This window comes from Mesorhizobium sp. ORS 3428 (genome assembly GCF_001854785.1).
In the GTDB taxonomy this organism is placed as follows: Bacteria; Pseudomonadota; Alphaproteobacteria; order Rhizobiales; family Rhizobiaceae; genus Mesorhizobium.
In genome coordinates, this window is record NZ_MDFL01000068.1 from 1 (window position 1) to 57,671 (window position 57,671).

General features: G+C 65.0%; 46 protein-coding genes, 2 pseudogenes and 1 riboswitch (1 of these 49 running past the window's edge). Of the genes and pseudogenes, 22 read left to right on the forward strand and 26 right to left on the reverse strand.

Translation table 11 applies throughout. The annotated features are described in order from the left end of the window. The 6 genes and pseudogenes from ORS3428_RS07745 to ORS3428_RS07770 form a co-directional block, all read left to right on the forward strand. Positions 1-201 (forward strand): annotated as a pseudogene (locus ORS3428_RS07745) (FMN-binding glutamate synthase family protein); the annotation flags it as partial. A 35-nt stretch (positions 202-236) separates the two neighbouring features. After that, entirely contained in the window at positions 237-1,544 is a 1,308-nt protein-coding gene (gene glnT / locus ORS3428_RS07750) for a type III glutamate--ammonia ligase (RefSeq protein WP_071096158.1), read from the forward strand. An 83-nt stretch (positions 1,545-1,627) separates the two neighbouring features. Then, entirely contained in the window at positions 1,628-2,881 is a 1,254-nt protein-coding gene (locus ORS3428_RS07755; protein ID WP_071096160.1) for a sarcosine oxidase subunit beta family protein, read from the forward strand. A 10-nt stretch (positions 2,882-2,891) separates the two neighbouring features. Continuing rightward, on the forward strand, positions 2,892-3,167 hold the full coding sequence (locus tag ORS3428_RS07760; protein ID WP_071096162.1) for a sarcosine oxidase subunit delta: 276 nt from the start codon (positions 2,892-2,894) through the stop codon (positions 3,165-3,167). A gap of 178 nt (positions 3,168-3,345) precedes the next feature. Beyond that, complete coding sequence (locus ORS3428_RS07765) at positions 3,346-6,324, forward strand: sarcosine oxidase subunit alpha (protein WP_071096347.1); 2,979 nt, start codon at positions 3,346-3,348, stop codon at positions 6,322-6,324. Next, a complete protein-coding gene (locus tag ORS3428_RS07770; protein WP_071096349.1) occupies positions 6,317-6,943 on the forward strand; it encodes a sarcosine oxidase subunit gamma in 627 nt (208 codons plus the stop codon). The genes ORS3428_RS07765 and ORS3428_RS07770 overlap by 8 nt, the downstream gene beginning before the upstream one ends. 99 nt (positions 6,944-7,042) lie before the next feature. Here ORS3428_RS07770 and ORS3428_RS07775 read toward each other — a convergent pair whose 3' ends face one another. The 4 genes from ORS3428_RS07775 to ORS3428_RS07790 form a co-directional block, all read right to left on the reverse strand. Next, positions 7,043-10,192, reverse strand: a complete 3,150-nt coding sequence (locus ORS3428_RS07775; RefSeq protein ID WP_071096164.1) for an efflux RND transporter permease subunit — start codon at positions 10,190-10,192, stop codon at positions 7,043-7,045. 242 nt (positions 10,193-10,434) lie between these two features. Continuing rightward, positions 10,435-11,601 carry an efflux RND transporter periplasmic adaptor subunit gene (locus ORS3428_RS07780; protein WP_071096166.1) on the reverse strand — a complete coding sequence of 389 codons (1,167 nt, stop codon included), beginning with the start codon at positions 11,599-11,601 and terminating at the stop codon, positions 10,435-10,437. Between the two features lie 55 nt (positions 11,602-11,656). Beyond that, positions 11,657-12,262, reverse strand: coding sequence for a TetR family transcriptional regulator (locus tag ORS3428_RS07785; RefSeq protein ID WP_071096168.1), 606 nt, complete (start codon positions 12,260-12,262; stop codon positions 11,657-11,659). Between the two features lie 277 nt (positions 12,263-12,539). Next, a complete protein-coding gene (locus tag ORS3428_RS07790; RefSeq protein ID WP_071096170.1) occupies positions 12,540-14,180 on the reverse strand; it encodes an acyl-CoA synthetase in 1,641 nt (546 codons plus the stop codon). 202 nt (positions 14,181-14,382) lie between these two features. Between ORS3428_RS07790 and ORS3428_RS07795 the strand changes: the two genes are divergently transcribed. The 4 genes from ORS3428_RS07795 to ORS3428_RS07810 all read left to right on the forward strand — a co-directional run bounded on the left by ORS3428_RS07795 (position 14,383) and on the right by ORS3428_RS07810 (position 19,404). Further along, complete coding sequence (locus tag ORS3428_RS07795; RefSeq protein WP_071096171.1) at positions 14,383-15,348, forward strand: sugar-binding transcriptional regulator; 966 nt, start codon at positions 14,383-14,385, stop codon at positions 15,346-15,348. Between the two features lie 85 nt (positions 15,349-15,433). Beyond that, positions 15,434-17,488, forward strand: coding sequence for a bifunctional aldolase/short-chain dehydrogenase (locus ORS3428_RS07800; protein WP_071096351.1), 2,055 nt, complete (start codon positions 15,434-15,436; stop codon positions 17,486-17,488). Positions 17,489-17,694: 206 nt separating this feature from the next. Further along, positions 17,695-18,309: a hypothetical protein gene (locus tag ORS3428_RS07805; protein WP_071096172.1), complete on the forward strand. Its 615-nt coding sequence runs from the start codon at positions 17,695-17,697 to the stop codon at positions 18,307-18,309. A 24-nt stretch (positions 18,310-18,333) separates the two neighbouring features. Continuing rightward, positions 18,334-19,404: a D-alanine--D-alanine ligase family protein gene (locus ORS3428_RS07810; RefSeq protein ID WP_443136846.1), complete on the forward strand. Its 1,071-nt coding sequence runs from the start codon at positions 18,334-18,336 to the stop codon at positions 19,402-19,404. Between the two features lie 331 nt (positions 19,405-19,735). Here ORS3428_RS07810 and ORS3428_RS07815 read toward each other — a convergent pair whose 3' ends face one another. The 3 genes from ORS3428_RS07815 to ORS3428_RS07825 form a co-directional block, all read right to left on the reverse strand. Next, complete coding sequence (locus ORS3428_RS07815) at positions 19,736-20,788, reverse strand: substrate-binding domain-containing protein (protein ID WP_071096174.1); 1,053 nt, start codon at positions 20,786-20,788, stop codon at positions 19,736-19,738. Positions 20,789-20,823: 35 nt separating this feature from the next. Beyond that, the gene (locus ORS3428_RS07820) at positions 20,824-21,819 is read right to left on the reverse strand and encodes an ABC transporter permease (RefSeq protein WP_071096175.1); all 996 of its coding nucleotides are present in this window, start codon (positions 21,817-21,819) and stop codon (positions 20,824-20,826) included. 78 nt (positions 21,820-21,897) lie between these two features. Then, positions 21,898-23,409, reverse strand: coding sequence for a sugar ABC transporter ATP-binding protein (locus ORS3428_RS07825; protein ID WP_071096176.1), 1,512 nt, complete (start codon positions 23,407-23,409; stop codon positions 21,898-21,900). A 137-nt stretch (positions 23,410-23,546) separates the two neighbouring features. Here ORS3428_RS07825 and mtnK point away from each other — a divergent pair, with 137 nt between their 5' ends. From mtnK to ORS3428_RS07870, 8 genes are all read left to right on the forward strand, one after another. After that, positions 23,547-24,821, forward strand: a complete 1,275-nt coding sequence (gene mtnK, locus ORS3428_RS07830) for an S-methyl-5-thioribose kinase (RefSeq protein WP_071096177.1) — start codon at positions 23,547-23,549, stop codon at positions 24,819-24,821. After that, positions 24,818-25,912 (forward strand): S-methyl-5-thioribose-1-phosphate isomerase, encoded by a 1,095-nt coding sequence (gene mtnA / locus ORS3428_RS07835; RefSeq protein WP_071096179.1) that lies wholly within the window; start codon positions 24,818-24,820, stop codon positions 25,910-25,912. The genes mtnK and mtnA overlap by 4 nt, the downstream gene beginning before the upstream one ends. Positions 25,913-26,144: 232 nt before the next feature. After that, positions 26,145-26,290: riboswitch (FMN riboswitch) on the forward strand. A gap of 76 nt (positions 26,291-26,366) precedes the next feature. Further along, on the forward strand, positions 26,367-26,834 hold the full coding sequence (locus tag ORS3428_RS07840) for a 6,7-dimethyl-8-ribityllumazine synthase (protein WP_071096181.1): 468 nt from the start codon (positions 26,367-26,369) through the stop codon (positions 26,832-26,834). 160 nt (positions 26,835-26,994) lie between these two features. Further along, on the forward strand, positions 26,995-28,059 hold the full coding sequence (gene fba / locus ORS3428_RS07845) for a class II fructose-bisphosphate aldolase (protein WP_071096182.1): 1,065 nt from the start codon (positions 26,995-26,997) through the stop codon (positions 28,057-28,059). 138 nt (positions 28,060-28,197) lie between these two features. After that, positions 28,198-28,359 carry a peptide ABC transporter permease gene (locus ORS3428_RS07850; protein ID WP_071096183.1) on the forward strand — a complete coding sequence of 54 codons (162 nt, stop codon included), beginning with the start codon at positions 28,198-28,200 and terminating at the stop codon, positions 28,357-28,359. A gap of 1,150 nt (positions 28,360-29,509) precedes the next feature. Then, the gene (locus tag ORS3428_RS07855) at positions 29,510-30,829 is read left to right on the forward strand and encodes a GAF domain-containing sensor histidine kinase (protein ID WP_083355050.1); all 1,320 of its coding nucleotides are present in this window, start codon (positions 29,510-29,512) and stop codon (positions 30,827-30,829) included. Beyond that, positions 30,826-31,485 carry a response regulator transcription factor gene (locus ORS3428_RS07860; protein WP_071096353.1) on the forward strand — a complete coding sequence of 220 codons (660 nt, stop codon included), beginning with the start codon at positions 30,826-30,828 and terminating at the stop codon, positions 31,483-31,485. Before ORS3428_RS07855 ends, ORS3428_RS07860 begins: the two co-directional genes overlap by 4 nt. A gap of 1,073 nt (positions 31,486-32,558) precedes the next feature. Further along, positions 32,559-33,284 carry an MgtC/SapB family protein gene (locus ORS3428_RS07870; protein WP_071096187.1) on the forward strand — a complete coding sequence of 242 codons (726 nt, stop codon included), beginning with the start codon at positions 32,559-32,561 and terminating at the stop codon, positions 33,282-33,284. Between the two features lie 13 nt (positions 33,285-33,297). On the opposite strand, the gene ORS3428_RS07875 is transcribed toward ORS3428_RS07870, so the two are convergent. The 14 genes and pseudogenes from ORS3428_RS07875 to ORS3428_RS07935 all read right to left on the reverse strand — a co-directional run bounded on the left by ORS3428_RS07875 (position 33,298) and on the right by ORS3428_RS07935 (position 49,145). Then, positions 33,298-34,530, reverse strand: coding sequence for a VWA domain-containing protein (locus ORS3428_RS07875; protein WP_071096189.1), 1,233 nt, complete (start codon positions 34,528-34,530; stop codon positions 33,298-33,300). After that, positions 34,523-36,780, reverse strand: a pseudogene (locus ORS3428_RS07880) (DUF5682 family protein). The gene ORS3428_RS07875 and the pseudogene ORS3428_RS07880 overlap by 8 nt, the downstream one beginning before the upstream one ends. A 3-nt stretch (positions 36,781-36,783) precedes the next feature. Further along, complete coding sequence (locus ORS3428_RS07885; RefSeq protein ID WP_071096190.1) at positions 36,784-37,863, reverse strand: ATP-binding protein; 1,080 nt, start codon at positions 37,861-37,863, stop codon at positions 36,784-36,786. Between the two features lie 19 nt (positions 37,864-37,882). Beyond that, on the reverse strand, positions 37,883-38,638 hold the full coding sequence (locus tag ORS3428_RS33885; protein ID WP_244507887.1) for a hypothetical protein: 756 nt from the start codon (positions 38,636-38,638) through the stop codon (positions 37,883-37,885). A gap of 38 nt (positions 38,639-38,676) precedes the next feature. Then, positions 38,677-39,327 carry a DUF5691 domain-containing protein gene (locus ORS3428_RS33890; protein WP_244507888.1) on the reverse strand — a complete coding sequence of 217 codons (651 nt, stop codon included), beginning with the start codon at positions 39,325-39,327 and terminating at the stop codon, positions 38,677-38,679. Then, on the reverse strand, positions 39,324-40,721 hold the full coding sequence (locus ORS3428_RS07895) for an SWIM zinc finger family protein (protein ID WP_071096192.1): 1,398 nt from the start codon (positions 40,719-40,721) through the stop codon (positions 39,324-39,326). Before ORS3428_RS07895 ends, ORS3428_RS33890 begins: the two co-directional genes overlap by 4 nt. A gap of 490 nt (positions 40,722-41,211) precedes the next feature. Further along, positions 41,212-42,231, reverse strand: a complete 1,020-nt coding sequence (locus tag ORS3428_RS07900; RefSeq protein WP_071096194.1) for an isopenicillin N synthase family dioxygenase — start codon at positions 42,229-42,231, stop codon at positions 41,212-41,214. Between the two features lie 168 nt (positions 42,232-42,399). Further along, positions 42,400-43,056: a methionine ABC transporter permease gene (locus ORS3428_RS07905; RefSeq protein WP_071096196.1), complete on the reverse strand. Its 657-nt coding sequence runs from the start codon at positions 43,054-43,056 to the stop codon at positions 42,400-42,402. Next, positions 43,037-44,128, reverse strand: coding sequence for a methionine ABC transporter ATP-binding protein (locus ORS3428_RS07910; RefSeq protein WP_071096198.1), 1,092 nt, complete (start codon positions 44,126-44,128; stop codon positions 43,037-43,039). The genes ORS3428_RS07905 and ORS3428_RS07910 overlap by 20 nt, the downstream gene beginning before the upstream one ends. Before the next feature lie 83 nt (positions 44,129-44,211). Continuing rightward, positions 44,212-45,063, reverse strand: coding sequence for a MetQ/NlpA family lipoprotein (locus ORS3428_RS07915; RefSeq protein WP_071096200.1), 852 nt, complete (start codon positions 45,061-45,063; stop codon positions 44,212-44,214). A gap of 207 nt (positions 45,064-45,270) precedes the next feature. Continuing rightward, on the reverse strand, positions 45,271-46,068 hold the full coding sequence (locus tag ORS3428_RS07920) for an aspartate/glutamate racemase family protein (RefSeq protein ID WP_071096202.1): 798 nt from the start codon (positions 46,066-46,068) through the stop codon (positions 45,271-45,273). Beyond that, positions 46,065-47,423, reverse strand: coding sequence for a dicarboxylate/amino acid:cation symporter (locus ORS3428_RS07925; RefSeq protein WP_071096204.1), 1,359 nt, complete (start codon positions 47,421-47,423; stop codon positions 46,065-46,067). The genes ORS3428_RS07920 and ORS3428_RS07925 overlap by 4 nt, the downstream gene beginning before the upstream one ends. A 2-nt stretch (positions 47,424-47,425) precedes the next feature. Beyond that, entirely contained in the window at positions 47,426-48,256 is an 831-nt protein-coding gene (locus ORS3428_RS07930) for a substrate-binding periplasmic protein (protein WP_071096355.1), read from the reverse strand. A gap of 199 nt (positions 48,257-48,455) precedes the next feature. After that, entirely contained in the window at positions 48,456-49,145 is a 690-nt protein-coding gene (locus tag ORS3428_RS07935; protein WP_071096206.1) for an SDR family NAD(P)-dependent oxidoreductase, read from the reverse strand. 461 nt (positions 49,146-49,606) lie between these two features. Between ORS3428_RS07935 and ORS3428_RS07940 the strand changes: the two genes are divergently transcribed. Beyond that, entirely contained in the window at positions 49,607-50,722 is a 1,116-nt protein-coding gene (locus ORS3428_RS07940) for an anhydro-N-acetylmuramic acid kinase (RefSeq protein WP_071096208.1), read from the forward strand. On the opposite strand, the gene ORS3428_RS07945 is transcribed toward ORS3428_RS07940, so the two are convergent. Next, on the reverse strand, positions 50,723-51,148 hold the full coding sequence (locus tag ORS3428_RS07945) for a GNAT family N-acetyltransferase (RefSeq protein WP_071096211.1): 426 nt from the start codon (positions 51,146-51,148) through the stop codon (positions 50,723-50,725). Between the two features lie 59 nt (positions 51,149-51,207). Continuing rightward, a complete protein-coding gene (locus ORS3428_RS07950) occupies positions 51,208-52,395 on the reverse strand; it encodes an MFS transporter (RefSeq protein ID WP_071096213.1) in 1,188 nt (395 codons plus the stop codon). A 48-nt stretch (positions 52,396-52,443) separates the two neighbouring features. Between ORS3428_RS07950 and ORS3428_RS07955 the strand changes: the two genes are divergently transcribed. Beyond that, complete coding sequence (locus tag ORS3428_RS07955; RefSeq protein WP_071096357.1) at positions 52,444-52,983, forward strand: Lrp/AsnC family transcriptional regulator; 540 nt, start codon at positions 52,444-52,446, stop codon at positions 52,981-52,983. A gap of 63 nt (positions 52,984-53,046) precedes the next feature. Here the strand turns inward: ORS3428_RS07955 and ORS3428_RS07960 are convergent, their stop codons facing one another. From ORS3428_RS07960 to ORS3428_RS07970, 3 genes are all read right to left on the reverse strand, one after another. Continuing rightward, positions 53,047-53,361, reverse strand: coding sequence for an EthD family reductase (locus tag ORS3428_RS07960; protein ID WP_071096215.1), 315 nt, complete (start codon positions 53,359-53,361; stop codon positions 53,047-53,049). Between the two features lie 110 nt (positions 53,362-53,471). Then, a complete protein-coding gene (locus ORS3428_RS07965) occupies positions 53,472-54,758 on the reverse strand; it encodes a D-tagatose-bisphosphate aldolase, class II, non-catalytic subunit (RefSeq protein WP_071096218.1) in 1,287 nt (428 codons plus the stop codon). Then, complete coding sequence (locus ORS3428_RS07970) at positions 54,755-55,702, reverse strand: sugar kinase (protein ID WP_071096359.1); 948 nt, start codon at positions 55,700-55,702, stop codon at positions 54,755-54,757. The genes ORS3428_RS07965 and ORS3428_RS07970 overlap by 4 nt, the downstream gene beginning before the upstream one ends. Before the next feature lie 237 nt (positions 55,703-55,939). Between ORS3428_RS07970 and ORS3428_RS07975 the strand changes: the two genes are divergently transcribed. Both ORS3428_RS07975 and ORS3428_RS07980 read left to right on the forward strand, forming a co-directional pair. Next, positions 55,940-56,956, forward strand: a complete 1,017-nt coding sequence (locus ORS3428_RS07975; RefSeq protein WP_071096220.1) for a LacI family DNA-binding transcriptional regulator — start codon at positions 55,940-55,942, stop codon at positions 56,954-56,956. Between the two features lie 168 nt (positions 56,957-57,124). Continuing rightward, positions 57,125-57,671, forward strand: the 5' portion of a protein-coding gene (locus ORS3428_RS07980; RefSeq protein WP_071096222.1) for a Gfo/Idh/MocA family protein. The gene runs 530 nt beyond the window's last position; 547 of the gene's 1,077 nt are visible here — the first part of the coding sequence; the start codon lies at positions 57,125-57,127; the stop codon falls past the right edge of the window.

The following is a 57,671-nucleotide window of genomic DNA, read 5'->3' on the forward strand; positions in this document are numbered from 1 at the left end:
CCGATCGCGGCCGGACGGCGGCTGGCCAACTATCTCAAGGTGATGACGCTGGAGGCGCAGACGATCGCCCGCGCCTGCGGCAAAAATCACCTGCACAATCTCGAGCCGGAGGATCTCTGCGCGCTTTCGATCGAAGCGGCGGCCATGGCCGGCGTGCCGCTCGCCGGCACCGACTGGATACCGGGGAAGAACGGCTTCTAAACAGGCTTCCAAGACCACGTAAGCGAGGAACTATAATGGGGAACGATCTCGCCGCATTCGCCAAAGAGAACGGCGTCAAATATTTCATGATCTCCTACACCGACCTGTTTGGCGGCCAGCGCGCCAAGCTGGTTCCGGCGCAGGCGATCGCCGACATGCAGAAGGAGGGTGCCGGCTTTGCCGGCTTCGCAACCTGGCTCGACCTGACGCCGGCGCATCCCGACATGCTGGCGGTGCCGGATCCGGCTTCGGTGATCCAGCTGCCGTGGAAGCCGGAAGTCGCCTGGGTGGCCGCCACCTGCGTGATGGACGACAAGCTCGTCGACCAGGCGCCGCGCAACACGCTGAAGCGTGTGATCGAAGAGGCCGCCCGCGACGGCATGCATGTCAAGACCGGCATCGAGGCCGAGTTCTTCCTGATCTCGCCGGACGGCAGAGCCATCTCCGACCAGTACGACACGGCATCCAAACCCTGCTACGACCAGCAGGCGGTGATGCGCCGCTATGACGTCATCGCCGAAATCTGCGATCATATGCTGGCGCTCGGCTGGGGCCCGTACCAGAACGACCATGAGGACGCCAACGGCCAGTTCGAGATGAACTGGACCTTCGACGACGTCCTGGCGACGGCCGACAAGCACTCCTTCTTCAAGTTCATGGTCAAGTCGATCGCCGAGAAGCACGGCCTGCGCGCGACCTTCATGCCGAAGCCCTTCCAGGGGCTGACCGGCAATGGCTGCCACGCGCATATCTCGGTGTGGGACGAGGCCGGTAAGACCAATGTCTTTGCCGACAATTCGGAAGAACTCGGCCTGTCCGCCAAGGGCAGGAACTTCCTGGGCGGCATCATGAAGCATGCCTCGGCGCTTGCCGCGATCACCAATCCGACGGTGAACTCCTACAAGCGCATCAACGCGCCGCGCACCATCTCGGGCGCGACCTGGGCGCCGAACACGGTGACCTGGACCGGCAACAACCGCACCCACATGGTGCGCGTGCCTGGCCCCGGCCGCTTCGAGCTACGCCTGCCCGACGGCGCCGCCAACCCCTACCTGCTGCAGGCGGTCATCATCGCCGCCGGCCTCGACGGCATCCGCTCCAAGGCCGATCCGGGCAAGCTCTACGACATCGACATGTACCAGTTCGGCCATACCGTGACGGATGCGCCGAAACTGCCGCTCAACCTRCTTGATGCGCTGCGCGAGTTCGACAACGACAAATCGCTGAAGACGGCGCTAGGTGAGGAATTTTCGTCGGCATATCTAAAGCTGAAGCACCAGGAATGGAATTCCTATGCTTCGCACTTCACGCAGTGGGAGCGCGACCACACGCTGGACATCTAGAGCATCGGACCGAAGCGGTTCTCGGTTAAATCCGATGCGTCGGAAAAGGTCTGGCGTGGGGCGAGCGGCCTCGGAACGATTTTATGAAATACTCGATCTTCTCGCTCGCCCGCGCCGCCCTCTCCGGCCACAAGACCTGGAAGCCCACCTGGCGGGATGCCGCACCCAAGGATCGCTACGACGTGGTGATCATCGGCGGCGGCGGCCACGGGCTGGCGACGGCCTGGTTCCTGGCCAGCGAGTTCGGCATAYGCAACGTCGCGGTGCTGGAGAAAGGCTGGATCGGCTCCGGCAATGCCGGCCGCAACACCACTATCATCCGTTCCAATTACGGCCTGCCCGGCAATGTCGGCTTCTACGAATTGTCGATGAAGCTGTGGGAGCGGATGGAGCAGGACCTGAACTACAACGCGATGGTCAGCCAGCGCGGCGTCCTCAACCTCTATCACTCCGATGCACAGCGCGACGCCTTTGCCCGGCGCGGCAACACCATGCGCATCAACGGCATCGACGCCGAACTGCTCGACCAGGCGGCACTGCGAAAGATGCTGCCCTTCCTGAACTTCGACAACGCACGCTTCCCGGTGCAGGGCGGGCTGCTGCAGCGGCGCGGCGGCACGGCGCGGCATGATGCCGTGGTCTGGGGCTATGCGCATGCGGCGAGCGAGCTTGGTGTCGACATCATCCAGAACTGCGAGGTCACCGGCTTCGTGCGCGATGCCAACGGCAAGGTGACCGGTGTCGAGACCAGCCGCGGCAGGATCGGCGCCGGCAAGGTCGGCATGGCGGTCGCCGGCTCCTCGTCGCGCGTCGCCGCAATGGCCGGCCTGCGGCTGCCGATCGAAAGCCATGTGCTGCAGGCTTTCGTCTCCGAAGCGATCAAGCCGCTGCTTCCGGGCGTCATGACCTTCGGCGCCGGGCATTTCTATGTCAGCCAGTCCGACAAGGGCGGGCTCGTCTTCGGCGGCGATATCGACGGCTACAATTCCTATGCCCAGYGCGGCAACATGCCGGTCATCGAGGATGTCTGCGAGGGCGGCATGGCGCTGATCCCGATGATCGGCCGCATCCGGCTCCTGCGCCAGTGGGGCGGCATCATGGACATGTCGATGGACGGCTCGCCGATCATCGACAAGAGCCCGGTCGACGGCCTCTACCTCAATGCCGGCTGGTGCTACGGCGGCTTCAAGGCGACACCGGGGTCCGGCTTCGTCTTTGCCCATCTCATCGCCCGCGATGAGTCGCACAAGGAGGCTGCCCTGTTCCGCCTCGACCGGTTCCGCCGCGGCGCCATGATCGACGAGAAGGGCCAGGGCGCCCAACCGAACCTGCATTGAAGGCCCTGTCATGCGCATAGTCTGTCCCTTCTGCGGCGAACGCGAACTCGGCGAGTTCACCTATCTCGGCGATGCCAAGCCGCAACGCCCCGCAGCCGATGYCGGCGAGGATGCCGTCTATGACTACGTCTATCTGCGCGACAACGTCGCCGGCGTGATGAGCGAACACTGGTATCACGGCGGCGGCTGCCGGGCCTGGCTGAAGGTCACGCGCAACACGCTTACGCATGAGATTTCGGGCGTGGAGCCGGCGGCGGGCGCAGGCGCGATGCAGGTGGTGAAATGAATATTCCTGTTCAACTCGGCGCTGCCCCTCATCCGCCTGCCGGCACCTTCTCCCCGCATAGTGACGGGGAGAAGGAGGCAGGCCGCAACGCTGGTGATCTCCCTCTCCCCGTCCTTCACGGGGGGAGGGTAAGGGTGAGGGGCAGCGCGACGCTCTTGCATGAGGCGCGGGCATCGTGATTTCCAGCCAACCCAATCGTCTGACATCCGGCGGCCTTATCGACCGCTCGACCGCGCTCAGCTTCCGCTTCGACGGCAAGACGCTCTTCGGCTTCAAGGGCGACACGCTGGCTTCCGCGCTGGTCGCCAACGGCGTCAAGCTGGTCGGCCGCTCGTTCAAGTATCACCGCCCGCGCGGCATCCTGACGGCGGGCTCTGAAGAGCCCAACGCGCTGGTCGAACTGCGCAGCGGCGCGAGGCGTGAGCCGAACACCAAGGCGACGACGGCGGAGCTTTATGAAGGGCTCGAGGCCGCCAGCCAGAACCGTTGGCCCTCGCTCAATTTCGACCTGATGTCGGTCAATCAGCTCTTCGCGCCGATCTTCGTCGCCGGCTTCTACTACAAGACCTTCATGTGGCCGGCGAAGTTCTGGGAGGCGATCTACGAGCCCGCGATCCGTCGCGCCGCCGGCCTCGGGCGCGCGTCGGGCGTTCCCGATCCCGACCACTACGACAAGGCCTGGGCGCATTGCGACGTGGTGATCGCCGGCTCCGGCCCGGCCGGCCTCGCCGCCGCGCTTGCCGCCGGGCGCAGCGGCGCGCGCGYCATCCTGTGCGAAGAGGATTTCGCCCTCGGCGGCCGGCTGCTCGCCGATGGCGRCACGATCGACGGGCTGCCGGCCTCGGAATGGATCGCGCGTACGCTCGCCGAACTCGCGGCAATGCCGGAAGTCCGCATCATGACGCGCACGACGCTGTTCGGCGTCTATGACGGCGGCACCTATGGCGCGATCGAACGCGTCAATGATCATCTGCCGGAGCCGCCGGAGCATCAGGTGCGGCAGCGGCTGTGGCGGATCGTTGCCAAGCGCTGCGTGGTCGCCGCTGGTTCGATCGAACGTCCAATCGTCTTTGCCGGCAACGACACGCCGGGCGTGATGATGGCCTCCGCCATGCGCAGCTACATCAACCGCCATGCCGCGACGCCGGCGCGGCGCATCGCGCTGTTCACCAACAATGAGGACGGCTGGCGCACGGTGGAAACGGCTCTCGCGGCAGGGCTGCAGGTCGCCGCCGCGATCGACCCGCGGTCCGAGATTTCGCCCGCGCATCGCTCGCTTGCCAGCAAAGGCGGCTTCCCGCTGCTCAACGGCTCCGTCAGCGGCGTCGACGGCGGCAAGAACGGTGTGCGCAAGATTTCCGTCTCGCTGTCCGGCGGCGCGCGGGCCGAAGTCGAGGCGGACGGGCTTGCCGTCTCGGGCGGCTGGAACCCCGCGGTCGGRCTCACTTCCTATCATCGCGGCCGGCCGAAATGGYGCGACGACATCGCCGCCTTCGTGCCGGACGGCGCGCCGCCCGGGATGGTCGCGGCCGGTGCCGCCAATGGCGCCTTCGGCCTTGGCGCCTGTCTGCGCGAGGGGTTTGAGTCCGGCGCGGCCGCAGCGCGTGATACCGGGCACAGCGGCAATGTCGGGTCGATGCCGGTCGCAAACGACGAGGCTTTCTCGCTCACGCCGCTCTGGCATGTCGCCGGCAAGGGCAAGGCCTTCGTCGACCAGCAGCACGATGTGACGGCTTCCGACGTCGAACTGGCGCAGCGCGAGGGTTTTGAATCGGTCGAGCACCTGAAGCGCTACACCACGCTCGGCATGGCGACCGATCAGGGCAAGACATCCAATGTCGCCGGCCTCGCCATCATGGCGGCGGTCACCGGCAAGTCGATTGCCGAGACCGGCACGACGATCTACCGGCCGCCTTATGTGCCGGTCGCCATCGGCGCCTTCGCGGGCCACCACCGCGACGAGAATTTCCATGCGACGCGGCTGACGCCGTCGCATCACTGGGCCGCCGAACAGGGCGCGGTGTTCGTCGACACCGGGCTGTGGAAACGCGCGCAATGGTATCCGCGCGCCGGCGAGAAGGACTGGCTGGAGTCGGTGACCCGCGAGGTCAAGGCGGTGCGCAGCGGCGTCGGCTTCTGCGACGTCTCGACGCTCGGCAAGATCGACGTGCATGGCCCTGACGCCGGCGCCTTCCTCGACCGCGTCTACATCAACAGCTTCTCCAACCTTGCCGTCGGCAAGGCGCGCTACGGGCTGATGCTGCGCGAGGACGGCATCGTCTATGACGACGGCACGACCTCTCGTCTGGCCGAGAACTATTATTTCCTCACCACCACCACGGCGAAAGCCGGGCCGGTGATGCAGCATCTGGAGTTCTGCCGCCAGGTACTGTTCCCGGAGCTCGACGTGCAGCTGACCAGTGCCACCGACCAGTGGGCGCAATTCTCGATCGCCGGCCCGAAGACGCGCGATCTTCTGAAGGAGATCGTCGATCCGGCAGAAGACCTGTCGAACGAAGGTTTTCCGTTCATGGGCGCGCGCGAAGTCAAACTGCGCGGCGGCATAAAGGCTAGGCTGTTCCGCATTTCCTTCTCCGGCGAGATGGCCTTCGAGATCTCGGTGCCGGCGCGCTACGGCGAGGCGCTGGTTCGCAACCTGATGATCGCGGGCAAGCCTTTCGGCGTGACGCCCTACGGCACCGAGGCTCTCGGCGTGATGCGCATCGAGAAGGGCCATGTCGCCGGGCCGGAACTCAACGGCACCACGACCGCCGCCGACCTCGGCCTCGGCAAGATGATGTCGACCAAGAAGGATTTCATCGGCCGCGTCATGGCCTGCCGCGAGGCGCTTGTCGCGCCGAACCGGCAGGTTGTGGTCGGCATCAAGCCGACCGACAAGGCGCGCCGCCTGCGCTCCGGCGCGCATATCATCCCCAAGGGCGAGATCCCCGGCCCCGACAACGACCAAGGCTATGTCACCTCGGTCTGCTTCTCGYCGGTGCTCGACCAATGGATCGGGCTGGGACTCGTCGAACGCGGGCGCGAGCGCATCGGTGAGATCGTGCGGGCGCATGATCCGCTGCGCGGCGAGGAGTACGATGTCGAGCTCTGCAATTCCGTCTTCTACGATCCGGATGGAGGGCGCCAGYGTGGCTGAGTTTTCCTGGGATATTCGCAGCCCGCTGGATCGCGCGCTGAAGGTCGGGCGCTACGGCGCACAGGGCGATGCCGGCGTGTCGCTGACCGAGATCCGCAATTTCGATCTTGTCCAGGTGATGGCGCGGCGCGGCAGGGCTGCCGAGATGGTCAAGGCCGCGAAGGCGCGCTTCGGGGTCGCCGCACCGGAAACGCCGAGGGCGGTGGGCACTGCCGACACGACGCTGATCTGGTCGGGTCCGGACCAATTCTTCGTGCTGTCGAAAGGCGGCAAGCACACGGTCGACGCGCTCGGCCAGGCGTTCTCGGCTTCGTCCTCGCTGTCGGACCAGTCGCATGCGCGGGCCCTGATCAGCATTTCCGGCGCCAAGGCGCGCTCGATGCTCGCCAAGCTGTCGTCGATCGACCTGCATCCCGAAATGTTCCCGGTCGACGCGGCTGCCGCCACCTCGATGGATCATACCAGCGTCACGCTCTGGCGCGGCAAGGACCGGGATGACGGCCAGACCGTGTTCAACCTGTTGGTATTCGCGACCTTCGCCGAGAGCCTCTGGCACACCATGCTCGACGCGAGCGCTGAATACGGCATCGCGATCGCGCATTCGGAGAACCTTGGCTGACGGCCAGTCGGCCGGGTTTCGCACGCCGCCACCCCAAACGCAGATCATCCGCCACCGACTTTCGCCGATGGCGGATGATCCAAGGTTGCCACCTTTATTCTATTCCGCAGCCAAGGCCAGCTGCGGTCTTTCGATGCCTTCGATCTGCTCCGGTTCCACGACCGGTTCGTCGGTCTTTGCCTTCTTGGGCTCGCGGCCGAAGAACAGCGCGTAGCCAGCCGGCAGCACCAGGATGGTGAGCACGGTGGCGACCAGGATGCCGCCCATCATGGCGTAGGCGAGCGGTCCCCAGAAGACGGCTCGCGAGATCGGGATCAGCGCCAGCACTGCGGTCAGCGCCGTCAGCATGATCGGCCGGAAGCGGCGCACGGCAGCACCGACGATGGCCTCCTTTCGATCCATGCCCGCCGCGATATCCTGGTCGATCTGGTCGACGAGGATGATCGAGTTGCGCATGATGATGCCGAGYAGCGCGATCACGCCGAGGATGGCGACGAAGCCGAACGGCGCGCCGCTGATCAGCAGCGCCGCGGCGGCGCCGATGATGCCGAGCGGACCGGTGGCCAGCACCAGCATCGACTTGCCGAAATGCTGCAGCTGCACCATCAGCAATATGACGATGATGGCGAGCATGATCGGCGCCTTGGCGGCGATCGAGGCCTRGCTTTCGGCGGAGTCTTCCGCGCCACCCTGGATCTCGATCTTATAGCCGGGCGCAAGGCCGGCCCGCAGGTCCTTCATGTCGTTGTACATCTTGGTGACGACGTCGTTCGACTGCACGCCGTCCGGCAGCGTGGCACGCACGCTGATGGTCGGCAGGCGGTCGCGCCGCCATTCGATGCCCTGCTCCATGACGGGCACAACCTTGGCCACCTGCGACAGCGGCACCGAGCCGCCGAAGTCGGTCGGGATGTAGACCGAGTCGACCGAGGACAGCAGATGGCGCGTTGCGTCCGGCTCGCGGGCGACGATCGAGACCGTCTCCTCGCCGTCGCGGAAGTCATCAAGCGGCGCGCCTGACATCGTCGCCTGCAGCATCTGGCGGATGCGCTGCGAGGTCACACCGAGGGCGCGGGCGCGATCCTGGTCGATCACCAGCTTCATCGCCGGCACCGGCTCCAGCCAATCGTCATGAACGGCGCCGAGCAGCGGGTTCGCCTGGAACCTCGCCTTCACCTCGTCGGCGATACGGCGGATCTCCTTGCGGTCCGGACCCATGACGCGCATCTGCACCGGCCAGCCGGTCGGGGGCCCAAGGAACAGGCGGTCGACCTTGGCGCGGATCGAGGGGAAGTCCTCAGCAAGGATCTTGCGCATCTTAACGATCAGCCGCTCGCGCGCCGGCTCATCCTTGGCCATCACCAGGAGTTGCGCGAAGTTCGGATTCCTGAGCTGTTGGTCGAGCGGCAGGAAGAAGCGCGGGGCACCTTCGCCGATATAGGTGGCGATGAAGCGCTTGTCCTGGTCGTCCATCATCCTGGCTTCGAGCGCCTTGGCCTGGTTCTCGACCTCCTTGATGCTGGTGCCTTCCGGCAGCCAGAGATCGACCAGGATTTCCGGACGCGAGGATTGCGGGAAGAAGTTCTGCGGGATGAACTGGAAGGCCCAGAGGCTCGTGGCGAAGGTAACCAGCGTCATCGCCAGCACGATGATGCGGTGGCGCACGGCCCACGTGACCGTCGCGCGCAGCCGCCGGTAGAAGCGCGTGTCGAAGACATCGTGGTGGGTGCCGGCGTGCTTGCGCTGCTTCAGGATCATGTGGCCGAGCCACGGCGTGAAATAGACCGCGACGAACCACGACACCACCAGCGCGATGCCGACGACGTAGAACAGCGTGCGTACATATTCGCCGGCGGTGGAGGCCGCGAAGCCGACCGGGATGAAGCCCGCGGTGGTGATCAGCGTGCCGGTGAGCATCGGGAAGGCGGTGGACGAATAGGCGAAGCTTRCCGCTTCGATCTTGACCAGCCCCTCCTCCAGCTTCCGCTCCATCATCTCGACGACGATCATGGCGTCGTCGACGAGGAGACCCAGCGCAATGATCAGCGCGCCGAGCGAGATGCGCTGCAGGTCGATGCCGAGTTCGTACATGATGGCGAAGGTGGCGGCGAGCACCAGCGGGATGGCGATCGCAATCACCAGGCCCGAGCGCCAGCCGATCGACAGGAACGAGACGACAAGCACGATGAGCAGCGCTTCGCCGAGCGCCTCCATGAACTCGTTCACGGCATCTTTGACGACCTCTGGCTGGTCGGAGATCTGGTCGACCGAAACGCCGTAAGGCAGCCCTTCCTCGAAGCGCTTGTAGGTCGCCTCGACATCCTTGCCGACGTCCCTGACGTTGAAGCCCTTGGCCATGACGACGCCGACCTGGACGCTCTCATGGCCGTTGAAGCGGTACTTGCGCTGGAAGGGATCCTCCAGGCCAGAGGTGACGGTGGCGATGTCACCGAGCCGCGTCACCTGGTTGCCGGCGCGCAGTCTCAACTCGCGGATGTCGGCGGCCTTGGTGACGTCGCCCTCGACCGAGATGCGGACCGAGCGCAGGCCAGTGTCGACCGAGCCCGCGGGATCGACGGCGTTCTGCCCTTTCACGGCGTTCTGCAGGTCGAGTATGGTCAGGCCGCGCTCGGCGAGCGCCTTCGACGAGACGTCGATATAGATCTTCTCCGGCTGATCGCCGATGATGACAGCCTTCTCGACGCCCGGCGTCGTCAACAGCATGTCGCGTGCCTGGATGGCGAACTTCTTCAATTCCGGATAGGTGTAGCCGTCGCCGCTGATCGAATGCAGCGTGATGAAGGTGTCGCCGAACTCGTCGTTGAAATACGGCCCGAGCAGGCCCTGCGGCAGTTCGTTGGCGATGTCGCCGACCTTCTTGCGCACTTGGTAGAAAGCGTCCTTCACCTCCTCGGCATTGGTGTCGCCCTTGACCTGCAAGGTGATGATGGCGCTGCCGGCGCGCGTGTAGGAGCGCACGAAATCGAGATGCGGCGTTTCCTGCAGCTTGCGCTCGATCTTGTTGACGACCTGGTCCTCCATGTCCTGGATCGAGGCGCCCGGCCAGATCGCCTGCACCACCATGACGCGGAAGGTGAAATCCGGATCTTCCTTCTGGCCCATGCGCATCAGGCCGAGCGCGCCGGCGAGGATGATCAGGCCGAACAGGAAGCGCGCGATGCTCGGATGTCCGATCGCCCAGCGCGAGAGATTGAAGGGCCGCTTGTCAGTGCTGCTGTCGGTGGTCATGGCGCAAGTCCAGTCCAATTGGTCGGCAAAGCACGCTTGCCATACTCGTGAATTCTCGGTCGGGTTTCCGGGCGGCGAGCACCTCAAGCGGAGAGAGGCTCGCAATCGCGTTTGAGCGGCCTTGCTGCGGGGGAGCCAACATGCCGGCATCTCGCGATCGGGCGCCTRCCGCCCGGAACCCATGCCCTCCCCGGCCCGCGGCTCACGCAGCGAGAGCGGGAAAGGCGTTCGTGTGCCTCGCGTCAGCGAAGACTGCTGGTGGTGCCGACGTCCTCCTCAGCGGAGGCGGATTGCTGGGCGACGTCGCCGGAAAGCTTGACCTTCAGGTTCTCGGTCATGAATTGGGTGCCGGCCGCAACCACCACGTCGCCCTGCTTCAGGCCATCGGAAACGGCGACGCCGTCGGCGGTGAAGCTGGCAATCTTGATCGGGCGCGGATGCACCGTGGCGCTGGCGCGGTCGACCGTCCAGACGATCTTCTTGCCGTCCTTCTCGGCGATCGCGGTCAGCGGGATCGAAACATGCTCAGCCTTGCTGCCGACCGTTGCCGCGACATTGGCGGTCATGCCAAGCAGCACGCGCGGATCGTTGGGGAGCGAGACCCGAACCGCGAAGGTTCGCGACTGCGGATCGGCGCTGCCGGCGACTTCGCGGACCTTGCCGTCGAGGGTGAGCCCCTCGTCCGACCAGAAGCTCGCCTTGACTTCCTTGCCCGGCCGGAAGCCGGCTATGTCCATCTCGGGCACGGCAATCAGCACTTCCTTCTCGCCGTCGACAGCAACCGTCATCACCGGCGCCCCGGCGCTGACGACCTGGCCGATATCGGCCGAGATCGCGGTGACGATACCAGCCTTGCTGGCCTTGAGGTCGGTGTAGTGGACCTGGTTCTGCGCCTGGGCGAGGGTCGAGCGGGCGGCATCGCGTGTCGCCACGGCCTGGTCATAGCTGAGCACGGCTTGATCGAGCTGCGACTTCGGCGCGAAGTTCTTGGCAAAGAGCTGCTCGGCGCGCTTCCTGGCGAGGTCGACCGTCTCGACCTGACGCTCGGCAGCATCAAGGCTTGCCTGGGCGCTCTTCACCGACAGTTCGTAGTCGGAGGGGTCGATGYGGGCGAGCACGTCGCCGGCATTTACGTGCTGGCCGATGTCGACGAGACGCTCGGTGACCTTGCCGGCGATGCGGAAGCCGAGATTCATCTCGGTGCGGGCGCGCACGGCGCCGGAATAGTCGAGCTGGCGGCTGGTCTCGGCTTCGCCGATCTCGACGACCTTGACCGGCCGGACGACTTCCTGGACGGCCGCCGCCTTCTCCTGGCTGCAGCCGGCAAGCCCGAGCGCCGCGACGACCATGCCGACGACCGGRAGGCCGGCGGCCGGCAGCCTGAGGAGGATGGAATTGGACAAAGACACCTTAGCACTCCCGGACTGGAGATGAGTTTCGACACCGGCACCCGGCGGGCAGCGGCTATTTCAAGGCTCTGATTGCGAATTCGATGAGGTCTTCGGGCATGGCCCGGTTGGTCTTGGCGAGGCACTGCGCCACCATCTGCGGATGGCACAGGATGAGCGTGGTGGCACCGAAGCAGCGCGAGGCGATGACCGGATCCTGTTTCCTGAACTCGCCGGCCTTGATGCCCTCGCGGATCACGTCCGCCAGCAGATCGTGGATGCGGTCGACATGTTTGTCGATGACGCCCCAGTCGCGCTCGAGCGCGACGATGACCATCTCATGGACCTTCTGCTCATCAAGCATGGTCTCCAGCGTCATTTTGTGCTGGGCTTGCACGTAGCGGCGCAATCGCTCCTCGGCGCTGATCGGCAGGCGTGAAATCTCGTAGGCCTGCTGGTAGCTGGCGCCGAGCATGCGGCCGCAGACGGCCTGGTGGATCTCAACCTTGGAGGCGAAGAAACGGTAGATGTTGGCCGGCGACATGCCGAGTTCACGGGCAATGTCGGCAACGTTGGTCTTGCTGTAACCATAATGCCGGAACAGGCGCTCGGCGCAGTCGAGAATGCGGGTCACATTCTCCTGTCTGGCGGGGTCGGCCACGATGTTGGCGGCTTCTGACATGGCGCTTTCGTTTGACGAGTGACGAATTTCAATTTTCGTCAGCCGTAAATCGAAAGGCGCGAAGAGTCAACGCGAATTCGATGTACGCGTACCGGTTGGTGACATATGGTGACAGGAGCAGGGTCGGCGGCTGACATTAGCGACTAGCCGTCGGCGCCTGTGTGGTCGTCATCCTAGGGTTTCCGCGAGGTCCCTTCGCGACTGCTCCACCCTAGGATGACGAAATCGGGCATGCAGGCGCAAACTGTCGAGGCACCGCGATGTTCGAAGGAGCGAACTACATCCCCTTCGCCATTTCCCTCAGCCGGAACTTCTGGATCTTGCCGGTCGAGGTCTTGGGGATCTCGGCGAAGACCACAGCCTTCGGCACCTTGAAGCGCGCGAGCAAGCCGCGGCAGTGCTCGATGATCTCGGCCTCGGTCGCTGCCTTGCCGGGCTTCAGCTCGACATAGGCGACCGGCACCTCGCCCCATTTCTCATCGGCGCGGGCGACCACGCCGCAGGAGGCGACGGCAGGATGCTTGTAGAGCGCGTCCTCGACCTCGATGGATGAGATGTTCTCGCCGCCAGAGATGATGATGTCTTTGGAGCGGTCCTTGAGCTGGATGTAGCCGTCCGGATGCATGACGCCGAGATYGCCGGAGTGGAACCAGCCGCCGGCGAAGGCCTCGTCGGTMGCCTTGCGGTTCTTCAGGTAGCCCTTCATGACGATGTTGCCGCGGAACATGACCTCGCCGAGAGTCGCGCCGTCGGCCGGCGTTTCCGTCATCGTTTCGGGGTTCATCACCGTCAGCCCTTCGAGTGCGGCATAGCGCACGCCCTGGCGCGCCTTCTTCGCCGTTCTCGCTCCCTTCTCCAGTTCGTCCCACTCATTGTGCCATTCGTTGACGACGGCCGGCCCGTAAGTCTCGGTCAGGCCGTAGAGATGGGTGACAGCGAAACCGGCATCGGCCATGCCGGAAAGCACCGCTTCCGGCGGCGGCGCGGCGGCCGTGTTGAAGGTGACGGCCTGCGGGAACTGGCGCTTGTCCTCCTCCTTCGCGTTGATCAGTATCGACATGACGATCGGCGCGCCGCAGAGATGGGTGACGCCGTGGTCGGCGATYGCGTCATAGATCGGTTTCGCACGCACCCAGCGCAGGCAGACATGGGTGCCGGCCTGGACGGCAAGCGTCCAGGGGAAACACCAGCCGTTGCAGTGGAACATCGGCAGCGTCCACAGATAGACCGCATGCTTGGCCATGCCGGCATGGATGGTGTTGGTGTAGGCCATCAGGGCGGCGCCGCGATGGTGATAGACGACGCCCTTCGGATTGCCGGTGGTGCCGGAGGTGTAGTTGAGCGAGATGGCGTCCCACTCGTCGTCGGGCACCGACCAGGCGAACGCCTCGTCGCCCCCGGCGACGAACTCCTCATAGTCGAGCGTGCCGATCCGCTCGCCCTTCGGATAGGGCGCGTCAGTAGCATAGTCGGGATCGTCATAGTCGATGACCAATGGCTTGGCCTTGGCCAATGCCAGCGCCTCCTTGACCACGCCYGAGAATTCGCGGTCGACTATCAGCACTTTGGTGTCGGCATGGTCGAGCTGGAAGGCGATGACGGCGGCGTCGAGGCGCGTGTTCAGCGAATGCAGCACCGCCTTGGTCATCGGCACGCCGAAATGCGCCTCCAGCATCGGCGGCGTGTTCGACAGCATCACCGTCACCGTATCACCCTTGCCGATGCCGTGCTTCGAGAGCGCCGAGGCGAGCTTCAACGCGCGGCGCCAGAACTCGCGATAGGAGATGCGCTGGCTGCCGTGGATGATGGCGACATGGTCGGGATAGGTCTTGGCCGCGCGCTCCAGATAGGTGAGCGGCGTCAGCGGCTGGTGGTTGGCGGCGTTCCGGTCGAGATCCTGTTCGTAGGGATTGGCCATCCCATCCTCCCAAAAGTCTTTTTGAGCTTTCTAGCCGCAGGCCCGCGATCATGCCATCCCCCCGAACGAGCGAGAAATGCTATGATACGCGTCCTTGCTGGAATGGCCGTCTTGATCGGACCGCGCCAGCAGGCGTTTGCACCAAACCGCGCCGATTTGACTTTTGTCGAGAGCCGTGACTAATGTCAGCCGAGGAGGCGGCATGGCGATCCGACCGGCAGAACAGCTCATCCACAAGGCCGCCTGGCTTTACTATGCGCATGGCCTTCGCYAGGACGAAGTGGCGAACCAGCTCAAGATTTCGCGCGCGTCGGTCGCCATGTACTTGCGCAAGGCGCGCGAGACCGGCATCGTCAACATCTCGACCTCGACGCAGCYCTTCACCGACGACGTCACGGCGCGCAGGCTGGAGGACGCCTTCAAGCTGGACGCCGTCTGGATCGCGCCGGAAAACGCCTATGTCGCAGACCCGTCGACCGATATCGCGGTGCTGGCGGCAAGCGTCTTTCTGGAACTGGTGAAGAAGGGCGACCGCATCGGCGTCGCCTGGGGCCGCACCGTCTACACCATCGCCGATATCATGTCCTATGCCGACTTGCAGGACGTCACCGTGGTGCAGCTCTGCGGCAATCTCGGCGCGCCCTACTTCTATCGGCCCGACCAATGCACGATGGAGATTGCGCGGCGGCTGAACGCCAAGGGCCTCAATTTCTACGCCCCTCTGGTGCTGTCGACCGAGGAACTCGCGCGTGGCCTGCGCGCAGAACCGGTGATCCGCGACCAGCTCGCCGGGATCAGCGATTGCGATCTGGCGCTCTACTCCGTCGGCGCGGTCGATGCGGACAGCCATCTGGTGAAATGTGGTGCGTTGACGCCGGCCGAAATGACGGCGCTTCGCAAGGAGGGCGYCGCCGGCGTGATCGCGGGACAGATCATCGACGCCAACGGCGAGGTGCTCGACTGCAGCTACAACCGGCGTGTCATCTCCGCCGACCTCGCCTCGCTGCGCGCCATCGCGAAACGGCTGATGGTGGTGCAGGAGGACAGCAAGTTCGAGCCGCTGCTTGCGGCAATCGCCGGCGGGCTCTGCTCGCACCTCGTGGTCGGCGCGCATATGGCCGCGCGCCTTCTCGAGCACGCAGGCGCCGCAARCAAAAAGGCCTCCTAGAAAACCACCCTCGCCGCTTCTGTCATCAGGACGTCGCGGCTTCCTGTTCATGAGCAACAAAAAGACGGACATCGGACGGAACGAAATGAAGAACCTTTGGAACGACGCCGACGCGGAAAAGATGGTCGCCGACTATGCGAAGAAGGGCGTCGGCCGCGACCTGGCGCTGCGCGTCTACACGACCCGTCTCCTCGGCGGTGAACCGCGGCTCGTGCTGCATGGCGGCGGCAACACCTCCTGCAAGACCAAGGCCACCGATCTGGTCGGCGACGAATGGGACGTGCTCTGCGTCAAGGGCAGCGGCTGGGACATGGCCGTTATCGAGCCRCAAGGCCTGCCGGCGGTGAAGATGGGCGCGCTCATCAAGGCGCGCGGGCTGGACAAGCTGTCGGACGAGGACATGGTGGCGCTGCAGCGCTCCAACCTCATCGACCCCGCCTCCCCCAACCCGTCGGTCGAGACGCTGCTGCACGCCTTCCTGCCGCACAGATTCGTCGACCACACGCATTCGACGGCCATCCTTGCCATCGTCGACCAGGACGACAGCAAGGCGCTGATAAAGACGGTGTTCGGCGACAGACTAGGCTACGTGCCTTACATCAAGCCGGGCTTCGACCTCGCCAAGGTAGCGGCGGAAGTTTTTGATGCCGATCCGAGCGTCGAGGGCCTGATCCTCGACAAGCACGGCATCTTCACCTTCGGCGACAATGCCAGGCAGGCTTATGACCTGATGATCCACTATGTGAACGTCGCCGAGGAGTATGTCGCCAAGAACGGCAGGCCGCAGGCGGCCAAGGCGGCGCTGCCGGCGAAGCTTGCCAGGCCAAGCGACATCGCGCCGATGCTGCGCGGCGCGGTGGCGGTGGCGCGCGGCGAAGGCCGCTTCGACCGCATGATCAGCGACTTCCGCACTTCCGACGCGATCGTCGACTTCATCAATTCGATCAAGATCGCCGACCTGGCCGGGCGCGGCGTGTCGACGCCGGACCTCTCGATCCGCATCAAGACCGGGCCGATGGCGGTTCCGGCCCCTGACGCCGACAAGCTCGGCGACTACAAGGCCGTCATCCGCAGCCATGTCGAGGCCTTCGCCAAGGACTACCGCGCCTATTTCGAGACCAATGATGCGCTGGACGACGTCAAGCGCACCATGCTCGACCCGATGCCGCGCCTGACGCTGGTGCCAGGGCTGGGCATGTTCGGCCATGGCCGCACGCTGAAGGACGCGAAGATCGCCTCCGATGTCGGCGAGATGTGGATCGAGGCGGTGCGCGGCGCGGAAGCCATCGGCAATTTCCAGCCGCTCTCCAAGGCTGATCTCTTCCCGCTCGAATACTGGTCGCTGGAGCAGGCGAAGCTTGCTTCGAACAAGCCGAAGCCGCTGACCGGCCAGGTGGTGCTGGTTACCGGCGGCGCCGGCGCGATTGGGGCGGCGACGGCCAAGCTGTTCGCCGCCAACGGCGCGCATGCCGTCATCGTCGATCTCGATCCGGCCAAGGCTGCCGAGGCGGCGAAGGCGGCCGGCAACAATTCGATCGGTGTCGGCGCCGACATCACCAACCCGGCCGAGATTCGGGCCGCCTTCGATAAGGCGGTCGCCGTCTATGGCGGCGTCGACATCCTGGTCTCGAATGCCGGCGCCGCCTGGGAAGGCCGGATCGGCGAGCTCGACGACGCTCTCCTGCGCAAGAGCTTCGAGCTCAACTTCTTCGCCCACCAGTCGGCAGCGCAGAACGCTGTGCGCATCATGCTGGAACAGGGCACGGGCGGCGTGCTGCTCTTCAACACCTCCAAGCAGGCCGTCAATCCCGGGCCGAAATTCGGCGCCTATGGCCTGCCGAAGGCAGCAACGCTATTCCTGTCTCGGCAATATGCGCTGGACTATGGCGCGCACGGGATCCGCTCCAATGCTGTAAATGCCGACCGCATCCGGTCCGGGCTCCTGACCGACGCGATGATCGCCAGCCGCTCCGGCGCGCGCGGCGTGTCGGAAAAGGAATACATGTCCGGCAACCTGCTCGGGCAGGAGGTGACGGCCGACGACGTGGCGCAGGCCTTCCTGCACCAGGCGCTGGCCGAGCGCACCACCGCCGACGTGACGACGGTGGATGGCGGCAATATCGCCGCGGCGCTGCGCTGAACTACATAACTTGGAGCGGTTTCGWCGTTTCACGAACCGCTTCATCTCTTTGTGTTGACGCAGTTGCGGACGGAAAACCGCTTCGCACTTTGTGCTGGGAAACTGCTCCAACGGGTCAAAATCCCGCTGCAATCCGTCGCTTGTCTCTCACGCAGCTTTAGGGGGTGCCTTGTGTCTCTCATGCGAGACCCAAGGCTGGAGCCGGTATGCAATCCAGGGAAGTGCCTTATTTCAGCCAGTGGGAATCGCCCGGCATGACTTTGCCGCTTTTGGCAGAGGGACCGTCGGCACTGCATCGCGATCCGCTGTGGCGCAACTCCGGCGCGGAGACGGTCGAGGACTATGCGCGCTGGGCCGTCAATGTCTGCGGCATGGCCTGCCTGAAAATGATCCTTGCCGTGCGCGGCGAAATCCATCCGACGCTTGAGCTCGCCCGCGCCTGCACGGCCTATGGCGGCTATGTCGTCAATGACGGGGACGGTTCGATCAAGGGGTTGATCTACGAGCCCTTTGTCCGGTTCGTCCGCGAACGTTTCAGCCTGTCCGCCGAGACGATGACGAATGTCGATGCGGCAATGGTGCCCGGACTTCTTTCGCGGTGGAGCTACTTCATCGCCTCTGTGCATCCCGGGATCCGCTGGCCGGAGCGCGAGCCGCCGTCGAAGGGCGGGCATCTGGTGCTGGTGACTGCAGCCTCGCCAGGCGAAATCCGTTTCCACAATCYATCCGGCCATGACCGGCAGAGTCAGGCAAACGTCACGTTGCCGCTCGCCTCCTTCGATGGCTTTTTCGCCCGGCGTGGCATCGCCGTCGGGTTCTGATCTTGATCATTAGGGGAGATGTCGATGGCCGAGAAAAGACTGCGTATTGGTGTGCTCTTTGGCGGGCGATCCGCTGAGCACGACGTGTCAGTGCTTTCGGCGACCAACGTCATGCTCGCGCTGGAGCCGGCGAAATACGATGCCGTTCCGATCTTCGTCACCCGCGATGGGCAATGGCTGCTCAGCCGCTTCGAGGACGGCGCGCTGACCAAACCCTTGAGCGGGGCGGAGGTCTGCCTGGTGCCGGGAGGGCGTGGACGAATGCTGGCCGTTCCGGCCGGTGAGCAACCTCGCGAACTGCCCGCAATCGACATCCTGTTCCCCGTCCTGCACGGTCTCCATGGCGAGGACGGCGCCGCGCAGGGCCTGGCGGAAGTGGCGCGCGTGCCGCTTGCCGGCTGCGGCATCCTGGGCTCGGCCACGGCCCTCGACAAGGATATCGCCAAGCGGCTGCTGAAGGCGGCCGGCCTGCCCACGGCGCGTTCCATCACAACCCTGGTCGGGGCGGCGCCGACCTTCGCGGAGATCGAGCAGGCGCTCGGGCTTCCCGTCTTCATCAAGCCGGCCCGCCAGGGGTCCTCCGTCGGCGTCAGCAAGGTTGCCGATGAAAAGGGTTACCAGGCGGCGCTCGCCGAAGGGTTCAAGCACGACGGCAAGCTTCTGGCGGAGGAATTCATCCGCGGCCGCGAGATCGAGTGCAGCGTTCTGGAAGACACAGAAGGGGGCCTGTTCGTTTCCCGTCCCGGCGAGATCGTGCCCGCCGACAGTCACGGCTTCTACAGCTATGACGCCAAATACATCGACAAGGACGGAGCGGCATTGAAGGTGCCCGCCGAACTCCCCGAAAAGATCGAAGGCGATATCCGCGAGACGGCGGCGAAGGCGTTCCGTGCGCTGGGCTGCGACAGCATGGCCCGCGTCGACTTCTTCGTGAGGGCGGACATGACGTTCCTGATCAACGAGCTCAACACCATTCCGGGTTTCACCGACATCAGCATGTACGCCAAAGCAATGGCGGCAAGCGGCGTCAGCTACCCGGAAGTCATCGACCGGCTGGTGGCGCATGGGCTCGCCCGCGCCGCGCGGTCGGGCTGATAGGCGGCAGCAGCAAAAAAGAGCGGCCCGAGAGCCGCTCTTTCTCTGATCGCTAAAGCACGCCGCATAAGACTGCCTCACGCGAGGCGCTCTGATCATATTTGGCGGTCGGCGCTGCCCCTCATTGCCCTGCCGGGCATTTCTCCCCGTATAGTGACGGGGAGAAAGACGCCGCCACCGGCGGTTTCGCCAATCTCAGGCGTTGTAGGAAATGCGCCAAGGTCGCGGCCATCCCCTTCTCCCCGTCACTATACGGGGAGAAGGTGCCGGCGGGCGGATGAGGGGCAGCGCCGACGTTTCCAATGCTGCCGATAGCGCTTTTCAGACCAGCTTACTTGGCGTTCGGGTTCGGCATCCAGGCAGGCATGGCGACATCGGCATGGGCGAACTGCGGCAGCTTGGCCGACAGGTCCTCCATGTTCTTGATGTCCTTGTCGAGGAGCTCCTTCTGGGTGATCAGCGTCGGCGGCACGATCACATTGTGGCCGGGATCCTCGCCGGCGAGCAGCTGCGCCAGCGCGCGTACCGAGACCTGGCCGACGACGGCCGGGTTGGTGGCGGCGGTGGCGGCCCAGGCGCTGTCCGGCTCGCGCATCGCGGCAATGTCCGAGGTCGAGATGTCAGCCGAGTAGATCTTGATGCCCTTGTTGAGGCCTGCCTCGTCCACGGCGATCTTCACGCCCTTGGCGAATTCGTCATAGGGGGCGAACATCACCTTGATGTCGGGATGCGCCTGCAGCACAGAGCGCGCCTGGTTGGCGACGGAGTTGGCGATCGGGTTGTCGAGCGTGCCGAACATGGCCACTTCGTTGATGCCCGAATATTTCTTCTTCACGTCGACCCAGGTCTCGTTGCGGCGGTCGAGCGGCGCGATGCCGGCGACATAGACATAGCCGGCCTTCCAGCTCTCGCCATTATCCTTGACCRCCTGCTCGAGCGCGAGCTTTGCCAAGTCGCGGTCGGACTGTTCGATCTGCGGGATCTTCGGGTTCTCGACATTGACGTCGAAGGCGACGACCTYGATGCCGGCGTCGACCGCACGCTGGGCAGCGTCCTTCATCGATTCCGTCAGGYCGTGCTGGATGATGATGCCCTGCACGCCGAGCGCAATCGCCTGGTCGACCATATCGGCCTGGAGCGCTGCATCCTGGCGGCTGTCCAGCACGCGCAGGTCGACGCCAAGCGCCTTGGCCTGCGCCTCGACGCCGGAGAGATAGGCCTGGAAGAAGTCACCGGTCGAGAGATAGCGCACCAGCGCGATCTTCACGCCGGGCTTGTCGAATGGCGCCGGGCGGTCGGCCGCAAGTGCCGTCCCCTGCATCAGCAGCGCCGCGCCCGCGAGGCCAAGCGCGGCCTTGCCCAAAAGTCTTCTTGTGATGCTCACGTCGATTTCCTCCGTTGTTTATGCCCCGGTCGAAACTATCTCTTGCCCCTGCCGGAAAGGGCGAAGGTGAAGACAAGGGCGACGACAAGCACCGCGCCCTTGACGAAGTCCTGCGTGTAGTAGGGAGCGTTCATCATCGTCAGGCCTTGCAGCAGGACGCCGACGAACACCGCGCCGACGGCCGTGCCGAAGGCGTTGGGCTTGGCGGCGCCGAGCACCGCGTAGCCGATGAGCGCCGCGGCGACAGCGTCGAGCAGCAGATTATTACCGGAGGCGATGTCGCCGCGTCCAAGCCGGGCGGCGAGCAAAATTCCGCCAATCGAGGCGAAAACTCCCGAAATGACGTAGGCCCAGATCTTGTATGCCTTGACAGGCGCGCCGGCGAGTTCGGYGGCGCGTTCGTTGCTGCCGACGGCATACATCATGCGGCCGAAGCGGGTGTATTCGAGGAAGAACCAGATCAGCACCGCCAGCACGACCAGCACCACCACGGAGACCGGGATCAGGCTCGGGATGAAGAAGTCGATGCGGTGGCGGCCGAGCGCCAGGAAGGCTTCCGAGAACTTGCCGTTGGCGACCGAACCGTCGGGCATCGTCATGCCGGTCGCGATCGAGCGGCCCTCGGTCGGAATGCGCTGGAGGCCGAGAAGCAGGAACATCATGCCGAGCGTGGCGAGCAGATCCGGCACGCGCATATAGACGATCAGCCAGCCATTGATCAGGCCGACGACAATGCCGATCGCCAAGCAGGCGATGACGGCGACAATGGCGTTCTGCTGCAGCACCACCATGGCGTAGGAGGCCGCCATCATGGCGCTGGTGGCGACCGAGCCGATCGACAGGTCGAAGCCGCCGACGACGAGCGTCGCTGTGACGCCGAGCGCTAGCACGCCGGTGATGGCGACCGACTGGAAGATGAAGACCGCGCTCTGCGGCGAGACGAAACCGTCGGCGGCGATCGTGAAATAGGCGATCAGCCCGGCCAGAAGCACGATGAAGCCGTAGCGGATGGCATAGTCACGCGACGTCATCGAACGCTCCCGCGTTGTTGCCCTCTCTGCCAAACTGGAACTCATGCATGCACTCCAAGTCTCGTCATCAGTGCGGCCTCACGCCCCACCGTGCAGCGGCCCGCCGGCCACCTCAGCCAGCAGCCGGTCGAGGTCGATATCGGCGTTCCGATGCTCGCCGACGATCGTGTGTTCCGACATCACCAGGATGCGGTCGGCGGTCTCCAGCGCCTCGTCGATCTCGGTGACGAAGAGCAGTGTGGCGCGGCCGTCGGCGCTTGCCCTCAGCTTGGCGGCGATGTCGCGCCTGGCAGAGATGTCGACGCCCTGGAACGGCTCGTCGAGGATGAAGAGGCGCGAAGTCTGCGACATCCAGCGCGCCACCATCACCTTCTGCTGGTTGCCGCCCGATAGCGCCGAGAGCTCGTCCCTCTCGGAGCGGCAGACGATGCCGAGCTCGCCGATCTGGCGGCGGGCGGCGACGCGCTCGGCGCGGCGCCGCATGACGCCGAAGTCTGACATGCGCTTGAGGAAAGGCAGGCTGATGTTGCGCTCGATGTTGAAGCCGCCGACGATGCCGCTCATCGCACGGTCCTTGGCGACGAGGAAGACACCGGCAGCGATCGCCTCGCGCGCCGATTGCGGCGCATAGGGCCTGCCGTCCATGTGCATGCTGCCGGCAAGCGGCCTGCGCACGCCAAACAGCGTCTCGGCCAGCGCCGTCTTGCCGACGCCGACCAGGCCGGTGATCGCCACCACCTCGCCGGCGCCGAGCGTCATCGAGATCGGTTTGGCGCCATGCGCCAATTGCAGGCCTTCGGCGGTGAAGATTGCGCGCGCCGAGTTTCTGGCGACCAGCCGGTCGAGATGGATCTTGCGGCCGAGCATGGCGTTGACGGCGCCCTCATAGTCGAGCGGCTTCCGGTCGAAGACACCGGCGATGACGCCGTCGCGCATCGAGACGATACGGTCGGCCAGCCGCCGGATATCGGACATGCGGTGCGAGATGTAGAGGATGGCGACGCCCTGCCCACGTAGCCGGTCGATCAGCGAGAACAGCCGGTCTGCTTCGGCGCTCGACAGCGAGGAGGTCGGCTCGTCGAGGATCAGCACCTTGGGCCGGTGCGCCATAGCCCGCGCAATCGCCACCATCTGCCGGTCGGCGAGCGAAAGGTCGGCAACACGCGCCCTGAGATCGATGGCGAGCCCYATGCGGTCGGCGACGGCCCCGGCTTCGGCGCGGACATCGGCAGGCTTGAACAGCAACGACGCGCCCTTGCCGCTCAGCCGGTCGAGCGTCAGGTTGGTGGCGACGTCGAGATCGGCCACCACGCCGTCGTTTATGTTCTGGTGGACGGTGACGACGCCGGCGCGGATCGCTTCCGCCGGGGTGCCGGGATCGAAAGCCTGGCCGGCAAGTTGCATCGTGCCGCCGCCGCGCACGTAGACGCCGCTGATGATCTTGACCAAAGTGGATTTGCCGGCGCCGTTGGCACCCATCAGCACCGTCACCTCGCCTGCAAACAGGTCGAGCGAGATGCCGCCAAGCACCTCGTTCTGGCCGAAGGATTTCCTCAGGCCCTCCACACGGAACACGGCATCTGCGCCCATTCGTTCCTCCCTGACCGTGACGCTATGGGGTCACTCATCAATTGTCAACACGATTGACAATTGCCAGAGCGCTACCTAGCTTGGCCCCGCCGCCGTGGCTCCGCTATCGTCGCAGACCACGCGCAGGAGGGGAGAGGATGACCGAGAAGAATCCGTTCGAAGCATTGTCGGTGGAGACGCTGCCGAAGCGCCTTGGCGCCAATGAAGCGCTGACCGAGCGCATCGGCAAGGATGCCAGTCAGTGGAAAGTACGCGAGGTCGGCGACGGCAATCTGAACCTCGTCTTCATCGTCGAGGGCGACAAGGGCGCGGCGGTGGTGAAGCAGGCGCTGCCCTATGTGCGGCTGGTCGGCGACARCTGGCCGCTGCCCTTGAAGCGCTCCTTCTTCGAATATCATGCGTTGACCAGGCAGGAGCGCCGAGCGCCCGGCTCGGTGCCGGCGATCTACCATTTCGACGAGACCCAGGCGCTGATCGTGATGGAGTATCTGGCACCGCCACATGTCATCCTGCGGCGCGCGCTGATCGACGGCCGCGAGCTGCCGAACATCGCGCGCGACATCGGCCTCTTCATGGCCCGCACGCTGTTCCGCGGCTCCGACCTGTCGATGGCGACGCGCGAGCGCAAAACCGATCTCGCGCTCTTTGCCGACAATGTCGAGCTCTGCGACATCACCGAGAACCTGGTGTTCTCCGACCCCTATTTCGACGCGAAGATGAACCGACACACCAGCCCGCAGCTCGACGGTCTTGTCGCCGAACTGCGYGCCGACCGCGACCTCAAGGTCGAGGCGCAGCGGCTGAAGCATCTCTTCGCCGCCAATGCCGAGACGCTGCTGCATGGCGACCTGCATTCCGGCTCGATCATGGTGACCGACTCCGAGACCCGGATGATCGATCCGGAATTCGCCTTCTACGGGCCTATCGCCTTCGACGTCGGCATGCTGCTCGCCAATTTCTGGATGGCCTTCTTCGCGCAGCGCGGCCACGAGGAGAAAGGCAGCCGCGACTCCATGCGCGCCTATCTTCTCAAAGTCACCGCCGAGACCTGGGCCGTCTTCCGCGCCGAGTTCTCGCATCTGTGGCGGACCGAGCGCACCGGTATCCTTTATCAGCGAAGCCTGTTCGAGCATCAGGGCGACAGGCTCGGCGCCGAACAGGCGCTCGATCACATGCTCTCCGGCATCTGGACCGACCTGCTCGGCTTTGCCGGCATCGAGGTGCACCGTCGCATCCTCGGCCTCGCCCACAACGCCGATTTCGAGACCATTGCCGACGCAGACCTGCGCGCCACATGTGAGGCCAAGGCGTTGCGCTTCGGTCGCCACATCGCCGTCAACCGGCGTCAGATCCACAGCATCGACGAGGTCAACAAAATGGCCTCGCTGATCGAACAGGAGAGCAGCCTTTGAACGTCGGCGAACGCCACTACCGCACCATTTGGCTCAGCGACGACAAGCGTTCGGTCGAGATCATCGACCAGCGCTGGCTGCCGCATGAGTTCCGCATCGAGAAGATCGGAACCGTCGCCGGCATCGCCACCGCGATCCGCGACATGTGGGTGCGCGGCGCGCCGCTGATCGGCGTCACCGCCGCCTATGGCGTCGCCATCCAGATGACCGACGATGCGTCGGACGAAGCGCTCGACGCGGTGTGGGAGACGCTGCACAAGACGCGGCCGACGGCGATCAACCTGCGCTGGGCGCTCGACGAGATGCGGCGCACCCTGAAGCCGCTCGCGCCAACAGCGCGCGCTGAGGCTGCCTACCGGCGCGCCGCGGAGATCGCCGACGAGGATGTCGGGCTGAACCGCGCCATCGGCGAGAACGGGCTTGCCATCATCAAGGCGATCGCGGCGAAGAAGAAGCCGGGCGAGACGGTCAACATCCTCACTCATTGCAATGCCGGCTGGCTGGCGACGGTCGACTACGGCACCGCCACCGCGCCGATCTATCTGGCGACCGAGGCCGGCATCCCGGTCCACGTCTTTGTAGACGAGACCAGGCCGCGCAACCAGGGCGCCCAGCTGACCGCCTGGGAGATGGCCGGGCACGGCGTGCCGCACACGCTGATCGTCGACAATGCGGGCGGCCATCTGATGCAGCATGGCGACATCGACATGGTCATCGTCGGCACCGACCGCACGACCGCCAATGGCGACGTCTGCAACAAGATCGGCACCTATCTCAAGGCGCTCGCCGCCGCCGACAATGACGTGCCCTTCTATGTCGCGCTCCCCTCGCCCACCATCGACTGGACGGTCGCCGACGGGCTTGCCGAGATCCCGATCGAGGAACGCTCCGGCGACGAGGTCTCCCTGGTCTGGGGCAGGACGGCGGACGGCAAGATCGCACAGGTGCGTGTGTCACCAGATGCGACCCCAGCGGCCAACCCCGCCTTCGACGTGACGCCGGCGCGGCTGGTCACCGGCCTGATCACGGAGCGCGGCGTGGCAAAGGCCTCGCGCGAGGGGTTGAAGGCGATGTTTCCGGAGCGGGGGTGACGGCTAATCTCCCCCAGCACTTCGTCATCCTCGGGCTTGACCCGAGGATCCATTCCGTGACCTCCGGCATAGGCGCTACGGCGCAGAATTCTGTAATCGTTGCAACGCTTTAGCGTCACGGCGTGGATCCTAGGGTCCGCGCGCGTCGCTTCGCTCCTTGCTCCGGCCTAGGATGACGACCGAATGTCATCCCCAATTGACATCACTTATCCGCCCTTCCATACAAGCTGCGTTAAGTTCTCAGGGCGGGGTGAAAGTCCCCACCGGCGGTGAAGGCTTCGGCCTCAAGCCCGCGAGCGCCTTCCGGAAACGGGAGGGTCAGCAGATCCGGTGCGATTCCGGGGCCGACGGTTACAGTCCGGATGGAAGAGAACGTACGCAGGACGGTCCGTTGGCGCGGGCCGGTTTTTGCGTCGTGCGTCCTGATTCTGGTTCGAAACGGAAGGAAGGACCCATGAATCAGCATTTCCCCAAAGACCAGCAAACCCGCCGCATCGCCGTCATCCGGGCGCGCTGGCATGTCGACATCGTCGACCAGTGCGTCACGGCCTTCGAGACAGAGCTCGCCGCTCTCGGAGGCTTCGCCGTCGACATCTTCGATGTGCCGGGCGCCTACGAGATTCCGCTGCACGCCAAGACGCTCGCCGAGACCCGCCGCTATGCCGCGATCCTCGGCACCGCCTTCGTCGTCAATGGCGGCATCTATCGCCACGATTTCGTGGCGGGTGCCGTTATCGACGGCATGATGAGCGTGCAACTTGCGACCGGCGTGCCGGTGCTGTCGGCCGTGCTCACGCCGCACAACTACCATGAGAGCGCCGAGCATCACGGCTTCTTCCACGAACATTTCAAGGTGAAGGGCAAGGAGGCCGCGAAGGCCTGCGTCGACATCCTCGCCGCCCGCGAGCGACTCGCGGCCTAAGATCGACAAGGCCGGATTTCAGCCCTGCAACAAGAATTGCGGCCGAAGGGGCTGCGGAAGGTTGCGGACGCCCTGAATTCCGGCCAGAAGCTTTCAGGGCCGGCCGACGAGCGGACGGCCCTCGAACACGGGCTCGAAACCAGATACGGGAGACTATTGGGTGGCTCGCATCACACTGAGACAATTGCTCGACCATGCCGCCGAACACGGCTATGGCGTGCCTGCCTTCAACATGAACAATATGGAACAGGGGCTCGCCATCATGGAGGCCGCCGAGGAGACCAAGTCGCCGGTCATCCTGCAGGCCAGCCGCGGCGCACGCGCCTATGCCAATGACGTGGTGCTGGCCAAGCTGATCGACGCGCTGGTCGAGATCCATCCCGACATCCCGGTCTGCATGCATCTCGACCATGGCAACAACGAAGCGACCTGCGTCACCGCGATCCAGTACGGCTTCACCTCGGTGATGATGGACGGCTCGCTCAAGGAGGACGGCAAGACGCCCGCCGACTATGCCTATAATTCCGGCATCACGCGGCGCGTCGTCGACATGGCGCATTGGGGCGGCGTTTCGGTGGAGGGCGAGATCGGCGTTCTGGGCTCGCTGGAGAGCGGCGGTGGCGAGCAGGAAGACGGCCACGGCGTCGAAGGCGCGATCAGCCACGACCAGTTGCTCACCGACCCTGTGCAGGCCGAACAGTTCGTGCGCGACACGCATGTCGATGCGCTGGCGGTGGCCATGGGCACCAGCCACGGCGCCTACAAGTTCTCGCGCAAGCCGGACGGCGCGGTGYTGGCGATGAATGTGATCGAGGAGATMCACCGCCGTCTGCCCAACATGCATCTCGTCATGCACGGCTCGTCCTCGGTGCCTGAGGAGTTGCAGGAGATCATCAACAAATATGGCGGCCAGATGAAGCCGACCTGGGGCGTGCCGGTGGAAGAGATCCAGCGCGGCATCAAGCACGGCGTGCGCAAGATCARCATCGACACCGACAACCGCATGGCGCTGACCGGCGCGATCCGCAAAGTGCTGACCGAGAACCCGTCGGAGTTCGATCCGCGCAAATATCTGACGCCGGCCATGGCGGCGATGAAGAAGCTCTGCAAGGAGCGCTTCGAGCAGTTCGGCACCGCCGGCAACGCRCCGAAGATCAAGCCGATCCCATTGTCGGAAATGGCCAAGCGCTACAAATCGGGCAGCCTCGACCCGAAATTCGGCTGAGCCACCTTCTGCCGCGACCGGTTTTTCCAGCCGGTCGCGGGAAACCCCGCCGGCGCGAATTCGGCGGAACCTCCTGCCAGCAAAATCGGTTCCTCCTTCGACACCTCTCATGCTCGTCCGCAGGGAAGGAAGCAGATCATGAGCAAGGATCGCGACAAGGAAGGACGACCGGTCTTTTCCGGTGAGGACGCCAGGCAGGGCGAAATCATCCTGCGCACGCGCACCCGCCGCATCATCTTCATCGCCGGGCTGGTTGGCATCGTCGTGCTGGCACTGGTGCTGAGCATCGCCCTCCGGTGAGGGGCTGTCGCGCCCGCTGAGCGAACGGCCCGCCACGGCACCTAAGGATATCCCTTACGCGGACCGCCGATTTCGCAAAGGCGAGCGGCGGAATCTCCCTACGACCTCCCGTATATTCCGGGAAAGCCTAGGACAGTTCCTGATCTCCACGCCATGCCGTCACGCATTTCGGAAGGCGATTTAGGATCGGCACCGATACGATCCGAAGGCTCATCCAACTACAATCCTTGCCCATCGCACAATCGATCACACCGGGAGCGCTTCCCGTCTCCCGCGGGCAACCCGCGGGAGACGGGGGTGGGGATCGGCTGTGCTTTGACCGCAACTTGAAACAGCCAAATAGGAGAAGGCCTATGATCAATAAGTTGGGCAAACTCGCACGCATCTTTGTGGCCGGATCAGTGCTGTCACTTCTGGCAGTCCCGGTGCTGTCGGTTGACGCCAATGCGGCTTCGGCGTCGGCCTCGGCCGGCGCCTCTGCCGGCGCATCCGCGGCTGGCCCTGGCGGCTCGGCCGCAGCATCCGGTGCGGCTGGTGCCGCGGCTGGTGCTAGCACTGGTGGCACTGGTGGAGCGGCGGCAGCGGCAGCAGCAGCGGCCGCAGGAGCAGCCGCCGCCTCTGGCTGATCTTGATAAGCCACAATCAAGCAATGCGGTGACATGCGCAGGCCGGGGGCAGCCCGAAGCTGCTTCCGGCCTGCACGTATCTGGTGCCTGATCCACGGTCGCCCCATCGCCCCTTCGTTCACGGACATCACCGACGCAGATGGCAGGTCCTGAGGCCGAGCGCTTCATCCGACTTTTCCCTGCCAACGACGTGACGCGTCTCGATACGGCCTTCAGCCGCCTGGCGCGGTGGCTGTGCCGACTGCRCCAAGACGCGCCGAAAGGATTTCAATTGCGCAAAATCACCGCCCATTCAGTGGGCTCCGCGGGTTTACACATCCGGACGGTGCCTTAGATACTGCTCATATCCTCATGCGGGAGCATGTCCCCATGCAGGAGTTCGCAGACTCGCTTCACAAGAGGTGCGACGATCTGCTGGACTTGCCGACAGGTGGGAGTCGRCCGGGTCGGATGGCCCCAAGCCACTGGCATACGCGCCTGTCAGCACAGCTGTTCAGCCCCCGTGGAAAAGGGAGGGCCTCAGCATGGCGGCAGGTAACGCGACAGACGGCGCAATCCCACAAAAAACGTCAGTGATCGAAAAGCACTCGGCGCATGCCGGCCGAGGCCTTGCGAAGGGTAGACCCAAACGCCGCAGCGCGGACGCAGATACCGTTCTTGCCCTGTCCCGCATTTGCGAGAAATTGCGCTCTGCGCTCGATCTGGATGCTCTGATGGACGGCATTGTCCGAGAGGCCGTTCTGCTCCTCGACGCGGAGCGAGGCTGCTTCGGCTTATGTGGGGAAAGGCGGATAACGCTTTGCGGGGAATGGCAGCAATCGAAACGACGGCGTTTGAGGTCCTTTCCGCTTGGGGATGAAACGCTGCGGTGGCTCCTGACACATAAGAAGCCCTGTCTCACGAACGATCCGATGAGAGATTCGTTTGCCGACGAGGACAGGTGCGCTGAACTTGCCATCCGAAACGCAGTCTGCATTCCCCTATTCGATGCCAAGGACGACGTGATCGGCTTTGTCGGACTCYTCAACAAAATGGGCGGTGCGAGATTCACGCAGGCCGACCAGGAGAGGCTGGTCGCGCTGTTCCAGGCTGTCGCAACGGCGATCCAGAACGCGCTCGCCTATCAAAGGCTGCGGCAGGCCGAGGCGCGGCATCAATCCGATGTCGGCCTGCTGCAGCTTCTGGCGCGGCAGATCGTCGAATTGCAGGAAAGAGAGCGCCACGCGCTGGCTCGCGAGCTCCACGATGACGTCTGCCAGGCGCTCACGGCTGTGAAAATCAACCTGGAGACGGCCACCAACGATACCGGCAGCGCCGAGCTTGCCGAACCCATCGCGGAAAGCGTCAGGCTCCTTGAAGACGTGCTTGAGCAGGTACGCAGCCTCTCGCTGGACCTTCGTCCCATGATGCCGGACCATGGAGGATTGGAGGCGACCCTGCGTTGCTATGTCAATCGCTGGGCTCAACGAGCTGGCCTGGAAGCGCGGTTTGACGCTGACCCGATCGGCATGCCTTTGCCATCAAGCACCACGACGGCCTGCTATCGCATTGTCCAGGGGGCGGTTACCAATGTCGTCCGGCATGCGAACGCGTCGCGCGTATGGGTCAAACTGCGTGCCGGCCACAAGGACCTGCGGCTTGTCGTGCGCGACGACGGAGTTGGCTTCGATACCGCCGTGGCAATGGAAGGTGCAGCGCAGGGCCGCTCGCTCGGCCTGTCGGGCATGCGTGAGGATGCCTTGCTGGCCGGCGGTCATTTGCTCGTGCGATCGAGGAGGGGCAGAGGAACGGAGGTTTGTGCGCGGCTCCCCTGGGGCGAGGCGACCAGGACTGCGCAGAGATGAGCCCCGCCAGACGAGTCCGGCTGCTRCTCGCCGACGACCATACGCTGGTGCGTGCCGGCCTGCGGGCGTTGCTGGAGCAGTTGCCGGATGTCGAGGTGATTGCGGAAGCTGAAACGGGTCGCGCGGCGCTGGCGCAGGTGAAGAAGCTTCGACCTCAGATCGTCCTTATGGACATATCCATGCCCGACCTCAACGGGCTCGAGGCTACCGCGCGCATCGCCAAGGAGGTCCCCCACACCCGCGTCATTATTCTCTCTGTCCATGCCAGCGAGGAATATGTCCTCCAGGCCCTGCGCGCGGGAGCGTGGGGTTACATGCTGAAGAGTGCGGCCGTGTCGGAACTTGCCCTGGCGATCGAATCGGTGGCAGGCGGCAAAAATTACCTCGGCCCGGGCATATCGGGCAAAATAATAACCGACTATCTCGGTCGTGCCGGCGAGCAAAAAACCGTGCTCGAGGCACTGACGTCGCGGCAACGCGAAGTGCTGCAGCTCATTGCGGAAGGAAARAACACGAAGGAAATCGCGTATACCCTCGACGTTTCCGTGAAGACCGTGGAGTCRCACCGCTCGCACGTGATGGAACGGCTCGGCATTTTCGATGTTCCCGGATTGGTGCGCTACGCCGTGCGGGTGGGGCTGGTCAGCCTGTCGTAGATGGTCGGCCTGCGGTAGGTAGGTATCGTATTTGCGGCAGGGTAGATTCTACCAAGCGCTGAACCGCTCTGGCCTCGCGGCGCTTTTCGCTTATCCCGCCCGCAAATCGTCCTCGCCAGCCAGTTGTCCAACCTCGCTAAATAATCAGGCTTCCCGGAACAAGCTGCTCCCCACACCGCGCGGCGGGCAGTTGGGCACCAGCTACCGAGGAGGCCTGGCCACGGCGCTGGCCGAAGCGCCTTTGCCGCTCACGCTTACGCTGACGCCAGGCCCGCTGTCGCCGGCTTTGGCGCTCGCGCCATTCGAATTGGCGTGCGCGCCTCCCGCCGAGGCGTGGGCTCCGCCGTCCGTGCTGGCACTGGCGTCGCTACCAGCCTGGGCGTGGGCATGGCCGCTCGAATTTTCGTCTTTCGAGTTGTCTTCGCCGCTGCCCGCCTGCGCGCGCGCCTCTCCGTTGTCGGCATTTGCATCGGCACCCGGCCCGGCGGCCGCGGCTGCCCCATGGTGGCCCACGGATGCCGCCGCTCGATTGTTGTCAGACTGCACCACTGTCTTGCCTGGCCCCTCTTGAGAAGCGGCTGCGCCATCGGCAGTCGCGGTCGCCTGAGCCCAGACGTGAGTGGCCAGGGGAACTGCCGCCAGGCCCAGTGCAGCGGCAGGCGGCAACATTCTGGCGCGTTTGTTCATCCTTGCATTCATCGCAGTCTCCAATCTTGGATCGAGCGCTCTTCGGCGTTCAGGCTAGGCCGAAACACGTTTCAGGGACAGTCGGGAGTGGTCCTACCGCGCCCTCCCGACACCTGATCCCGATGGGAGCCCGGCCTGATGTGGCTATGAGCCTGGAGGACATTCGTGGAGCCCTTCAGCCATCTCAGGCATATTTTTCGGGGATTCCCGGACGCGTATCGGCTCCGCGGGCACAAAGCTCGCAACAAGCGATTGCCGGCCGAAGGCAATGCCCGTGGCTGTTCGCGGCTGCTGGAAGGAACAGCCACGGARCTTTCGGCGGTCAAGCCTAGTTGAACGTTGCAGATGCAATGGAGGGCATGGCGCCTGCGCCGGCCTGACAGAGGATGCTCCAGTCGCTCTGCTGCGACATGCCGCTCCACCCGACCGCGCTTGACCTGGTCGGACGGCTGTTGCTGACTTTGCTCGCCGGTTTCCTCATCGGCCTGAACCGCGAGGCGCGCGGCCATTCCGCCGGGCTGCGCACGACCATACTGGTCGGACTTGCGGCCTGCGTTGCCATGGTCCAGGGCAACATGCTGCTCGGCATGATCGGCAAGGGACCGGACACCTTCGTGCGCATGGATGTGATGCGCTTTGCGCTCGGCGTGCTCACCGGCGTCGGCTTCATCGGCGGCGGCGCGATCCTGAGGCGCGGCGATCTCGTCACCGGGGTGACCACCGCCGCGACGATGTGGATCATGACGATGATCGGGCTGGCCTTCGGCGGCGGCCAGTTCGGCCTCGGTGCGATCGCAACGGTATTGACCCTGGTGACGCTGCAGACGCTGAAATGGGTCGACCTCAAGATCTCGCGCGCCCACAAGGCGATCCTTTCCGTCTCATGGCCGAAGAACTCCCCTCCCGACATTGCTGACATTGTGCGCCCACTTGGCTATGATGCCCGCTTCGTCGGCATGGAGCACGATGTCGGCCGCAGCTGTTTTGTTTTTTCCTTCAACGTTCAATGGAAGCAGCCCGACGCGGTCGAGCCTTCGACGGACATTCTGGCTGTGATCGCCGAGCACTGCGCGGTCGAGCGCTTCGAGGTGATCGGCGAGAAGCCGTTCTGAACAGCGCTGCGACCTATTCGGCTGCGCCTGGCGCTTCAGTGTCGGCGCGAATGAGCTTGATGTCCGCTCCGGCCGCCCAGGCGCCAATGTCTTCCCGGCGCAGCGCCGCCGCCATCATGTCGGGAAAGTGGTCCGGCGTACAGGCAAAGACCGGGATACCGAGTGCGGCTACCGAACCGGCCATGGAGGGGTCGTAGCCGGGGCGGCCCTGATCGGTGAGCGCCAGCAGCACGATGACATTGACGCCCGACCGCGCCAGYGCGGCCAGTCGGCGGAGCAGCTCCTGGCCGTTGCCGCCTTCAAAGAGGTCGGTGATYAATACGAAATGCGCCTTGGTCGGCCGCTCGATGCGCTCGGCACAATAGGCGACCGCCTGGTTGATGTCGGTGCCGCCGCCAAGCTGAACTCCGAACAGCACTTCGACCGGGTCGCTGAGTTCTTCCGTCAGATCGACGATCGCGGTGTCGAAGCAGACGAGCTTGGTACGAACGACCGGCAGCGAGGCCATCACGGCGGCAAAGATCGAGGCGTAGATGACCGAGCTTGCCATCGAGCCGGACTGGTCGACGCAGAGGGTCACCTCGTCAAGGTCGACCAGCCGTCGCTGGCGTCGCATGAAGCCGATCAGCTTTTCCGGCACGACAGTTTTGTGGTCGGGCTGATAATGGCGGAGGTTCGCCGCGATGGTGCGCGGCCAGTCGATGTCGCGCTGGCGGGGCCGGTTGGTGCGCCGCGACCGATCGAGCGCGCCGCGTATCGCCTCGGCGGTTTTCTGCTCGAGACGCTGCATCAGCTTGGCGACGATATCGGATATGATCGAGCGGGCGATGTCCTTTGTCTTCTCAGGCATCGCCGAGCGTAATGAAACCAGATCGGCAACCAGATTGACGTCTGCCTCGATCGCCTTGAGGAACTCGGGTTCCATCAGCATCTGCTTCAGGTTCAGCCGTTCGAATGCGTCCTTCTGCACGACCTGGACGACCTGCTCGGGGAAGAAGGAGCGGATATCGCCCATCCATTGAGCGACGCGCGGCGCCGAGCGGCCAAGACCGCCGCGCCGCTTGCGCTGGTCGGCGGCCGTCCCGCCACTGCCGTCGCCATAGAGCGCGTCGAGCGCGGCCGAAAGCCGGCGGTCCTCGGCCGACAGCGCCGACGAGGCTTCGTCGTCGGCGCCGATCGCCAGCCGCCAGCGGCGCTCCCGCGTCCCTTCCGTCGGATCGAACCCCGGCCCCGTCGCTTCATCCATGGCAGGACTCTCCTGTAATCAGGTTGCGAAGCAGTCCAAAATGCCGGCGCCATGCCTCGCCGCCATCCGGCGCCGGCGTCAGCCCAGCGGGCAGGCTTGCTCGGCGACCGAGCACGGCCTCGATCAAGCGTCGCCGCTCCATACTGTCGAGGTTGGAAAAGACGCGGCGCAGCAGCGGCAGATGCGCAACAAAGGCCTCTTCGTCGAGCGATGCCAGCCAGGCATCGACGGCGCCGCGCAGCCCCTCGTCATAGATCAGCCTTTGACCGGCGCCGCTGAAGAAGCCTTCGAAGAAGGCGGCGGCATCGGCGACCGGCGTCCCCGGTGACAGGCGCTTCGCCAGCAGGTCGGCCGCGTCTTCGGCGGACAGCCGGCCGGCTTCATAGAGAAGATGCGCAGCGCAGCCGGCGACGAGCGGCGTCGATCGCGCGGAGTCAAGCACGGCCGCGAGACCGTTGCGCCAGGCGTCCAGAACATCCTCATCCGGCTCCACCAGCCTGATCGCCTCATCGGCCTTGCGGAGCGCCCCCATCAGCGCCGCGGCTGCCTGCGCGTCGAGGTCGCGCGCGGCGTAAGGCAGGGCAATCGAGCCCTCGACGACCAGCCGCTCCAACAGACCGGCAAGGCGGTCCGTCTCGGTCTTGCGCGCTTCGCCGTAGCGGATGATGTCGGCCAGCGGYGGCACCGAGGCCAGGATTTCCAGGCACTCGCTGCTCACCGCCGCCTTGTCCTCAAGCGCGGCGAGGCCGGCCGAGGATGCCTCGCTCAAGGCGGCGGTGATGGCGCTCTGGACCAGCGCGGCAAGCGCATCGAGCGTCGCGGCGGCGCCGATCATCTGGATAAGGCGGCCGTTGGCGGCTTTCTCGATGGTCGGCCCGTAGATCAGGTTCTCCACGAGGCGCACCGCATATTCCGGCTGCCAGGCCAGCATCCAGCGCTCGCGGAACGTGCCGCGGCTGCGTCCAACGTCCGTCAGCTTGCCCCAGTTCACGCCGAGCACGTTCAGCCGATGAAGCAGCGTCGACCGAAAAAGCCCGCTCTCGCTTCGGAGATCGATGGAAAGTTCCCGCTCGAGCGCTTCCGGCTTCAGCCGGGCGGCCTTCTGGTTGCGCTGCAGGTCGTCGATCAGCGGCGCAAGCGGCGTGTCGGGCGGTATTTCGCCGACATCGGCGCCGAGCAGCAGCTCGGCCTCGACCATCTCCCACAGCAAGRCCTCGCCGTTGAAGAGGGCCGCAATCGAGGCGTCGCGCAGTTCCTCGAATCCCGGCTTCGGCCGTTCGCGGATGGCGGCGAGCGCCCGCGCCAGGCGCTCGGCTTCGATCAGCGACGCCGTCGAGATCATGTGGCCCTTCGTGCGGAGCACCGACGCGATCCGCGCGAGCCACAGCACCGAAGCGTCGTCTTGCCCACGCGTCTGCCACAGATGCTTGCACCAGCGGGTGCGACGACCCCGGCGCCGTAGCCATAGCCCATGGCCAGGCGCGGTCCGGTCCAGGGCGCGAAAGTCATCATGGTCTTGCGCCGGCCTATCCCCTTGAGCAGGGCCTGGTCGCCTTTTTGCGTATGCGCTGCCTGCAAGGCCGGTACGTGCCAAGCGCCGCAGACCACCGCCAGAGTTCCGTCGAACTCCTTTCGCGCGGCCGCGATCTCCAGCCGCATATGCGCTTCGCGCATGGCCTCGAATTTGCCGATCGACGTTTCGCCCTCACGCAGCGTCGTCATCGCGTCGGCGATGGCTGCGAAGATCGGGCCGGGTTCGGGATTCTGCTCGATGATGTCCGACCACCAGCTTTCGCCGTCCTCGTAGCCGGCGGCGCGGGCCAAGGTGCCGATCGGATCCTGGATCCGCGATGCCTCTTCGCCCTGCCCTTCCATGGCCTCCGCATCGGCGGCATCGGCGTCCGTCGGTCCTTCAGGCGCCTCCCCGGCCAAGCGGACCGCGGATGGCAGATCGATGAAGCGCAGCGCCGCCTTGTTGGCAACGGCCCAAAGTGCCGCCTGGTATTCGGGAGAGAATTCGGCGAAGGGCCAGAAGCTCGTCGCGGCGGGATCGTCCTCCGGATAACAGAGCAGCGCCACCGGCGGCTTCATGTCGGGGCTGGCGAGCAGCGGCAGTAGCGGCGACGCATCCGCCGGCCCCTCGATCAGCACGGCGACCGGCTGCAGTTCCCGCAGCGCCTTGACCAGGCTCCCGGCGGAGCCCGGCCCGTGATGGCGGATGCCGAAATAGCTGATGCCGCCTTGCGCCATGGCTCAAATGGCCGCGTTGAGCGCCGCGTAATAACCGGCATAGTCCGGACGCTTTTTCAGCACTGTCTCCAGATATTCCTCCAGCACGACCTTGTCCTGGACCGGGTCCTTGACGATCGCGCCGACAAGGCTCGGCGCCAGGCCTTCGGCGTGGAGCTTGCCGCCATCGAACCACGCCGCCTGGCTGAGGCCGCTGATCATCGTGGCGATCGCCTCCGCGGTGGAAAGCGAGCCCGATGGTGTCTTCAGCGTCATCTTGCCGTCGGCGGTCGCGCCGGAGCGCAGCTCGCGGAAAATGGTGAGCACGCGAGCGATCTCCTCTCCGACGTTCTTCGGCACCGGGAGGTCCAAACCGCCGGCCATCTCGCCGACGCGCCTGGAGACGATCGAGACTTCCTCCGCCATGTCCWCCGGCAGAGGCAGCACAACGACATTGAAACGGCGCTTCAGCGCCGAGGAGAGTTCGTTGACACCCTTGTCGCGGTTGTTGGCGGTGGCGATGATGTTGAAGCCGCGCTGGGCATAGATCGAGGTGTTCAGCTCCGGCACCGGCATCATCTTTTCGGACAGCACGGTGATGAGCGTGTCCTGCACGTCCGAGCCCATGCGCGTCAGCTCCTCCAGGCGGCAGAGCTTGCCTTCCTGCATGGCGCGGTAAAGCGGCGTCGGCACCAGGGCCTCCTGGCTCGGGCCCTTCGCCAGAAGCTGCGCATAGTTCCAGCCGTAGCGGATCTGGTTCTCGTCGGTGCCGGCGGTGCATTGCACGATCAGCGTCGAGCATCCCATGATGGCGCCCGCAAGATGTTCCGAGACCCAGGATTTCGCCGTTCCCGGGACGCCGAGCAGAAGCAGCGCCCGGTCGGTCGCGAGCGTGGCGACCGCTGTCTCCATCAATTGCCGGCGGCCGACATATTTCGGCGTGATGAGTGTGCCGTCACTCGCCCTGCCGCCCATCAGATAAGTGAGGACAGCCTTGGGCGACAGGCTCCAGCCGGCAGGCTTCTGGCGGTCGTCGTCGCGCGCGAGCGCCTGCAGTTCGGAGGCATAGACCTGCTCGGCCGGAAGGCGGATGGCTGCGTTCATGCGATCTTCTCCGGGTTGATCATCTGTCGGATTGGGAAGGGCGTTCGGCCAGCGCCGCGTTGAGCCGCAGCAGGCCGAGCGATGGGGACGCGGGCGGCAGGCCCGCGGCGACGACCCCGTCGATCAATTTTTCTGCCGTCTCCGGATTGGCCAGAAAGCCTATGGTTTCGAGATACTGCTCGGCGCTTCGTTTCGTGACGTCGTTGTCACCCGAGACGGCGGAACGCAGCACTGAAAGCGTCTTGCCCTTTGCGAGATCGCCCCATTCCAGCCAGCCTGCTTCCGCGCCTTCGACCAGGTTGAGCGCCGCCAGATTTTGCCCGTCATTCAGGATCTGCCTAATCAGGACACGCTTCCTGCCGCCGTCCAAACGCAACATGAGTTGGAGGACGAGAAGGGCCAGCTTGCCACCTGCGGCGATAAGTAAATCCGCCAAGCAGGCCACCRCCGCATCGCTGCCGGACAGCGAGACCATTCGAACGAGAAAGAGATCGGCACCCTCATCAACGCCGAACTGCCAAGCGCCGATGAAATCGGGCTCGGTCTTGCCGAAGCGGGCGACGAGATCGCCGAAGTAACAGGATACGAACAAGTCGGCGCGACGTGCTTGTTGAGCAGGCGACTTGAGTTTTATCGGCGCGTAGGTGGAGCGGCGGCGGATGAAGCCGGATTTGCCTTCCTCGATGAAAGCGGCGAGCTCAGCTGTCGGATTTTCCGACCCGCTATCAGCCGGATTRCCATGTTCCCCCAACCTTGCCAGGAGCCGGCCGGCCATTTCGCGCACCTTGCCTGAGCGATCGGCAGACAGGCTCTTCAGAAACGGAACGTCATCGGCCTCAGGCCGAAGCGCATGAGTTCAATGAGCGCCATCCTGACCTCCGCCGGCTCGCTTGCTCCCTTGGTCTCGATAAGAGTACGCGCCACGGCAGGCATGGTGCGCCGTAGATCGACCAGCGCGGTACGGCGCGCGGCGGGATAGAAATCATCCCAGGTTTCCGCCGTCAGATGCTCGCGTCGGGACTGTTTTTCGCTGTCCGCGCCTGCCTGCCAATCGATCCAGGGAGCATAGACGTCTGGACTTTCCTGATATGACGGGGCAGGCATCCAATCCATCGGATGCAGCACGAAGCCGCGGCTGGCGACGAGCGCGGCCACGCGGGTCTTGAGCCTCGCATCGGCCGCGTATTTCAATACAGCACGCAGCAGCGGCCGCAGGCGATCGGGCAGCATCGGCAGCGCGAGCACTGGCAGTGGCGGGCGCCGCTTCAACATTTTGGGGGCATCCGGCCGAAGCGCGACATCCAGCGCCTGCGCGGCGATCGCCAGCAGCCGCCGCTCCTGCTCGTCGGAGGTGGCGGCCGTCGCGATCTCCTTCCAATCGACCGGTGCAAGCTCAAACATAGCCCCGCCGGAAATCCAGCCGTCGCGCAGTCTTGCCAGCCCTGCCTGCTCGAGCTCGTTCACGACAGGTCAAGCCTCCCGATGCTGCTCTGCGACGCCAGAAGCTCGAGCCTGGCGCCGTTCCAGAGTGCGGCAGGGGCCGCAAGATCAAGGCCGAGCAAGGCCTGGTTGATGGAGCCGGCGACCGGCAGGGCGATGCCATGCGGATCGCTCGCCCGCCACCAGACGCCGTCCTTCTCGTCCAGCGCGATCGCGCCTGCCGGCAGGATGATCGGGCAGTCCGAGAGCCAGGGCGCGCCATCCTGGAACGCGGCGTAGGCGGCCAGCGGGTCGCCGGCGGCGTCCGGGGCGAAATCGGGCCAATTGCCCGGCGCCGCGTCGCCCTGCCGGTCCGCGACCAGCGCCCGCAGCGGATTGCGGGACGGATAGAACACGAGCCTGGCCTTGAAGCGGTCCCCCGGCGCGAAGGCGCCGGAGCGCCGCCCGGCGGAGGCGGGGAAGAAATCGAGCAGGGCGGCAAACCGTGGAGTTTGGCTCTTCAGATCGAGCAGCCAAGTCGCGTGGCTGACAAGCCCGTCGCGGCGGGTCTCGATCTTCTCTCCGAGCACCTCCCAATCGCTTTCGACCTGGACGGCGTCGGGATTGGCAAGGATCTGGTCGCGTGTCTCGGACGTCGAAACAAGGCGCTTCAGCTCGGCATCGTCGGGCGCGGCGCGCCAGGCCTTGGCGAGCAGCACCAGCTTGCCGAGCTCGCGGATCGCGGCATCCGGTTTCTCCTCGCTGCGCAGCGCCATCAGCCGCGCCGGCAGCTCGTCGAGGCGACCGGCCAGCGCCGTCGCCTTGAGGTCGACGAGCCGTGCCGCGATACGTCGGCATCGCTCGCTGCAAGCGTCGACAAATCCTGCAAGGCCGAGCCGAAGCTGGTCGGCGATCCATTGATCGAGCTCATCGAGCGCGGCCGCGACAGCGCTTCGCGTGTCCTCGGCGCGCTTGCGCTGCGCCGCCTCGCGGCGTTCGGCTGCCGCGGCGTCTTCGACCGGGGCGCTCTGCTCGGGCCGCGACGCTTCATCGATGCTTTTGCCTTGCGAACTCGCCGCAGCCTGCGTTTGYTGCTGCCCCGGCTTGCGGCGCCTGCCAAGCCAGTCGTTCACCCATTCCGGCGTCTGGTCGACACGATCGAAGCTGACCGGCGCCGTGGYGCCGATCCACATCAGCCCCAATATGTGCTTGCACGGAAACTTTCGCGACGGACAGGTGCATTTGTAGCCATGGTCGCCGGTGTCGAAGACGACGCGATAGGGATTCGACCCTGAACCCTGGCATTCGCCCCAGATGAGCCCCAGCTGTTCGTTCGTCTCGAGGCGAGGCCAGTTCGACCGTTTGGTCAGCTTGGCAGCGGCGCCAAGCGAGGCCTGGTCAGGCGCAAGCGCCTCGATCGTTTTCAAATCCAGCTGCAAGCCCGCCCCCGCCCATGACCCCGAAGCATGATGCCGCGAACGATAGATAGCCGTTTGCGACGCGCAGGTGTAGCTCCAGCCGCCGCAAAGTTGATGCCTTGTCTAAAGTTTTGTTGCCCTGCCTTCAGGCTGGCACAGCGGGTGCCACCCGACGCAGCATTGGCTACCGCCAATTGAGCGTCGAAAAGCGCGCTTGAAGGGCGGCCGCGCTTTTGGCCGTGCGACTTCGCGGTCCGCCCCTGGCGCAATTCCAGACGGAGAACCGCCTCGCACATTTCCTGGAATCGTTTCGAAAGAAAAATGGCCGGGCGTGAAAACGGCCCGGCCAAGGTGAAGGTCATAACCTTCAGAGGGGAACATCGCCCGGCGCAATGGGAGGAAAACACCGGACGACACCCGATATTTGGGCTCGGGCCTGCGCATTTGCGACGAACAGAATTCCAAAAAAAGTCCGGAACGCGAAAAAATCTCGCTCGACCCCGACTAAAACTCAGCCGGCTGCCGCGGCTTTTTCCAGAAGGTCGGGGTAGTGCCGGCGCGCGACGTCGGGATGCGACCTCAGCCGGCTCTTGAGCACATTGGTGCCGACGTTGCGGAACAGCGGATTGTCGGGATCGCTGGCCGCGCCGCGCGCTTCGGCCGCCAGTTCCGGCGGCAGGTCGAGTAGCGGGATCGTCGCGTCGAGGCGGGCGCTGAAGAAAAACGGCACCGAAATCCGCTCGACGCCTGGCGGCGGCGTGACGACGCGGTGCACGGTTGCCCTGAGATAGCCGTTCGAGGCCAGCTCGAGCAGTTCGCCGATATTGACCACCAGCGTTCGCGGGATCGGATCGACATCCACCCAGCTGCCGTCATATTCGACCTGCAGCCCCTTGTTCTCGTCCTGCAGCAGAAGCGTGAGAAATCCGCCATCCTTGTGCGCGCCGACGCCCTGGTCATCGCCGGCGGCGTCGCGGCCGGGATAGCGAACGGTCTTCATGCGGTGGTTGGGCTCGCCGCGATAGATCGGATCGAAGGCGTCCTCCGGCTGGTCGAGCGAGAGAGCGAAGGCCTTGAGAAGGCGTATCGCAACCTCTGTCGCCTTTGCCTGCCAGGCAAGCAGGACCGGCTTCAGTTCGGGAAGTGTTGCCGGCCACTGGTTCGGGCCCTGCAGCCGCGTCCAGGCCGGCACGCCCGGCCCTTGCGGGATCGTCGCGCGCTCGACGCCGATGTCGAGCTGCTCACGCCAGTCGGCCTTGCCTTTGGTCAGTTCGCCGCCGGCGCGGGTATAGCCGCGGAACTGCGGCGACTTCACCATTTCGATGGCAAGCTTGTCGGCCTCCGGCAGGGCAAAGAAACGACGCGCGGCGTTGAGCACCGCGTCAATGTCCGACTGCGTTATGCCGTGGCCGCTGAGATAGAAGAAGCCGACGTCGCGCGCGGCGGTGCGCAGATCGAACAGGAAGGTCCGGAGTTCCGACTCGCCCTGTTCCAGGCGGTCGAGATCGAGCACCGGAACTATTCTGGCCATGGAAGGGCTCCTCTCGCGGCAACTTGCGACCTCTGCCTACGATGGCACGCGGCTCCTTGCCGTCCAAGCAATGCACGATCCAATCTCATGCAATCGGAGCAAGCCGGCGCTCAATTCCCCACTCACAGGGCAAATAACGTGCCGCGAGCCGCGAAAGCCAGACGACGGTCATCCGCGATGGTCCAGCCGCGCCACCAGCCGGTCGCCGATCCACTGGATCCCGCAAACCAGCACGATGAGCACGATGACGACCGCAACCATGACGCTGGTCTCGAAGCGCTGGTAGCCATAGCGGATGGCGAGATCCCCTAGGCCGCCGGCGCCGATGGCGCCGGCCATGGCCGAGGCGCYGACAAGCGTAACCAGCGTCACCGTGAAACCGGCGACGATGCCAGGCAGCGCCTCCGGCACCAGCACCTCGCGGATGATCGTCCAGCGGTTGCCGCCCATGGCGCGCGCCGCCTCGATCAGCCCGTGATCCACCTCGCGCAGCGAGACTTCCGCGATGCGGGCATAGTAGGGCGTTGCCGCGATCGACAGCGGCACGATCGCCGCCCAGGTGCCGATCGAGGTGCCGACGATCAGGCGCGTCACCGGGATCAGCGCCACCAGAAGGATGATGAAGGGGACGGAACGAAAGCCGTTGATGATGGCGCCGAGGATGCGGTTCACCCAGAGATTTTCGGCGATGCTGCCGCGATCGGTGGCGACCAGCGCGAGACCGAGCGGCAGGCCGAACACCAGCGAGATGAGGCCGGAAGCGCCGGTCATCAGCACCGTCTCCCAGATCGAGCGGAGCAAGAGTTCAAACAGGACCGGCGACATGGCCAAGCACCTCCACCCGCGCGCCGCGGTCTTTCAGGAATGCGGTTGCCCGCGCGAGATGCGCGGCGTCTGTCCCCGGAACGGACAGGAACAGCGTGCCGACAGGCTGCTGCTGGACATGGTCGACGCCGCCGTGCACGAGGCGGAACGGACCGGGCACCGCGACGGCGAGATCGGACAGCAATGCGCCGCGCGCGGCCTCGCCGGCCACATCGATCCTGAGGATCGTTCCCGCGCCTTCGCCAGGGACAAGCCTCCTGGCAATCTCCGTCGGCAGTTGCGGCCGGATGGCGCCGAGCAGGCTGCGCGTGATCTCCGATTTCGGATCGGCAAAGACGCGCCAGACGGCGCCCTCCTCGACGATCCGGCCGGCATCGATCACCGCCACGCGGTCGGCGATCGAACGGATCACCTCCATTTCGTGCGTGACGAGCAGGATGGTGAGACCGAGCCTGGAATTGATGTCCTTGAGCAGCGCCAGAATCGAACGCGTCGTTTCCGGATCGAGCGCCGAGGTCGCCTCGTCGGAGAGCAGCAGTGCCGGGCGCGCAGCGAGCGCCCTGGCGATACCGACACGCTGCTTCTGCCCGCCGGATAGCGAGGCCGGATAGGCCTTGGCTTTTTCCGAGAGGCCGACGAGTTGCAGCAGCTCGGCCGCGCGCGCCAGGCGCTCGGCCCGCGGCCGCCCTTCGATCTTCAGCGGCAGCGCGACGTTTTCCTCGACGGTCTTCGCCGACAACAGGTTGAAGTGCTGGAAGACCATGCCGATGCGGCGACGCAACGGCTGCAATTCGCGCTCGCCGAGCCGSCCGATCTCGCCGCCCTCGATGAAGACCTCGCCGGAATCCGGCCGCTCCAGGCYGTTCAGGCAGCGGATCAATGTCGACTTGCCGGCGCCGCTGCGGCCGATGATGCCGAGGATCTCGCCCTTTTTCACCGTAAGCGAAACGCCGTCGAGCGCCGCCGTCGCGCCGAAACGGCGCTTCAGGTCGACAAGGCGCACGACATCTTCCGACCCCGCAGGCCGAATGGGGACGGGATCGGCGACTTTGGCCGCTACGTGCTGGTTCATCTCTGTGTCCGTTTCAGCGCTGCGCAAATGCGGCGGCGGTCCGCTCAATGGCGGACCGCCCGTTCCTGCCGGCCAGGCCCCGATCAATAGGCGCTGATCCCGGTGCCCTTGTAGACCTTGTCGAACTCGGCCTTGACCGTGTCGTTCTGGTAGGAGGCGACCAGGGTCTTGACCCAGGGTTCATTCTCGTTACCGGCCTTGACCGCGATGAAGTTGCGATAGGGGTTATCGGCCACCGGCTCCTGYGCGATGCGGTTTTCCGGCGTCAAGYCGCTCTTCAACGCCCAGTCAGTGTTGACAACGGCAGCGTCGAGATCGTCGACCGAACGGCCGACGATGCCGGCGTCGAGCTCCTTGATCTCGACCTTCTTGGGGCTCTCGGCGATATCGGCGGTCGTGGCCAGAATGCCGGTGCCGTCCTTCAGCTTGACCAGGCCCTCATGCTCCAGGACATGCAGCRCCCGGCCCTCGTTGGAGGGATCGTTCGGCACGCCGATGACGGCGCCTTCCGGCAGGTCGGCGACCTTGGCGTGCTTCTTCGAATAGAGGCCGATCGGCCAGACGCCGGTGTAGCCGACCGGCACGATGTGATAGCCTTGCGTCTTGATCTGGTTGTCGAGATAGGGCTTGTGCTGGAAGGCGTTGGCGTCGATCTCGCCGCGCTCGAGCGCCTCGTTGGGCTGGGTGTAGTCGTTGAAGACGACGGTCTCGATCGTCAGGCCCTTCTTTGCCGCCTCGGCGGTGACCACGCGCCAGACGTCCTCGTCCTCGCCGCTGATGATGCCGACCTTGATCGCCTTCTTGTCCTCAGCGAAAGAAGGTGACGCAGGGGCGAGCCCGACAACGGCAAATGTCGCGGCGAGAAGCACGCCAAGTCCGGTGCGCCTGGTGAGTGACGTTGCGAGAGATTTTGAAGCGTTGCCGCGTTCGGACATGATGCGTTCCTGGCGATCCTGAAATCATTTTTCGGCCTGGCGGAATGCGAGGCCTTGATATCAGCATCGCCAATGCTGCCCGATTGGACAAAGGAGCGCTTTTCCTCTCAGGCGGAAGGCGGAAAATATTCTCTCAAAGATTTTAGGACTTGGAGAATGCTGGCCGCCGGCGAACAGAAGTCCTGGCGGAGGTCGAACCGGCAGGGCTTACGAGGCCCGCTGCGCGACGCGCCAGGCCAACCGATCCTGTCCCGGCAGCCTCGACACGCTCGGCAGGCCTCTCGGCYCCTGCACACCATAGCCCAATCGTACCAGACAGGCTCGCGCCAAGGCCGCGTTGCTGTCAATGACAACCAACCCGTTCGTATCGCCAAGGCTGGCGGCCACTACCGAGAGTTCGGTGCAGCCGAGTACGGCGGCATCGGCGCCCGCCAATTGCGCGAGATGAAGCGCGCGCTCGGTCTCGGCCGCCGCCTCGGCGATCGAACCGGCCTTGACGAGGGCGATCGCATTGTCGACCCGCTCCTGAAATTCCGGATGCGCGGGAAGGCAGAGGTCAAACTCCGCCGCCGATATCCTTTTTTGATAGAAGCCGGAGACCAGCGTGCCCCGGGTTGCCAGGTTCGCAACTCTGCCCCGATCCACGCTGCGACGGATTTCCGCCACCACGGCATCGCCGATGTGGATGATCTGCGCCCGCGAGTTCGCCGCCAGCTCGTCGTACCAATGATGGGCGGTGTTGCACGGCATCGCAATACAGGCGACGCCGAGCGCATTGAGCGTCGAGACCGCGGCCTGCAATGGCGCCAGCGGTCCGTCATGGCCGGCCAGGATCGCTTCAGTCCTGTCGGGCAGCTGCGGCACGCTGAGGATGACGGCGGGCAGATGTTCATTATCCCGAAGCGCCTTGGTCATCCGCGTCAGCTTGAAATAGAAGTCCGCCGATGCAAGCGGTCCGAGGCCGCCTATGATGCCAAGCTCGGGGCGGATGCTGTGATCGATCATCGGACGGGCTCGGCTTCAGGCAGTGCCGAGACGGCTTCAACAGCCGCCGCCTCCCTGTGGCTCGGCGCGATCATTGCGGTGCTGGCCGCGACGGTGCAGACGCTGGACAGCGTCATGAACGTATCCACGGCCGCATCGACCGCGACGAACAGGGCGAACGCCGCCTCGAAGGGAAGCTTCAGGTAGCCGCACACGATAGACATCTGCGACAGGATGAGCAGGCCGGTCATGCCGCTTGTCGTGAGCGCAAGAAGCGCCGAGACGACGCCGACAAGCAGGAAGTCCGGGATTGCCAGCGGGCGGCCGTAGAGCTGCGCGATGAACAGGGAACCCGAGGTATAGAGCAGCGCCGGGCCCGTGCGCAGCAATGCCGCCTGCAGCGGCACCAGCAGCTCGACGACCACCAGGTTGAACCGCATGCGCTCGGTCAAAAGATTGATGACCCATGGAAGCGAGGCGACGGTGGAGCGCGTGGTGATGGCCACCATCAAGAGGGGCTGGCAGGTTTTGATCGTGGTCCAGTAGCTTCGCCGCGACCGGACGGCGATGACGGCAAACGCGCCGGCGAGGAACGTAAGGCAGGACAGGCCCATCACCAGCAGGAAACCGCCCATCAGCATGAGCGGCCTGGTTCCGGTCGAGGCGGTCTGGTCGGCGATGAGGATGAAGGTTGCGAAAGGCAGTCCCCAGACGAACCAGTTGGTGAGTACCGTGCAGGCCCGGTAGACCGCGTTGAGCGTTTGGGACAGGCTCATCGACGATGGCTGAGGAATCTTGCCCATCGCAAGGCCGAAGAGCAGACAGAACAGCAGGACCTGGATGGTCTGGCCCGAGGCCAGCGCGTTGAAGACGTTGTTCGGCACAAGGTCGAGGAGGATCGAATGCTCGCCGCTGGCGCCTGCGGCTGGCGGCGGCTGGAACGGGAATTCGAGATCGGTGGAAACGCTGCCCTGGGAATTGATGAACTCGCCGAGCTCGATGCGCGACTGCGGGTTCTCGATCTGGCCGGGCTGGAAGACCAGCGAATAGGTGCCGCTGACCAGCACGGCGAGGAAGGATACGACCAGCACCGCGATCGCGACCTTGCCCAGGTAGCGAACCGATTTCGGGTCCTGGACCATCGCGGTGATGGAGAAGATGACCGACGAGACCAGATAGGGCAGGACGACCATCTTGAGGAAATTCAGATAGACCTGCGCGACCGGGCTGATCGCATGGGAGAAGCCTGGATAATAGAGACCGCAAAGAATCCCCGCCGCGATCATCGCGAGCGTCGTCAAGGGCGAGCGCAAGATGCGCTTTGCCGCAAGGCGCCAATCGAACGGCATGGGTGCGGCTACGTCGGCGACGGTCATCGTCAGGCTTTGCTCCTCAGGCGATAGCGGGCGATGATCTCGTCGGTGCTGAGAACCTGCTGGCCGCGGGCGAGATCGAGATAGAGATCGACAAAGGCCGCAAGATGCGGATTGTCCGGCCGGACGCCGATCGCGATGGTATCGACCTTGTCCGTCAGCGTGATCGAGCGCGCGACGACCGTCATCGACGGATCGTCGACCATCAGCTTCTTGATCTCGAAATCGTCGCGATAGGCCATGTCGATCGTGCCGTTCCGGATCGCATCGACGACCATGTCCCAGCCCGCGAAGCGATGGAGCTGCGCGTGCGGGAAGGTCGTGGCCGCATAGGTGGCGAATGAAGAACCTTCGATCACGCCGAGATCGCCCGAAAAGTCGCGGATGAATTGCTCGGGCGGCTTGCCTTGCGTGATACGCGCCAGGTTGAGGCGGTTGGCGAGCAGCCCCTGGTGCAGCATGGCGTAGGGCCGGGAATAGAGGATCGAGCGACCGCGCCGGAGGGTGCGGCTGAGCTTGCCGATCGCCAGGTCCGCCTGACCGGACATCAGCAGCTTCACCATGCCGTCGAAGGTTACGGCAGATCGGTCGAACACCGGCTCGACGGCGAGCTCCGCGGCGATACCGCGGGCCAGTTCCATGTCTATGCCCTTGTCGCCCGACCCATCGGCCGGAAAGAACGGATCGGAGGCAAACGCCGGCATGGCGATGCGCAGCTTGTTGTCGCTCGTGATGGGAGTTGGCCAGTTCTCAGCCTGAGCGGTCGCCGCCTGTGCCTGCGCGAGCACCAACCCGACGCTTCCGGCCGTAAGCAACGTGCGACGTGTAAGCGACATGCGCATTCTCGATTCGTGAAAGAGAGGCGGACAACAAATCTGAGCAACTCGCAGTATGCACGGCGAGGTTAAACAAACGTGTCTTTTAAGGCTTTAAATATTACTAGTAGACAAAGCAACGCGACGCCGCTGAACGTGCCGTTCCACTAATCTATCAAGCCGCCCGGCGTCCGCTGATCGCGCAGCCGGGCTCGGTTCGTCAGAACGTCTCGACCCATGGCCTGAGCTCGACTTCGAAGCTCCAGGCGCTGCGATGCTGGCGATGGACCGCGAGGTAAGTCTCGGCGATCGCGTCGGGCGAGAGGCGACGATCCGGGCGATCGGGATCGGCGGCTTCTCCGCGCGGCTCGATCTGGCCGTCGATGATGAAATGCGCGACATGGATGTTCTTCGGGCCGAGTTCGCGCGCCAAGGACTGAGCCAGGCCGCGAAGCCCGAATTTCGGCATGGCGAAGCCGGCCGAACCGGAAAAGCCCTTGAGGCTCGCGGTGGCGCCGGTGAACAGGATCGAGCCGGAGCCGCGGGCCATGAGTCGGCGGGCAGCCTGCTGGCCGACGAGGAAGCCGCCATAGGCGCCGACGAGGAGGGCCTGCTTGACCGCCTCTGGATCGAGCCCGGCAATCGGGCCGCGCGTGCGGCCGCTGGCATTGAAGACGGCAATTTCGAGCGGGCCGGCCTTGTCCGCCGTCTCGAACAGCCGCGCGACGGAGGCAGCATCCGACACATCGGTCTCCACTGCCTGCGCGCCCGTCTCCTGCACCAGCGCGGCCAGCTTGTCGACATTGCGGGCGGCAAGAACAACGCTGTAGCCCTCCTTGCTAAGGAGCCGCGCCAGCGAAGCGCTGAGGCCCTGCCCCGCGCCTGCGATCACCGCGACATTCGCTGCCATGTCGTTTCCTCCCGACGTGTTCTTCGRCCGCTGCCGATGATCGCACAAGCTCGCGCCTTATGCGGCAAGTGGCAAGAACGGCTTTGCTCGATTTTCATCGTTCGGCGCAAAAAGCAGCCGGCACGTGCAGCAAGCCCATCAGGACTAGGGCAATCGCCTCGGACAAACGACAGGTCGTCGATGTCGGCGCTGCCCCTCATCCCCCTGCCGGGGCCTTCTCCCCGTATAGTGACGGGGAGAAGGGGACTGGCCGCGCGCTCGGCACCTCTCTTGCAACGCTTGAGATTGGCGAAACCATCGATGAGAGCGCCCCTTTCCCCGTCACTATACGGGGAGAGGATGCCGGCAGGCAGGTGAGGGGCGGCGCCGACATTTGGAAGCAATTCAAATCCAGAAGCGAAGGCTTGCCTGCCGGACCGATCCGTCCGACAYGTGGTCCAACGGCGATTCGAGGAGCGACCATGGAACCAATCTGGGCCGTCGGCCTGATGACCGGCACGGTGCTTGACGGCAATATCGACGTGGCGCTGATCAAGACCGATGGCGAGCGCATCGCCGATTTCGGGACCTATACGCTCGCCCCCTATCCGCAATCGATCCGCACGCTCCTCGAGGAAACGCTGCGCCAGGCGAGGGCGTGGAATTTCGAGGGGCAGGAGCCGGCGATCTTCCGCGAGGCCGAGGAGGCGCTGACGCGCGCGCAGTCGGCCGCGGTCAAGAATCTGGTCGAAAGCCAGGGGATGACCATGGCCGATATCGGCGTTGTCGGCTTCCACGGCCAGACCGTGCTGCACCGCGCCCCGCAGCCGGGGCGGATCGGCCGGACCCGCCAGCTCGGCGACGGGGAATTGATGGCCGCTCTGCTCGGCACCAAGGTCGCCTATGATTTCCGCTCGGCCGATGTGGCCGCCGGCGGGCAAGGCGCGCCTTTAGCCGCCGCCTATCATGCGGCGCTGCTCAAGGAGGCGGACCCCAGCGGCGACACCGCCGTGCTCAATCTCGGCGGCGTCGCCAACATCACCTGGTGGGACGGCAAGGACCTGATTGTCGCCTTCGACACCGGGCCGGCCAACGCGCCGGTCAACGATTTCGTCAAGTCGAAGGGTCTGGGCGAGATGGACCGCGACGGCAGGCTGGCGGCGGCCGGCACGGTCGACGAGGCGAGGCTCGAGCGGCTGCTTCAGCATCCCTATCTCACCAAGCCTTATCCGAAATCACTCGACCGCTTCGATTTCACCGCCGCAATGGCGGACGGGCTCGGTGCGGAGGACGGCGCAGCGACGCTGACGGCCTTCACCGTCGCGGCTGTCGGCAAGGCGCTCGACCTGTTGCCGCACCGGCCGAAGCGGCTCGCAGTCAGCGGCGGCGGCCGCCGCAACCCGACGATGATGGCGATGCTTGAGAGCCGCGCCGGCGTCGAGGTAGTGCAAGCCGAAACGCTCGGCTGGAAGGGCGACGCGGTGGAAGCGGAGTGTTTTGCTTTCCTCGCCGTGCGGGTGCTGCGCGGCCTGCCGATCAGCTTTCCCAGCACCACCGGCGTGCCGCAGCCGATGCGCGGCGGAAAGCTAGCCGGCTGATCAAGAAGACAGCTTCTTCTGCAGAAAAATGCGGCTGCGGCCGGCGGGAAAATCAGCCAGCGTGCCGAAGGGCCGGTAGCCCTGGCGCTGATAGACCCTGGCGGCGATCGGATTGAAGGTGTCGATCCAGGCGCCGTGGCAGCCACGCGCCACCGCTTCCCGCTCGGCGGCGTCCAGCATGCTGGCGGCGATGCGCCGGCCGCGCAGCTTCTCGTCGACCCAGAGCCATTGCACGTAGAGCCAGCCCCAGGCGGTGTAGCCGGATATGCCGGCGACGATCACGCCGGCATCGTCGCGCACGAGGACGGCGAGTGTCTTGCGGCCCGAGGCGCCGACATCGCTGTCGTTGAAAGCGGTCAAGCCTTCGCCGACGCGGGCGAGATCCTGCGGCAAGGGCTCGGCGGTGATCTCGAGCGTCGTCTTCATCGTGGCTCCCGTGCGGTTCGGAAGCCAGCCTTAGCCAAGGAGCGAATGYAGACGCAAGCCTATTGCCGTGCACCACCCGAGCGCCATGCCGCGGCCGACGCTGCCACCAGCATCAGCAAGGCGGCGACCAGCGCGCAGTTGGCGAAGCCGAGGCCCGTATAAAGCGGACCGAAGCCGGCGGTGCCGACGGTGACGGCGAGATAGGTGACGGCGCTGTTCAGGCCCATGATGGTGCCGCGGCGCGCGGGGTCGAGCGCGGTCAGGCGCATGACCAGAACGTTGAGCCCGAAATGATTGGCAAGGCCCCATACGGCCACCGTCGCCATGAGCAGGCCGAAGCCGCCGCTGGCCAAGGCCATTGCGACATAGACGGCGGYGACCAGCAGATAGGCGAAGGGCATGACGCGACGCGCGCCAAGGCGATCGATGATGCCGTCAAGCAATGCCGCCGCGCCGAAGCCGAGGCCGTAGGCGATTGCTGCCAGGCCGTTGGCGCTGACGGGTTCGCCGAGATCCTTGTRGAGGTGGTCGCCAAGATAGCCGTAGACCCCGTAGAAGGCGGTCATGAAGGCGCCACAGGCGATCAGCAGCGGCATGATGCCCGGCACAGCGAGAGCGCCGAGCGGCGACGGCGCCGGACCGCCCTTCCTGGCGTCGCGCAGCGAGCTGACCGACAGGCCGGCGACGGCGGTTGCGGCGAGAAGCGCAACAGCGGCGAAGACGGCGCGCCAATGGATGAGATCGGCAAGCACGGCCGACAGCGAGACGCCTGCGACCATGGAGAGAGTCCAGCCGGTCAGCACGACGCCGATCGTGCCGCTCTCGCGGCCGGGCGGCGCGATCGCCGCCGAGCTCGCATAGATCGCCGGCATGGCCACGCCCGCGGCGATGCCTGCAGCAAGCTGGGCCGTGATCAGCGTCGTCACCGTCGGCGCGAGCGCGCTGGCGACCAGCGCCAGCGCAAGCAAAAGCAAGGCGCCCTGCAGCATGCGGCGCGCGCCGATCCTGTCGATGTAGCGGGCAAGGAAGAGCGCGCTGGCCGAAGTGCCGAGGCCGAAGGCCGCGGCCGCCGTCATCACCGCCGGGACGCTCGCCCCAAACGATGCGGCCACCGCCGGCGCGATCGGTCCGAGCACGAGCGAGTTGGAGCCGATGACGGCGATGCAGCCGGTGAGCAGATAGGCCGCCGCCGGGATCGGCGCGCGCGATGTGGCAGCCAGAATTGCTGATTGATCACTGTTCGACATTTCTCCATAATGGCCGAATTAAATTCAGCATCAATGGAGAAATTCCATATGGACGCAGAAAAAGATGACATTCAGCGGAACAGGCAGCCGACCCGCGATCTCGACCCGATCGACCGAAAAATATTAGGCGTGCTCGTCGACGACGCGACCATCAGCTATGCCGAGCTCGGCGACCGCGTCGGCCTGTCGCCGCCGGCGGCGCATGAACGGGTGAAGCGGCTGAGGCGCAGCGGCGCCATCCGCGCCGCGTCGGCGATCATCGACCCGAAAGCGGTGAAGAAGCCGCTGCTCGCCTTCGTGCATATCGACACCAGGGGCTGGGGCAAGACGCCGGAGCTGATGGCGATCTCGGAATGCCCTGAAGTCGAGGAGATCCACTCGGTCGCCGGCGACAGCTGCATGCTGCTCAAGGTGCGCACCGAGGACACGCGGGCGCTCGAAGGCCTGCTGTCGCGGCTCTACGAAACGCCGGGCGTGGTCTCGACGCGCAGCTATGTGGTGCTGTCGACCTATCTCGAACGGCCGGTGCAGCCGGACATCACAGCGGAATGGCCGACGCCCAAGCACATGGCGACGCCGGTGTACTAAAACCGTCGACGGTCGCAATCTCTGATCCTGACCGGTCGACGGAATCGGACAAGGAAGCTGGGCTCAAACTTCCTTGCTGTCGAAAAGGAACATTTGCACGCCCGAGTCGTCAGGCGCATAAATTCGGCGATCCGCTCCAGCCGCCTGCCCCTCCGGGCTTGCGAACGCCTTTTCAATCGCCGCGAGGTCGTCGAAATACAGCGTTCCGATCCGATGAATCTTGGACGTTCCGACCGGCGTCGCGATGGGACCGTCGCTCACCTCGTATTTCCTCAGACCTGGAATCTTCTTGGCCAGAGGCACGTGGATTTCGAAGTAGTGCCGGTCAAACGTTTCGACGTCCTTCGGTGGCGGGTAGATAACGACCATCCGGGCCATTGCGGTGCTCCTTCTGTTTCGGACACACCAAGGACGACTGAAAGGGCGGGAACGGAACGCGACCGAGAAGATTTTAGAAAATCATCTCGAAGGGATGCGCTTTGCGCCGCTTATGGGTTCGTGGCGACGCGATAGATGTCGAGGACGCGGGTGACGCTGCCGATCAGAAGCTCATGCGCGGTCGGCCTGATGCCGCCGGCGCCGACCTCCGCATCGAGATGGCCGAGATACTGGCTGATCAGCGGGCGCGGGATCTCCCGATCGCCGAGCGCCCCCAGCAACGCTTCCACCGCATGCTGCGCGTCGGGCGACGGCCAGTAGTAGCGGATGCGGTCGCTGAAGGAGAAATGCCGCTGCAGGCGCTGCTCGCCAGGCGTGCCCGGATAGTATTTCAGCCAGTTGCCGGGTGACGCCTGCATGACGCGTTCCATCGTGGCGGGCAGGCTTTCGCGCGACGGATCGGGCACCAACTGGTCGCCGATGTGACTGAGGCCGTAGAGCGCCTCGCGCAGCGCGAAGGTGAGCCACGGGCCGACCTTGAGGATGGCGAAGCCGTCACGCACGAGCCTGGCGAGCGCTTCAGCCGGCTGGTAGTCGGTCGAATGCGYCTCGAAGACGAATTGCGGCATGCGCTCCAGCACCTCCACCAGCTTCGCCGCCTTCTGAGGCGCGTAGGCGATGATGTCGGCATTGCCGAATTCGACACCGGGCTGGACGACGACGCCGACGGCACGAGCAAAGGCGGCATCGAGGCCGAGGCGGGAGAAGGCCTGACGGTGGACTTCGACGGTGCGGAGCGCATCGGCAGGCTCGGTCAGATGCATATGGTCGAGCGCTTCCAGCGCACCGCCGGGAACCGGCACTTCGGTGCCGATGATGTAGACCGGTTTCGGGCCGGCCGTACGCACGACCGCGGCCTCGGCAATCGCTGCAAGCTCGGCCGCGCGCGCGGCTATGGTCTCGTCGGCGAGCGGCACCGGGTCGTCGGCGCAGGCCATGCTGGTGTCGAGATGAAGCTTGGTAAAGCCGGCCGCGGCATAGGCGTCGATCATGGCGGCCGCCTTCTGCATCGCCTGGGCCCCGGGCAGATGCTTCCACGGATTAGGTCCCAGATGGTCCCCGCCAAGGATCAGTTGCTCGAGTGGAAAGCCGGCGCTTATCGCATGCGTCTCGACGAAGGCGCGGAAGGCGGCCGGCGTCATGCCGGTATAGCCGCCCTCATGGTTGACCTGGTTGCAGGTCGCCTCGATCAGCACATCGGCGCCATAAGTTGCGCCGTGGCGGAGCGTCGCTTCGATCACCAGCGGATGCGCCGAGCAGATCGAGGCGATGCCGCCCTTCCCGCCCGCAGCGCGCCGGCTGGCGATCCCGGCAAATCTTGCCGTCGCGCCGGTCATGCGTGCGCCCCCGCCTCGGCGATGAAGGCCTCGACATCGGCGAGCCGATGGATGCCTTCCATCGGCCCCTTGGCGGTGACCGCAAGCGCGCCGCAGGCATTGGCGATGCGCAGCGCATCGGCGGGCGCGGCGCCGCGCAGCCAGAAGGAAACGAAAGCGGCGCCGAAGCAGTCGCCGGCGCCGGTCGGGTCGACTTCCTTGACGGCAAAGCCGGGCATGGCGACCGTGCCCCGCCGGTCGTGATAGGCGGCGCCGTCGGCGCCTTTCTTCAGGACGATTGAGGAGATGCCGCGCGCCAGCAGCTCACCCACCGCGCCCTGTTCGTCGCTCGCCGAGGAAAACAGGAACAGCTCGTTTCCGCTGGGCAGGAAGACATCTGTCTGCGCCAGCACCTTGTCGAGCGATTCACGCATGCCGGAAGCCTGCATGATCTCGCGCCGGATATTGGGGTCGAAGGAGACTGTTCCGCCCCTGGCCTTCACGGCCGCGACCGCGGCGAGCGCGACTTCGGTGGCGCGGTCAGAAAACAGCGAGGAGCCCATGACATGGACATGGTCGGCGCCGTGCAAAAGCCGCTTTGCCGCATCGTTCATCTCCAGCAGGCCGGCGGCGCTGTTGCGGATGTTGAAGACGAAATGCCTCGAAGCATCGGCCCGGTAGGTGACGAAGGCCGTGCCTGTGGCATGGCCTTCATGCACGGCGATTGCCGAAACATCGGCGCCGAGCGCGCGCAGCCTCTCGATGTTCAGCCGGCCGAAATCGTCCTTGCCGACGGCGCCGACAAGGCCCGCGGGCTGGCCGAGCGCCGCCGCCTGGCCGATGAAGATCGCCGGCGCGCCGGACGGGAAAGGCCCGATGAGCGGCCCCGGCTCGAGAAAGCTCTGGCCGATGCGCTCAGCCATGATCTCGACGAGGATCTCGCCGGCTGAGACCAGCTTCTTCATCATGTCCTCCCAGCATTCGCCTTGCACGGCGTATTCCTTGAAAACTGAATACGGCTTGCGCTTTTTCACGTCAATTAACAAATTTACGCATGCAATAATTTATCTCAACGCGTTGAAATTTTCAGAGCTTCCTGTAAAGTTTCAACTTGCAGTCGCGCGCCGGCGCGCCCTATGTAGCGCCGGGGGGGGGCGCATGGACCAGCACCGGATATCCATGTCGCGAGGATTTGGACGCCGATGACGCACAAGACGATGGAGGATTTCGCCCGCGCCTGCGGCGTCTCGCGGCCGACGCTGTCGAAATATTTCGACGATCCGGCCAGCGTCAAACYGGCAACGCGAAAGCGCATCGAGGATGCGCTGCGCTCGTCCGACTACCAGCCCAATCTCTTCGCCCGCAATCTCAACCGCAAGCGAACCCGCAGCATCGGCATCGTGGTGCCGACGGTGACCGATCCCTTCTATTCGGAGATGGTCAGCCGCATCGAGCTCAGGCTGCGCGATGAAGGCTATTGGCCGATCGTCATTTCCTCGCACGGGTCGAGCGAACTCGAAGCGGAGGCGACACGGACCATCCTGTCGCTGAAGGTCTCGGGCGCGCTCATCGCCCCGCTCGGCCGGCGCTCGGATCAGCGGGCGATCGAGAAGCTGACGCAGGCGATCCCGATCGTCTATTTCGACACCTATCTCGAAGGCGACACGCCTTTCGTCGGCAACAACAATGTGCAGAGCATGTCGACCATCGTCGATTATCTTTGCCGCTCGGGCGAGGCTCCGGTTTATTTCGACACACCCCATGTCAACCACAATTCGCGCGAGCGCGTGGACAGCTACATCAATGCCATGCGCCGGCTTGGCCAGGAGCCGGTCGTCTTCGGCAACACCGACGACTACACTTGGGATTTCGAGCRCATCGGCTACGAGCAGACTGAGAAGATGCTGGGCAATGGCGGCCTGCCGGGCAAGACCATCCTGTGCGCCAACGACCGTCTCGCCTTCGGCGTGATGGCGGCCGCCTTCGCGAAAGGTCTGAAGGTCGGCCGCAAGGCGGATTGCGACCTGCGGGTGGCCGCCCATGACGACCATCCGCTCAGCCGCTACACCTGCCCGGCGCTCACCACCATGGCGCAGGATTTCGCGGCGATGGCGGGACGCAGCGTCGAGACGCTGYTTTGCCTGCTTGACGAGGACGGCGCGGCCGTCGCGCCGAAAGTCAGCCTCGACGCAACGCTGGTGATGCGCCAGTCGGCCTAGACTTCAGTCACCGATGACCGAAGCATCCACCAAAGGCGCAACGGACAGGTTTCAGGATCCGCTGCCCGGCATAAGTCATGATGCGCGTAAAATTCATCTAGAGCATATGAAAACGCAGTCGCAACATTGGAGGCCGCCAGATCATGGGCAGCCACGGAGCCTGAGACGATGATCCGCAAGCAAGACCGTCGCCTTCGTGTGGGTGTGCTGGGCTGCGGGCCGATCGCGCAGTTCGCGCATCTGGAATCCTGCGTGAAGGCGAGCAACGCCGACCTCTACGCGATCTGCGATGCGGCGCCCGATCTGCTCGCTCGCATGGGCGTGACCTACGAGCCCGAAAAGATGTATGCCGACTATGACGAGATGCTCGCCGACCGCGACCTCGAGGCGGTGATCGTCGCCACATCGGACGCCTATCACGTGCCGATGTCGATCAAGGCGCTTAAAGCCGGCAAGCATGTGCTGTGCGAGAAGCCGATCGGCGTCTCGGTCGAGGAGGGCGRGACGCTCGCGGAAGCGGTCAAGCGTTCCGGCAAGGTGCTGCAGGTCGGGCACATGAAGCGTTTCGATCCGGCACTGGAAGCGGCACGCGATTTCGTCCGCGACGAGATCGGCGAGATCCTGGCGCTGAAGGCCTGGTACTGCGATTCCACCCATCGCTACACCAATACCGACGCGGTGCAGCCGCTGCCCATCACCAGCAAGCTGGCGAGGA

Excerpts from the sequence above, each read along its gene's own strand:
- ORS3428_RS07945 (WP_071096211.1), bottom strand. The coding sequence starts at position 51,148 with ATGAAGACGACGCTCGAGATCACCGCCGAGCCCTTGCCGCAGGATCTC.
- ORS3428_RS07870 (WP_071096187.1), top strand. The coding sequence starts at position 32,559 with ATGCTCCAGTCGCTCTGCTGCGACATGCCGCTCCACCCGACCGCGCTT.
- ORS3428_RS07935 (WP_071096206.1), bottom strand. The coding sequence starts at position 49,145 with ATGGCAGCGAATGTCGCGGTGATCGCAGGCGCGGGGCAGGGCCTCAGC.
- ORS3428_RS07840 (WP_071096181.1), top strand. The coding sequence starts at position 26,367 with ATGAATCAGCATTTCCCCAAAGACCAGCAAACCCGCCGCATCGCCGTC.
- ORS3428_RS07925 (WP_071096204.1), bottom strand. The coding sequence starts at position 47,423 with ATGACCGTCGCCGACGTAGCCGCACCCATGCCGTTCGATTGGCGCCTT.
- ORS3428_RS07785 (WP_071096168.1), bottom strand. The coding sequence starts at position 12,262 with ATGTCAGAAGCCGCCAACATCGTGGCCGACCCCGCCAGACAGGAGAAT.
- ORS3428_RS07850 (WP_071096183.1), top strand. The coding sequence starts at position 28,198 with ATGAGCAAGGATCGCGACAAGGAAGGACGACCGGTCTTTTCCGGTGAG.
- ORS3428_RS07970 (WP_071096359.1), bottom strand. The coding sequence starts at position 55,702 with ATGAAGAAGCTGGTCTCAGCCGGCGAGATCCTCGTCGAGATCATGGCT.
- ORS3428_RS07930 (WP_071096355.1), bottom strand. The coding sequence starts at position 48,256 with ATGTCGCTTACACGTCGCACGTTGCTTACGGCCGGAAGCGTCGGGTTG.
- ORS3428_RS07900 (WP_071096194.1), bottom strand. The coding sequence starts at position 42,231 with ATGGCCAGAATAGTTCCGGTGCTCGATCTCGACCGCCTGGAACAGGGC.
- ORS3428_RS07810 (WP_443136846.1), top strand. The coding sequence starts at position 18,334 with ATGGCCGAGAAAAGACTGCGTATTGGTGTGCTCTTTGGCGGGCGATCC.
- ORS3428_RS07960 (WP_071096215.1), bottom strand. The coding sequence starts at position 53,361 with ATGGCCCGGATGGTCGTTATCTACCCGCCACCGAAGGACGTCGAAACG.
- ORS3428_RS07940 (WP_071096208.1), top strand. The coding sequence starts at position 49,607 with ATGGAACCAATCTGGGCCGTCGGCCTGATGACCGGCACGGTGCTTGAC.
- ORS3428_RS07955 (WP_071096357.1), top strand. The coding sequence starts at position 52,444 with ATGGACGCAGAAAAAGATGACATTCAGCGGAACAGGCAGCCGACCCGC.